This is a genomic window from Chloroflexota bacterium (assembly GCA_016219275.1).
Lineage (GTDB): Bacteria > Chloroflexota > Anaerolineae > UBA4142 > UBA4142 > JACRBM01.
On sequence record JACRBM010000068.1, the window covers coordinates 1 to 51,987 of the forward strand.

Genomic DNA, 51,987 nt, shown 5'->3' on the forward strand with positions numbered 1-51,987 from the left:
GGCTGGAAGCCGACCGCGATTGGGCAAGAAACCCGCGCAGCGGGTTAAGTTGCCCCAAATTGAAATGCTTCCCTTGAGCCGCGCGCGCTTGACGCCAGGTTTGTTACGCTGTAGAATTTGCACAACCTTTCTTCCTTGCCTGACGACGGGCATCTGCCTTGATTGTAATTCAAGCAGATGCCTTTTTGTTTAACGGGGGTGAAGAAATGAACGCGGCGCAATCACTCTATTTGTCCAAGAATTATTTCACCAGCGGCGACCCCTTGACCTACATTCTCAAGCGCCGCTTACGGCTCAATCCATTGGTGGGAATGCTAGGGTCTATTCTCGCGATCAACCTCCCCATCATCCTAATTGCTTTCACCAACGACCTCTTGATGGATCGCAACGGGACCGGCGGCTTGCTAAACGATTATGGTTGGTGGGCATTGCAACTCACTTCACTGCCCGCGACCATTTTCTATTTTCTGTGGGCGCCCGATGGCATCCGCGCCGTCCTCCGTAAACTGATCGCGAATCGCGTCATCACTCTGCCCAGCGGCGACGAATCCGCGGAGAACGGCTACGCCGATTTCATGCGCCGCTTTGACCAAAATTATTCGCGCGGCGTCTGGGCGCTCCTCAGTCTCGTCGGCGCGTTTGTCTTTGTGGCATTCATGGTGCCCGTGTACAGAACGTTCAAGTACTGGGCGGTGCTCAATACGTTTGCATTTTGGTACATTCAATTCTTTTGGTTCGTGCTCGCGTTTCTCGTCTGCCTGCTCGTTCTGCGCTCGGTCATTGTGATTCTCTGGTTCAATCGCCTGTTCCAAGAATTTCCCGTCAATATCAAACCGCTCCACAAAGATGGCGCAGGGGGACTCGCGCCGCTCGGAAATTTCAGCGTCAAGATTGGTTATCTCGTCAGCATCTATGGCATCGCGTCCGCCGTGACGGTGCTCACACAATCCTATTTGGCGACCGGGCAACTGGGCACCGTGATCTTGAATCCTCCACTTGTAATGATGCTGGGCGCGTACTTGATCCTATCGCCGCTCGTGTTCTTTGCGCCGATCAGCATCGCCCATGCGGCGATGGATCGCGCCAAGCACGCTTTGGTCTCGCGCATCGCAAATCAATTCGAATCCGATCTCGCCGCACTCCACGCTGCACTCGACACAAACGCCGAAGAGTTGAAACAACGACTGGACAAGATCGAACAATTGCAACGCGTGCACAAACTCGTCATGCGCTTTCCGGCATGGCCCTTTAACACGGATAACCTGATTCATTTCTTGTCGTCCGTCTTGTCGCCGGTTGCGATTGCCATCATTCCCGCCGTCATCAACTTGATCGTCCGACTCACCGCACAATAGACCTGGGAAGAATCATTCTATTGAGCGGGCTGACGCGACAAACGCATTTTTGTAAATGCCCGATGGATGATCGAATCCCACGGCAAGGAGATAATACATCCGCTTATGCTTCAACTATTTGTCTTCCTCATTGCTTCGGCAATCATCGCGTACATTTCGCGCGCGTCGTTGCGCCAGCCGCGCTCGCACGGTTTTTATCGTTTCTTCGCGTGGGAATTCATCCTCGGTTTGGTCTTGCTCAATATCGAATGTTGGTTCTGCGAGCCGCTCGCATGGCATCAACTCATTTCGTGGTTGTTGTTGTGCGCGTCGGTGATTCCGCTCGTCCTCGGCGTCCAGCTTTTGCGGAGCGCCGGCAAGCCGAACGCCGCGCGCGACGATACGCCGATGTTGGCTTTTGAGAAAACGACCCAGCTCGTCACGGTGGGTGTGTACAAATACATTCGACATCCACTTTACAGTTCTCTGCTGTGGCTCAACTGGGGCGCGTTCTTCAAAGCGCCCTCCGCGCTCGGCGCATTCCTCGCGCTCGCGGCGACGATGTGCTTGACCGCGACGGCGAAAGCGGAAGAGACCGAGAACATGCGCTACTTTGGCGCGGCGTACCAAACCTATATCCAGCGAACCAAGATGTTCATTCCGTTATTATTCTGAAGATGATCCGCGCCAATAAATTTTTTCAGCTGCGAAGCGCGCGAATCCTCGCAAATTTTTATTTTGCTTCGTAAAGATTCGCGTAATTCGCGGATAAAATATTCTGTCTTTTATGCAAGAGACGCGATGCTGGGAAGATACACTATTTGCGTGACAACGCGCAGTGTGATACATTAAGCATCCTGATTTTTCTGATCAAGTAGAAGATTGGTTGTGACCCATCGGAGAAACGCGCAAGCAACGGCGCGCACCAGCCCGACCGCATCGGGCTGGATTTTATTCGCCAGACGACGACGTGATGAGAATATGAATTTTCAGAATTGGTCGTGGACCCCCGAAGGGCTAACGCCTACGCAACGCGAAAATTTCAAGCGCGTGATCATTGACGGCGCGGGCATCGGCTTTGCCAGCGCCGCGGGACCGTACTTGCCGGTCTTTCTCGCGCGACTGGATGCGACGAACTTGCAAGTCGGCTTGCTCACCGCGATGCCTTCGATTACCGGCTTGTTCATCGCCATTTTGATCGGACGCTTTTTGCAAACGCGTCGCCAAGTCGTGCCCTGGTTCAGTCGCGCGCGCCTCATGGTGATCTCGGCGTACGCGATGACCGGCATCCTCCCGTTTTTTCTGCCGAACGACCAACTCGTCACCGCGACGCTCGTCATCTGGGCGCTCGTCACATTGCCGCAGATCGTCGTCAACGTTGCGTTCTCCGTCGTGATGAATGCCGTCGCCGGACCCAAGGGACGCTACGAACTGATGAGCCGGCGTTGGTCTACGATTGGCATCACCACGGCAGTGACGATTGCCGTCGCCGGGCAAATCCTGGATCGCATTCAATTCCCGTACAACTACCAACTCGTGTTTGTCGGTTTGTCGCTCGGCGGCTTGGTCAGCTATTATTTTTCGAGTCGGATCGAATTGCCCGATCAAGAACCGCCGCCGCGCATCGCCGGGCAATCGGCGCGCGAACGCCTCGCCGGATTTGTTTCGCTCATCCGCAGTCAACCCGCGTTCGGATCGTTCATGCTCAAGCGATTTGTGTTCTTCTCCGGCACTGCGCTCGCCGCGCCGATCTTTCCACTCTATTTTGTGCGCGAGGTGCAAGCCAGTGACGCGTGGATCGGCATCATCAGCACGGTCAATGCTGGGGTGATGCTGATCGGTTATTGGTGGTGGACGCGCCAATCGAAAATGCGCGGCGGACGCTATGTATTGTTGTGGACGACGCTCGGGTTGACGCTCTATCCCACGCTCACCGCGTTCACGCGCGATGTGCATCTCATCGTGGTTTTCGCCGGCATCTCCGGCATTTTTCAAGCCGGTCTCGACCTGGTGTTCTTCGACGAATTGCTCAAGACCTTTCCCGCCAAGTACAGCGCGACGTTCGTCTCCATCGCGCAAAGTTTACAACACATGTCCACGATTGCCGCGCCGCTCGTCGGAACCTTGCTCGCCGACCAGATCGGTCTGGGTGGCGCGCTGCTCGTGAGCGCGGCGTTGCGTTTATTTGGCTTTGCGTTGTTCGCGCTCGGCGGACGCGCACCGGTCAAAACGTGATATTGCATCTTGCCTGGCTTGATGCTAAACTATGCCTGGTCCGTTCTTGCCGGAGGTTTGGACATGGACACCGTTGCCATCGTGACGGATAGCGCCGCGAGTATTCCGGAACCACTCATCCACGACCTGGGTATTCACTGGGTGCCGTACTATATCCATCGCGGCAAAGAAGTACTGCGCGACCTTGTCACCGCACAAGGCGATTCGTTTTATCAATGGCTACCCACCGCGCTGGAACTTCCCAAAACCGCGAGTCCAGGTCCGGGCGATTATTTCGAAATGTACCAATCGCTCGCCGATCAAGGCGCGCGAGAGATCGTCAGCATTCACATGACTTCGAAAGGGAGCGGCGCGTATCAAGCCGCCCTGGTCGCGCGAACGATGATCGCCGAAGCCGCGCCGAAATTACGCGTCGAGGTAATTGACACGTTGAACGTTTCGATGTGTCAGGGATGGATGGTCATCCAAGCCGCGCGTGCCGCGCTGGCTGGCAAATCGTTGCCTGAGATTGTCGCCATTGTACGCGCGCTGATCCCGATCACGCAAATGATTCAAACTGCCGACACGCTCAAATATCTTTACATGGGCGGACGGATTGGCAAAGCCAAGCATCTCGTCGGCACCTTGCTCAACATCAAGCCATTGATCGGCATGGAAAACGGAGTGATCGTCGCGCTCGGCTCGGCGCGTAGCCGCGCCAAAGCGTACGAAGCGATGGTGGATTTGATCGAGCAAGCCGTCGGCAAAAACGCGCAAATCAAAATCGCGTACATGCACGCGGCGGCAGAGGAAGAGGCGCTTAAAATCAAGCACTTGGTCGAGGATCGTTTTACGTGCGTCGAGTCGCTCGTGACGCAACTCTCGCCCGCGTTGGGAGTGCACACCGGACCAGGCACCGCCGGCGTGTGTTATTATCCGGTTTACACGTAGAGACGCCCCGGCGGGGCGTCTCTACAGAATTACCGCGCGCCCCACAGATTGCGCGCGAGCAAGATCACGCCGAGTGCAACCAGCAAGAGGGGCCAGTACGGTCCGAAGAAATTCATTCCGCCGAGGAACGCACCAAAGATCGCGAACATCACGAGACTGATAAAGACGAGCCACGCGCCAGCGCGAAAATTACGCATCGGCTCTTTGCCCAGCAAACCCATCAGCAGCGCGCCGACACCAGCAAACCCAGGAATCAGCGTCCACGCGTACGCCCAGCTCGCCCACTGATTCGTCGCATTCTGCCAGTAGAGCAATCCGCCGATACCGCTAAAAATCGCGGCGGGCATCGCAAATTCCGGTTTACGATTGACGACCGCGAGCAAAAGCCACAGCACGTCAAACGCGACGATGATGAGGGGCTAACTATAGCGCGCGTTGAACCACTCGTTCAACCCTGGCACGAATTGAACCGCGAGAAACCACACACCAAGTAAAATCATAATCAATCCACCTACGACGCTCGATCTGTTTCGTTGATCCATTTTTCCTCCACGCGCGATTTGTTTTCGATTATAAGTCAGAATTCCGTTTTCACCAAGCATTATTTCACACCCACGACTAGCGCCAGGTCGTTTTATTTGTCATTTCGAGCGCAGCGAGAAATCCCTCACCTCGGACAAGGGCGAGATTTCTCGTCGCGAAAAGCGCTCCTCGAAATGACAACCTTGGAGACAAAATGGCACGCATCGTTTTTATGGGCACACCCGATTTCGCCGTTCCCGTGCTCGACGCGCTCACGCGCACCGCGCACGCGGTCGTCGGCGTGTTCACGCGTCCCGATCAACCGGCTGGGCGCGGCAAGCAATGGCACTCGTCGCCGATCAAACAACTCGCGCAGGAACGCGGACTCGCGATTTTCCAACCGCCCACACTTCGCAAGCCGGAATTCAGCGCGCCGCTGCGCGAACTTGCGCCGGATGTGATCATCGTCGCGGCGTACGGATTGATTCTTCCGCCGGACGTACTCGCAATTGCGCCGCGCGGATGCATCAACACGCACGCCTCACTCTTGCCGCGTCATCGCGGCGCTGCGCCGATTGCCGCCGCGATTCTCGCCGGCGATACGGAAACTGGGATTACATTGATGCAGATGGACGCGGGACTGGACACCGGCGCGATTCTCGCGCAACGCGCGATCCCGATTGCGGATGATGACACGACCGGCACGCTCACGCCGAAACTCGCGCGCCTCGCCGCCGAGTTGATGATCGAGACTCTGCCGCGCATCCTCGCCGGCGACATCACACCGCGCCCCCAGGACGAATCACGCGCGACGATGTTCAAGACGATCAAGAAAGAGGAAGGGCGGATTGATTGGACGCATCCGGCAATCGAGATCGCGCGGCGCGTCCGCGCGTTCAATCCTTGGCCCTCGGCGTTCACGTTTTGGAATGGCGTGCAGTTGAAAATTCTGCGCGCGCACGCCATTGAATCGCGAACGAACAGCGAACCTGGGCGCGTGATGAAACTCAAGGAAGGAATCGCAATAGCAGCCGGGAATGGCATCCTCATTCTGGACGAGATTCAACTAGCCGGCAAACGCGCGATGGAAATCGAGGAATTCGTGCGAGGACAGAGAACCTTTATTGGTTCGGTGGTTGGATAGATGAGTCGTTGAATCGTTGCACCGTTGGTTTGCCGACGAATCGCTCAATAACCCAACGAACCATCAAACTATTGCACTATCGCACTATTTTGTAGACAGTCATATTCGCCCCGCCCATCTCGCGCGTGAGCGCACAGTTCGTTTGATACGCGGGAACGAAACGCGAGTCGTGTGCAAGCATCGGATACCAGTCGGGAAAAAATATGGCGTACTGCGTATTGCGTGAGAACATGAAATCGCGCAAACGATTTTCATCGCGCAAAAACGGAATCACCTCCGGCGAGACGAGACCGGCGAGATCAATGAACGGTCGGTCGTAGACATACCCCAGCGCGCCAATGTCATGCGCGGCAATGCGCGCATCGCGCGGCGCATTGTCCGCGACCCAGCGCGCACTCCGCATCATCTCGCACTCGATCACCGCAACATCTGTTGTGTATGCCCCCGCACCCATCAGCCAAAACACACCCAGTGTCACGGCAATCGAAATTCCCCACGCGCGATTCAACACGCGCAGACGAATTTTCTCAAACAGCATCGCCGTCCCCGCAATACCGTACACCACGATGAACGGAATCACCGGCATTTCGTACCGTCCGTGCTGATAGTCCACCGGCAAACGCATCGCGTACAGCGTCGGCAGAAGTACGATCCATGCGACCGGTGCGAGCGTCTGCCACCGTCGTTCGCGTACGAATCGCGCGATCACAAACACCACGCCAGGTAACAGCAAAATCTGCGCGCCAACCCAGGGTGTAATCAGCAACTTGCTCCACAAAATAATGAACGGCGTTTGCGCGAATAATTCGGCGTACTCGACATTCTTGGCGTAAAACGTGTTGGGCAGAATCGTTCCGGTGATTGCCACGTTGAAAATCAAGTACGGCGCGAGGAATAGCGCGAGACCGATTGCGAAAAACGTGAGGCGTGTTGCAAATTGCGAATTGCAAATTGCGAATTGCGAAATGACGGCGATGAGCGCGGCAAAAACGATCCCTTCGGGACGCGTCAGGGTGAGCGCCCCCGCGAGCACACCGAGAAAAAATGGATGCGCGTTGGCAAGCGCGCGTTCGACCAACCAAAGCGCGAGAAAAACGAACAGCAGAATTTCCATCCCGCTGACCGCGCTCCACACCAGGTGCCACTCGAAGAGAGTGAACAGTGAACAGTGAACGGTGAACAGTGAATCAGGAAAAATCCGGCGAGCGAGACGCGCCATCCAAAACGCCGAGGCACCCAGCAACAGCGCGCCAAGCAGGTACGTCCACACGCGCGCGTCCATGCGTAACGCGTATCCGAGTGAGAGGAGAATCGTCCACAGAGGTGAGGTAGAACCCGCGCTCGGTTGTCCGGGGAAAAACGCAAACTCGCCGCGCGTACCGAGATTGCGCGCATAGACCTGATGAATCCACGCGTCGTCGAGCGGAAAACCGGATACGCCGCGCCACGCAGCGAACGCGAGATACATTGCCGCGCTGGTAAATGCGAGAACGACGAAGACGACATCGCGCCGGTTCATCGCGTCATCCCGCCGGACGCAACGCGCGACCGACTAGAAATCCGAGCGGCAACGCGGTGAGAATGCTCAATGCCGCGACAATAATCATCGCCGCGAGCGTGTCGCGCGCTGATTCCACCATCGCACTTTCGCTTTGCAAAACAACGACCGTCCATGAGTTTGTGCGTAGACGACGCGTCCCCGCGTGGATCGTCTTGCCGTCCGCCTCAGCGTAGACGATTGGGGTTGACCGTCCGCGACTGATTTCATCGCGCAACAGCGCCAGATTCGTCGCGCGAATCTGGGTAACCTCCGCGCCGTACTTTCTTTGCGCCAACGCGCGGGTCATCGCGTCTGCCGTCATCGGCGCAAGCACGACGAACGTTTGCGGTTTGGTCGTGTGATCTACCACACGGACCCCGTCGTCATCAACCAGCAAGACATCCGTAAACGTTCCCAGCGTCGAACCCAATTCTTCCGCCGAGATTCGCAACACGAGCGCGCCGGCAACGTCGCCCGCGTTGTTGAGGATCGGCGCGCCATAGTACGTCGAAATCTCGCCGAAATCGCGCGCGGGCACGGACGCGAACAACTGTCCGCGCATCGGCTCGCGAACGAACGCGCGCTCACCCCAATCTGCCAGCATCGAATCATCCGTCGTCATCGCGACGCGACCGTTCACATCCACGATACTCGCCGCGCGAATGTGGTCGTCCGCCGCGACGATGGCGCGCAATTCTTCGCGCGCGACCGGACCGCGCGTCAAACGACCCACCGTATCGGACGCGGCGAACGCGCGCAACGAGGGCAACGCGGCAAAGGTAAAGGTTTCGATCATCCGCGCCTGCAAGGTACGATCCACCGCGTCCGCGATGAATGCCGCGCGCGTCATCAACTCGCGATCTGCGGTCACGATAGCGCGCGCGCGATTATCGGCGTACAGTTGAAAGATCGCGGCGTTGAGGATGATGCTGCCGAACAGCAACGTAATCCCTAGCCCAAGCAGGCGCGGGTCTAGTTTCATTTGGCGCACCGATTCGTTAACGTGTCATTCGCACTAGCAACCATCAGGGTATGATCTCGAACAACTTGGTCGTGCGGCTCATCCCGTCGCGAAACTCGGCGATGGGCGACAAGCCAGGGATGGTCGTTTTGCCGCGATAGAGATCGCGCAACGACGATGGGTGATCGAATTGCAGGACAAGATACCGCGCACCGTACCGTTTCGCCGCGACAAAAATCGCATCCACATTATCCGTCGGCGTAACAATCGCGCGGCGATGCGTGACGTTGAAAAAATTTGGCGGGTCCACGACCATCACCACGTCATCCGCGCGCGCGTGTTGATCGAGCCACCGCCCGATGGAGGCGTACTCGGCATCGCGTTGATTCCACGCCGGAATGTTACCAGTACCGCCAACTAGCGCGCCCGCGTACAGATAGACACTGAACAGCGCGGCAATCGCGACAAAACCCCACCGGAAAACCAACGCGGCTTGTGTCGCATTCCACGCGCGGCGACGACGCGTAATCCACTGCACCGCCGCGTCAATGCCCGGCGGTGCGAGCACCGCAAAGAAAGGCACGAGCGCCGCGCCTGAATGAAACACGGTACCGCGCCAACTCGGAAAGGTAAACACGAACGTCATTACGAGGAACAGTACCAGCGTGTGCAACGCAAACGGAATCACTTCGACGCGGTGACGCGCGCGCCAACCTCCGATCACCATCAACGGTGCGAGGAACAGAATCGGACTGGAGAATAGGAAAATGAAAAAATTCTGCAACGCCGCGTTCACTTTCGAGCCGAGAATGTTACCCAGTCCCCACGCGACATAGCGCGCCGGCATGAGATCGTCCGCGTAGCGAAACAGTTCATCATAGTTTGTCAGCCAAACCGTTTTTGCACCGGCACTGGGGAGCGGTGCGCCAAGTACGGTCAGGTTCCGGGCGAACCAGGGGAACATGACGAGCAAGTAGGCAAGTGAACAGTAAACAGTAAACAGTAGAACAGAACGAATAGTGCGCGTGGGTTTATGTAGAACAAGCGCAAGCGGCGCGATGGCGAGGAGCAAAACCCCATCGGCGCGCGCGAGATGGCTCAGCCCGGCAAGAATCCCGGCGATCACCCAATCGCGCGCGTTCATCTGTTCGATGCCACGTGCGATGAAAAAGAGACACGCGCTTGCGGTTACTGCGTAGACGGTGAAATTATCCGGGCTAACCCAGTAGATCGTATAGAATCCGCTGAACAAGGTAAAGAGCGCGGCAGACCAAGCATAGTCGTCCCGCGAAAAGATTTTCCGGCTAAGGTAGAACGCGAACAAGGGCAAGAGCGACGACAAGAGCATGAACGGAATTTGCGCGATGCGATACGAGACACCAAAGAGCATGAACAGCGGCGCAATGAGTAACGCGGGCAAGGGCATCCAGTACGCATTGCTCGGATGGGGCAAGCCGGCAGGTTGATCGAGATAATTCCAAATGATCTCTTCGGCAAAGCCGCGCCCGCGCGCGAGTTGTTCCGCGATGTGAAGTGTGTACGACGCGTCCATATACCCGGCTTGCTCAAGCGGTAACGCAGTGGCAACGCGGAACGCGAGTGCAATCAAAAAGAGAACGATGTAAGGTCGAGTTTGTTTCATCAGCGCACCCGGAAAATAGAAACTTGGGTGTTGGCGTAGACACGTTCCAGAAAATTCACGGGGCTGGCATCGAATTGATTTACGGCGTCAACCCACACGTATTCGACACGATAGCGCGCCAAAAAATCGCGTCGCCACGCATCATCCGCCGTGCCGAAAAATTTCTCCGTCTCGTCAAATTTCTTTTGCCAGTCCACCGTCTCCGCCCAATGTCCAATAACTACACGATTGCCCGCGCGCGCGGCTATATAATTGCCCACCTCGTACGAACCCAGCACGACTTGGTCACGCGCGGTATTCGCCCGCAACCATACGACCGCGTCCAACTCAGCCCGTGGACGAAAGAGCGGATATGGTCGTTCAACCGCGGCAGTGAGTGATGCACTCGCCAACACATAGAGGTTCGACAGACTGATCACGAGCAAGAACAGCACGATGAGCAAACGTTCCAACCCGGCGACCGAATAGTTTGGTCGCGCGGCGAGCCAATGAAACGCGCGCGTGCGCGCAACACGCGGCAAGACTACCTCAACGAACCCGACCGCCGCAAGCATCGCGAGCGGAATGTGCAACCCTTGCACAAAACGCCGTTGCGGATTTAGCGGCGCGTACACCAACAATCCTGCCGCGATAATCCACACCCACGACAATCCAAATTCGGCGCGACGCGGCAAGGTGAGCAGAGCCAATGCGATCATCACGCCGTACGCGACGAGATAGTGCGGCAGGGGCGGCGAGAGCGTTATCGCATGCGCGTCCCAGGCGCGCATCACTGGATTTGTCGCGAGTGTGACTGCATAGTACACCAACAATGGCATCGGCACAAGCAGGGACACCGCGGCGAACAACGCTTGCCGCCACAGAATTTGCCGCGCACGCACGACGAGCATCAGCCAATACAGTCCGGTGACCGCGACGACGAGATAGATCAAAAACGGATAAACTATCGCCAGCGCGAGATTCGCCGCGCCGGCAACGAACGTGTTCCTCGGACTTGAGCACACAAACGCGCAGTGCATCGCGCTCAAACTTGCAAGAATCAACGTCGTGCCCAACGCGACGTGTGGAAACGTGAGCGCGGTGAAAAAGAGATGCGCCTCCGGCATTTTGAAATCCACCGGGAACGCACCGAGCCAGTACGGTTGATTGAGTAGGAACAAGACCCAAGCCAAGCCCGAACCAAAGAGCGCGAGCAGATACGCCGTCCAGCGTGTACGCGAATCATGTAAAAACCTCGCGATGAACCCGAACGTCGCGAGAAACAAGAGCACATCGCACACCACACGCGCCGCGTGCCACATCGTTTCAAGCGATAGACCAAGCACGCGCGCGAGATGCCCCAGTCCGAGATAGAATCCGCCGAGAAACGCGGGCACGTGTTCTTCAGTAGTGAACGGAATCGAGTAGAGCCAGTTTCCGTCGTACCCCTGCAACATTTTGGCAAAGTAACTCTGTGCGTCTTCAGGATTCATCAGAATGCCGGTGAATACCGCGTCTCGAGGCGCAAGCGCGTAACCAAGCGCGTACGGAAATTGTACGAGTACAGTCGCCGTCAATGAAACAAGCACCGCGAGCAACCATTTGCGACGCGGGATCATCACGCCGCTTTTCTCGCCCACTGCCCACTCGCGCAATAATCTCAAGTACATACCTCCCTGCATCCACTGGTTTGGCGCAAACGCGCGATCCGCCAGAGAGAAACCATCCAGAGGAGAAGCACACCGTAAAACGGCATAGCAACCAGCCATGGTGAATACAAAGCTTCGACATGGAGGATATAAAGTACACGCACAGCATTTATCAGAATGTAACTGAACACCATCCCGATGACGAATCTGAATGAAAACGCGAGAATTACTTCTCTAAGAAGGATCACAAAAGGCAGGAATAATAAGACAAGTGTGCTCCACCATGTAATTGTCGTTACCAATAGCAGCGTAAGAAGTACAGCCGCCCATTCAACTGCGAATTCATTCAAATGGCGAACGCGCGCGATGCAGAGCCCCGTAACAAGCCCCAGGATTGATCCGATTGACAGTGTCAATCCATTCAACCATGCCGCAGGTAATTCAAAACGACTCAGAAAACCATATAGCGACTGGTTATCCACATTCGTAAAGATAGTGATGCTACGGAAAACCTGGGTCGCGTAACGCACATCCATGATCCATTCTCGTCCCGTCAAGCCAAGAAACAGACCGTTAGCACTGAGAACGATGACACTCGTGCCCACCGCCCAACCGACAACCCAGTATTGTCTTTTCCAGAAATACCATGCCAACAATCCCAACGGGAAAACTTTCAAAAGTATGGCAAGCGACAGCGCGCTACCCGCAATTGCACTACGGCGTTGTTGACCCGCTACAAAAGCCGCAGCCAGGAGAAACAAGACCCCAATGTTCATCTGACCAACACGGAGCGAAATGATGGTCGGGGCAGCCAGAGCAAATAGGATAATGAGCCACGGATAGTAGAGTCCCAGCAACCGGCGCAGATCAAGAGCACGGGTTACCAACACCAGACTCGATACCAAAAACACAAGGTTAAGCGAATTCCATACACGTGCAGCATCTTCAATCGAAAGTCTGCTCAGCGGCATCAGTACAACCGCGAGTAGAGACGGATAAACGTACAACGTGCCATCTATTGGCAACCCCAATGCTTGCATCTCACGTTCATGCAATGCCGTCGAGTAAATATCCTCCTTGCCTACCAGCAAACGCGCCGCGATATAATACGCCTTGAAATCAGCGCCGCCCAATCCACCGCGCGAGTAATCTACAGGATCCACAAGTGCCATGCGGAGATAGAACGGAAAGAGCACAAGGAGAATAATCACCCAGAGGCTCCAGTTGAGTAGGCGCTTGGGTGGAACTATCTCGCGCAGTGATTTTGACTTGTGATTGGCAATACTCTTCATCATCCCCTCCGCCTCTACAACGCATATTGCATAGCCAAGCACAAAACAAATTAACGCGTCGGATTACGATACACAGTAAAATGTCCGGCGCGAAAAGCGACATCCCAATTAGCAAACCCGTTCAATAATGATGTGGTCGCCGTAATTTTTTCGGTCGCCCAAATTTCCCACATCGGGTCTACAACAGCAAAGCGCGCATTCGCCGGTGTCGGATCGAACACAAAACGCGCCGGCTCAATGGGCGTGGGGTAATTGTCAGTGGGAAAACCCTGATACGACAATGTTTGCTGGAAATCCGCGACGCGCGCGCGCAACGCCCAACCGATCTGCGGTGACGCAATGACAACATCCTCAGGACGCGCATGGGCGTTCACAAAATCAATCGCCGCGAGGGCATCAGGTAATGGCACTGCGAGCACCGAATCAATACGCGTGGGCGCAACAATCGGCGTCCGCAAAAACACTGCTACGCCGTCAAAAAAGAGCACATCTATAACGACCAGCCAAACAAAAATCGAAACACTTAGCAATTTGGTAGTACGAACAACTCTTGTATGTCGTCGCAACCACTCCCAATTCGAGAGTAATGTATCCACATCAGCCGCAACCATTTGCGCCACCCGCGGCACAGCGCGCCAGAGCAACACTACGATACCGAGCGCCATGAATGGTACGAGTCCCAAAATCCGATAAAAACCGAGTTCGGCAATCGCACTAAAGCGCAAGACAAAGAACAGCGCCACGAAAAAGAGGAACAAGACTAGCGCGCGCACACGGCGCGGCTCAATAAGAAACAAGCCCATGATACTCGGCAACATCCACGCGTTCGATTCCAGAAGAGTAGCATAGTTGAACGAAGCCATCACAAATTGCGCGAGGAGTGAAGTCTCGGTACGCGAAAAGGTCAAGGCAAAATCCTGCACAAATGACGCCGGCGCGGCAACGTACGAGACGAGCAAAAACCCAGTAGGTAAACTTAGTGCGAGTGGAACACTCCAGAGCAAGGCGCGGCGCTGATAAAACCATCCTACAGCGAAAAAGCAGAACACAAGCGCAACCGCGACCCAGGTTGTCAGAATCGCCAGCGCGGTCACACTTGCCGCAAGGAAAAGCCAACGTGCGCGACGCGTTTCGATCAAACGCAACAACGCCCAGAAAAAAAAGGTGAAGAATGGCATCAACAGGTTGTACGCAAATGCCCAGCGATTGTAGAGAACCGCAAAGGGGAAAACAGCAAAACATGCCGCCACCGCCAATGCTTGCCACCGCCCCAAAGAATCTTTGAATACAAAAAACAGCAACGGGATCGTCGCCAATCCGGCGAACGCGGCAACTCCGCGCGCGACCAGAATATCGGAGCCAAAAATCCAAAACAGCGCGACGCAGATGAGATGATACAACGGCGCGCGCGCAGCGACCAACAACGTCCCGCCAACCGCAAAGTATTGAAATCGCCCTTGTGCCAAATTCAATGCGATGTTCAGATCGCTGCCCTCGTCGGGATACCAACCTGGAGAGGTTCGCAGATTGACGAAACGGAGATACGTACCAATCAGCAGGATAAATCCTAGCAATGCAAAGGTAACCACTGTGGTTTTGCGAGAATCAATCATGTTGAGTGACCTCCGACAAAGACCTCACATCCTCATTGGTCAATATCCCAATTACAAAGAGCGTGAGGATAAAACCGATGTGGCTATCATTCAAGGAATGGGAAAAAAAAGCTATCACAGCGATCAGGAATGCATACCCTAACCACATCTGAGATAGAGTATCATGCGTGTGTTGCCTCCACATCAACAATCCCAACAAGGGCAATCCGATGATCCATTGCAAGACTTCAGAAGGTGAACGAACCGCACCTAGTGGAATCAATCCAACCTGCTTGATGAGGATATTAAAACCATAACCATGAATGGGATAAGGCGCGAATTGAGATGTCCCATTCTGATAATTCCACACATCATCAATAAACGTGGCTGGGTCCCACACGAAAAAGGGGACGATAATTAAGGCGACCACAAGTGCCAGTGGCAATAAACGACACGCTCTACGAATCGTGTGTAGCCCGAGCCAGGTCTTGAAAATTGTCGCTTCAGGTCGGAGCAGATAGATCGTGTAAAAAGGAATGAGAAACCATGCAGTCAACTTGCTGGCACACGCCAAACCTATCGCAACGCTGGACAGCCATTCATACTTACGGCGAAGCAAGTGCACTCCAAGCACAAGCCAAAAGAGTACAAAAACATCGTTACGTCCCTCAATCAAGTAGGGCGTGAAAAAGGGATTCAACGCCACAAAGAACAACAGCGCGTATTTCTTGGGCCGGTTAGTTACCCACTGAGCGAGCATTCCCATCACCGCAACGAACATGGGCAGAAAAATTATTCGCCCATCAAACCAACCCAAGAGCGCATTGGACAGTAGAAAAAAAGGGGCAGTGAACAAGAAGAAAAATGGCAGATATGGATTGTGGTACAACGCTGGATTGATCGCTACCCCTTCAATCTCAAAATGCCACTGTGCCATAGGTGTCTGGGTATAATCTTCAAGGTATGGATTCCTGCCCGACAAGAGAAACTGAGTTGCCTGTTCGGTTTGAATTAGTCCATCGTGAACAAATTGATGCGGAGCGGAGGCGCGCCGCAACAGAATCGCACCGACCGTAGCGCCAACAATAAACAAACCAATGACCAGCGTCAGCACAAAGAATTTCGTCATCTCCTCATAGCGTCGCGCCAAGAATTGATCGGCGAACAAATACACCAGAAGAAAAACAAAGAAAATCGAAACCACCGCTGGGGTATCATGGTAAACCATGCCATACCCAACGAACATCGCGATAAAGACCCACGCGTCTATACCAAAACCATTAGAGTGAGACCGATCGTTTTCGCGAGCCATGGCTTCTGATCCACCTATCCTGGCGTCCGATACAAAAACAAATAAATGCCCTGAAACTCAAACGCGGCAAGCCGCCCATAGCGCGCATCGAATTCATCTACGCGCGATTGTTGATACGCCTCGCTGTGATCCAACGCGACGACGAGCCAGATTCGCGCAGCCCCGGCGACAAGCGCCTCGCGTTCTCTGGGTTCCAATCCAGCCACATAACCCGATTGCGCGCGCGTCGTCGCTGCGACATACGCTGGGTCGCCGGCGAGATATTGTTGCGGAATTGCCGGCGCATAGTACGTAAACGCGAGCGTGCTCCAATCGCTCGTGTGAATGACCACATCACCGGGTTGCCAGCGCGCCGCGAGTTCGTGCGCCGCTTGACACATCGGTGGTTTTTGTGATGACGGGTCGAGATAATAATTGCCTAGCGCCACAACCAGCAACAGTGCGCCGATTGCTAACGCGATGCGCTCGAGCCAGCGCGGTCGTTGTGTCCAAACCCAAGCCCAAATCAGAAACAGTCCGAACGTAGACGCAATCAACACGCGCTCGATATAGACCGGGCGAATCAGCGAAATGGCGAGCAACATGACAGGCGGCGTGAGCGAAATGGCGAGCGCAAGTTGCAACGCCACGCGATCACGCGGCGTCACTGCTTCGCGCGCCAGCGCGCGCAAGACCCAGTAAAAGCCAAACATAAAAAGGAGCAACACCACCGGCATCCCAATCGGCACAAGCATCGGCGGCAACGCCGTGTTAAAGTTTACCACGTATGGTGTCCGGAGCAAATTCAATAAAGTGGATGGAGGATTCCAAAAACCACTCAACACGCGATTCATTTGTTGTGCCATCACGAAAAGCCAAGGCGCAAACAACACGATCACAATGCCGTGCGCGAAAACCCAGCCGCGCCAGCGCGTCCGCCGTGCGCGCCAATGCGACACCACAAACATATTGAGCGCGATTAAATTTAGTACCGCGAGACTGTGCGAGTAGAACGCGAGCGTCTGACACACACCGAACATCACCCAGTCGCCGCGCCGATCATCCAGCCACGCGCGGTAGAAAAAATAAATTGCCGCGAGCTGGCACAACGCGAGGAGCGTATACATCCGCGCTTCTTGTGCGTACGCGATGTGAAACGGATTTGTCGCCAACAACAACGTCGCGACATTCGCCACACGCGCCGAATCGAACATGCGGCGCGTGAGCAGATAGAATAGTGGAATCGCCGCGATGCCGCATAACGCCGACACACTCCGCACGGCTGTTTCATCCGTGCCGAATTGCAAAGCGACCTTCAAGAGCAAGTTGAACAACGGTGGATTCGTGTCGCCCTGCATCGTGCCGACGATCACCTGCGCCCAATCCCGTCGCGCCACAAAGACACTGAACAACTCGTCGAGCCACAAACTCTGTGCGCCCAGCCCAACGAGACGCAGCGTCGCGCCGAGCAAGGTCCATCCTGCAAGCCAGACCAGTCCCTTGTCCGCGCGACGAAACGCGTCCATCATCCCACCCACCCCCACAGCACGAATTGCGCAACAAGATACAAGTGCAACGGAAACGACAGGTACAACACGGTACGATTGACCCAGGGGTTCGTACCCCACGCGCCCCAAGTCATCCACATCGGAAACAGCGCGAGCGCGTACCGTGTCATGCTGACGAGTGGCTGAGTCGTCGTCATGCGAAACAAGGGCGCGAGAAACATCAACATGACGAACAGACCATACGCACGCGGCATGCGTCGCCACACAAACACAGTCATTATCACCAAGCCAATTGTTACGAACAGATTGAGCATATCCACCAAACTGGCTTGACCTCGCGCAAACAACGCCAACATCGCCGCGACGTTTTCCCACGGCGTCACAAAGCGCGCATGGAGTTCGCCTTCATAACTCGTGATGAGCGAAAGATTGGTGAACGCGAGGAATGTCGCGGCAGCAAGCGGGATCAACACGAGTGGCAAGAAATGTAAGACATACGATGTGATTCGGGTTGCGGGTTGCGTACTTCGCCACGCCAAATAAAGCAACGGCACAATCAGCAAGACGCCTTGCAAACGCGTCAGTGCGGCAAGCGCGGCGACGAGCGACGCCAACCACCAGCGGTTACGTTGTGCGAATGTAAATGCAGCGAGCGTGAAAAATAAAAACAGCGATTCGGTGTACGCGGCGAACAGAAAAAAGCCGGTCGGAAAAACCAGGAGATACACCACCGCGCGACACGCACTCGCATCGTCAAAGAGCTGTGCGGTGAGACGATAGAACAATACGAGTACACCGATCAGTGCAAGATTCGACACGAGCAACGTAGCAAGCATCGCGTTGCCGACGAGCACAGTCACGATGCGAATCAATAGTGGATAGATTGGCAAATAGACCGTACTCCCGTCCGATGCGTACCCACGCGCGGCAATTGCGAGAAACCAATTCGTGTCAAACCTCTGCCAAACCGCGAGCCACACGTTCGATTCCGGCGAAACATCGCGATACGGAAAAATGTCTTCCGCCGTGTACGGCGATGCATTCAACGCACGGCCGGCGGACACGCCCCGCACTGCGCGCCCCTCGCGCAGTGACCACACACTCACCGTTTGCGCATCCACTACTGTCCCTGGTTCGCCCGCGCGAAACGTCAATACCTCGCCATCCACCTCGCGCGAGTAGACGTACCGTGTGGACGATTGCACGTCGAACACCGCGAGCGTCGGCGCGCCAAACAGATCGAGATTCTGCACCACAACCGGCACGAGGAGCGACACGACAAACGCCCACGCGCTCAACGCGACACGCATCGCCATGAACACACCGAGCGCAAATTTCCACGCGGGATCGAGCGCGCACATTTTTATCACCGCCGCTATAGCCGTTGCTCGTACGCTAGAATTTTCGGAAATGTCATAGCCGCAATTTATCCTTGATCGCGCCAGTACGCGATGCCGTACGCGATCAAGGTCATCGTTGCCACCGTCGTCGTCGCGATCGGCGCTTCTTGATTGCCGATCAACGTAGACAAAAATACAACCCAGGGCACAATGATAACCGCACCTGCCAACAACCACGTCCTGCCCTGCCAACCGCGTTGCATCAGCACGCCAAGCCAATGCACCCAGGGAATTAACAACAATGTTTGATCGGTAGTCGCGGTGCGTACCATTGTCATCGTCGTGACCAGCATTGCCAGTTCAATCGTTGGAATAAACGACATCACATCGCGGCGAAATGTTTTGACGATCCGATACACCAACATACCAAACAAGAGAATCGTGCCGCCAATAAAAAATGGCGTTGTCCATGCCAACGGCAAAAACATTTCCGATAACACTTGGAACGGCGGACCGACTTGAATGTAACCGGCATACGCGTTCACCGCGCCGACAAAATCACCGAACCAGCTGGGTAAGAGAATTGTTGCCGCAACGCCAAGCACAGCCATCGCGCTGACAAAACCACGTAGTACACGCCAACGTCGCTGCGCGATCACCCAGACAAAAATCGTGGTAAGCGCCACAACGGCAATGTGCGGCTTGACTGTACTGATTGCCAGAACCCAGCCCGCCCATTCGTCATTGTGGCGCGCGAGCAGAACCAAGCCAAATGCCATGCTAGCAAACACAAGCAAAGTGAATTGACCCAAGAACAGTCCACGCAAGACCGGATAAAAAGCCAACACGAACAGAATGAGCACGAGTAACTTGGGCGGCGTAAATCGCCACGCAAAAAAACGCGCCAGTGCGACGCCGGCGTTGAGCACAACTAAAACGAGCAACGCAATCCAAAACGATTCCGCCCACGCGTAAGACAGAGTGATGAACGGCAACGCAAAAAACGCGGCGTAGAGCGGATACGCAAACGCGACCTGGTCTTCGTCGGGACGCGCGAGCCGCCCGTACATGCCGATTTGAATGTCTTGCGTAACCTCATGGGAGTACGGATTCTGCCCGCGCAAGAACAGGGCGCGCGCGCCCATCCAGCGCGAGTAGAAATCATTTGCGCCGGGCACTTGCGACGCGACGCCAACGTAAAACGCGCACGTCAACGCGAGATACAGCAAAACAAGCGCGCCAAGCAACACTCCAAGTCGACGGGGTGGAGCCATTTTTGTCTATGGTTCCACCAGGCGGTAGATCGCGTACACATCGCGGTCGGCATGGAGAACTAGCAACTTGCCATCGGCATCCGCGCGTGATTCCACACCCAAACCGCCGTGCACTTGGCGCGCGTACCGCGTCGTCAATTCTTGCAACACTTGAACATCCTCCGCCGTCATACCGGTATAGCCGCTCTCCAACACAAAATTCAAGCCCCAGCGATTCACCAGCACGTACTCGTACCCCTGTGCGCGAAGCGCGCGCGCGATGCTCGCGGCATCGCGGTACTGATGGCGCAGATGCGGAAACAGATCAAGCACTTCATCCGGTTGTGTGACCACCGTATCAGCAACATAGTACGCACGCGGCTCCCACAAAAAGTACACGCGGGGTGACGGCAACGTGCCTAGAAATTGCATCGCGTCCCAGTAACCCGTCGGCGTGAGCCGCCGGGCCAGATACGTTTCGCGCGATTCAAAACCCAGCAGATGTGGAAAGGGATTCGCCTCAATCACACCGAGAACCTGACCGAGTAATGTCAACAACAGAACGAACAACACAATCCAGCGCGTCAACCGCGCAAGCGAAAATTGCGGCACATCGAGCGCGCTTAGTCGTTCGAGTGCCAGCGCGGCAATTAAGCTAAACGCGGGAAAAGCCGGGAACAGCAAGCGCGTCTGCTTCAAGCCATCCGAATAATACAGACCCAACAACCAAAAAGCAAACAAGACGCTAACGAACACGAGCGTGTGCTGGAGCGCGCGGTGGGTTGCCACACGCGCTTCTTTGCGCCAGACGAACAACAACAGCGGCAACACCGCGAGCAAGAGGGGAGTGATCGTTGCCTCGTACATCGCCTTGCCTTCTTGACCCAGGATTGTCGCTTCCCAGGGCGCGAGCGCCAAACGCCACGGCTCGCCACTAAAACCACTCACAGAGCCAGCATAGATGCGATTGCGGAATGCATCCCAGTAGCGCCCGCCAAAAAAGAATGGATAAATCGGATTACCCATAAATATCCAGTTACGCGCGTACCAGGGCAAAGCGAATACGGTTGTCATCGCAATCAGCGAAGCGAGATGCGACCACGCCCAATTCTTTTGCCGTACCAAATAGACAATTCCCATCGCCACCGGAACGATCACCGCGGTATATTTCGTGCCCAATGCCAGTCCGGCAAATGCGCCGGCGACCAGATACCATCCGATTCCGCGTTGTTCCGTCGCGACGAGGATCGCGTACAACGCGCCCACTGTGAAAAAAGCAAGCGCCGCGTCCGCGTAGGGCCACGTCGATACCAACACAAATGACGGCGCGCTCAAGAGTAGTGCGATTGCGCTCCAGCCGGCGCGCGCAGAGAAAAAGCGCTGGCTCAAACTAGCCAGCGCGCCGCACGTCAACAGCGTGAATCCAAGATGAATCAATGCGCTTGCGCCATCGTCCTTTAGTGTCATCGCCGCGAGATACAACATAGCGGTCAACGATGGATAATTCAGCGAGAGGACATCCGGCGGGACTCCGATCCGTCCCTGGGCAAGTGCGAGTTTGCCACCGAACAAATGGTACAATTGAGCGTCCCACGCGAGCGTCGGCGGCAATGTGGTGATAAGCGCGAGCAACAAGGTCGCCGCGCTAAAGATCGCGAGCACGCGCTCGAAACGCGACGCGATCGGAAATCGTAAGGCGCGCATATCGCGCCAGGTCGCGCGCGCATCGTGACGCACCAGAAACAGGGCGAGCAAGAGCACACTCCAAAATAAAACGCGCTGCAACCATCCGAGTAAACCCAGCGCGAACACGGCGAACGAAATCAAGCCAAGCCCAAGCCCCGTGCTCAAGACAATCGCTTCGAGTGGTGAGGCAAACTCGACCGCGCGCGTGGCTCGCCGACCGATAGTTGCGGCTAGGATGTACAGCGAGCCGGCAACAACGAGGTTTGCCAGTAGGTTGAGAATCGCCAGTGCGTTTTCGACGCTGAACGGCTTGTGCACGATGTAATAACTGGTTGTCACAACAAACAACCATCCAACGGCGACAAGAACGATAAACCAGTTGCCAAATGACTCGCGTTTCATTTGTCCACGCAAACCGTAGGTTCATTTGCGCGCGCGACCGGCACACGATGGATCAATTCCGCATAAAGATCAAACGCGACAAAAATAAACACGGTGGTTCGTCCAATGACACCGAGCGTATACATACCCGGATTATTGAGACTCAACGTAATTAGGGAATCCAGCAAACCTACAAAAGTGAGCACAAGCGATAGCAACAGCCCACGCCAATTTGGGTAACAGAGGAGGAAAAAGGGAATGACCAACGTCGCCCATTGCGGACTCCACCCTTTGCTCCAGAGAAGAAACAACATCAACACAACTCCGGTAAACACGAGCACTTGCCGCGGATTGGCAGGATCAACCGGGCGCGTAAACACAATCAAGAAGAGTGCGCCGAAGAAGGCCAGCGTCAACCAACCCGGCACAATCGGCGGATTGTACACTGGCACTGCCGCCATCGCCGGATCAAAATGCCGCGGCATCAACCCGACATTGCCGTAAGTAAAGTTTCCATCCAGCAATGCCCAAATTGTTTCCCACGACGAAACGGACACAAGTGCTTGAAAGGAAGCAATTGTAAAGATCGGCGACTGGATAAAGAATGAACCAAAGATCAACACCACGATCGCGCAGAGTGATACTGTAAAGAGAAATAATTGTTGCCGCGTCGCAATGAATCGGCACGCTGTACCCACGAGAATCACCGGCGTGAATTTGGTGGCAATCGCAATGGCAAGCGCAAATGCCGCTGCACTGTTGCGCCCGGCGAGCAACCAGTAGAACGATTGCATGGTCAGCGCTACCAGAATCGGATCGGGGACATGCCACCAATAGTACGCCGGTAAGAGCAAGAGCGCGTAAATCCAACTCACACGCACAGCCGACATTCCATCGTAAACCCGACGCGCGATTCGGTAGACATTGACGAGCGTCAGAATATCGAACGGCAGCACGGCGAGTGTGAGCACACGACTGAAATATTCGAAATTCGCCTGTCCGAGTGATGTTAGTTTATAAACCGCAATGGCAAGATAAGGAAAAACGGGTGGATATTCAAACCAGAAATGAACGAATGGATAATATCCCTGTTCAGAATATCGCGCCATATCAAAGTAATACTCGTGTCCGAGAAAACCGCCGGTAAAAACACTTGCCGGACTAAACCAAACCATCATCAACAAACGGAAAGCAATAAACAGCGTGAGCACCATCAAAAAATCCGAATGAACCGCGAATTTGGCGCGCAACATCTTCCTCCTTTCGCGAACGCATACGAGTGTTTTTTAGGTCAACCAATTCTCAAGTATACGCGCGCGGACCACTCGACGCATCAATTTCACTTCGCGCCCGCGTTCGGGTTGTCACGCCACGTACGCCACACCCAGACCAGCATCGCATAGATGAGTAAACTGGGATAGAATTGCCAAATCAATTTCCACCACTGCTCGGTAGTCCCGCCGATGGCGAGGAGAAACAGCCACGACAGCCAGGGCATCCAAATCAACACAAGCCACCCCGCCAGACCCCATCGTACCGTGCGCCACTGCGCGCCAAGCCAAAATAGGGCGAGCAATAGCACGGTCAGATCGTACTCCAAGAGATGCGGAATAATCAGTAAGTTGAGACAGAGCGCGCCGATGATCGCTAGCCACGGAAAATCGCGCCGTGACCACAGATGCACTAGACCGATGCCCAACAACGCGAGCGCACCCGCCAACCACACAAAACCGGCAAGAGAAAAAATATCTTGCGTCATCCACGAACCGGGCTTGGACGCAAAACTTTGGGAGGCGCGGAGAAAATCTGGTACCCACCAACCAATTCGCAACGTCATCGCGCCGACCAACAATCCCAGTGCGATCAGAAAACCACTCACGCCATTCCAGCGTCGCTCCCGCGCCGCCCACAATAATATCACTAATGGCGCAAGTAAACTGATCGAAGGTTTGATCGTGGCAAATGCTAATAGCCCACCCGCCCAACCATCGTGCCGCGCTCGAATCAGCCACCACACGCCCAGTGTACACGCGACGACAAACAATCCGTACTGACCATTGATCACAGCAAGAAATGCCGGGCGATAAAAAATCACCGAGAGTAAAACTAGTCCCCAAGGTATTGGCGGCAATCGCGGTTTGATCCGCCAACTCCACACGATGGCAAGTGTGACTAGTCCAGCCCAATTGACTGCGCTCCATACCAATCCTGCCCACTCAACGGGCAACCAGGTCAATGGCAAGATGATGAACGAAACGTACGCGGGATAGTAAAAACCGAACGGATCATCACCGGGTTCGAGCGGTCTAGCGTAGATCAATTGCTGGGTCTCACGTAATACTTGAAGAGAATATGGACTGTCGCCGCGCCAGATCGCGCGCGTGGCAACCCAATGCGGATACACATCCACACCAAAGGGCCAGTACCGAAATTCCGACGCGGTCTTCCAATCCACCAATATACCCAACCCAAATAGAAAACTGATTCCAAAACATAATGCAATGGCGACCCAGGAAAGGTTGGTACGCATTCGGTTTTCGCTCCACCTACGGCGGTCGCTCGTATACCCGCGCCAATTGCGCGAGCGACTCGCCCGCGAGTTCGATTTTGTTTTCGGCAATCGCGCCAACACCCGCCCACGCGGCAAAGTTCAAATAGTCAATCGCCGCCGGATCAAAGCCCATCAGGCGCGCACACGTCGCATCCACCGCGAGCAAATCCGTCCCAACGACCAACGCACCGCTTTTCACCGCACCGCCAAACAGCGGACCATCGCCTTCCAACCCCACCACGCCATCCACAACCGCGGACGCACGCGTCGGCAACGAGTCCACTAACTCGGCGAGAAAAACCGGAATGCCGCGCACGTGCAGAGTGTTTTTGGGCCAACCGTACTTGATGCCGGGCACAATGCCGAAAAGATTCTTTACGCTTGCCGATATCGTCGTCCAGTGATGCGTTTTCAACTTCGGCATCGAGATGAACACATCCGCGTCCGCAATCGTCCGCGCGAGGAACAGCGTTTTCATTCTTGTGTAACCGTTCTTCAACGGGATGCTCACCAAGTCGTCGTAGTTCAAATCCACGAACGGCACTTGCTCGCGCGCGAGCATCGCCGCATATCCTGTCGCGTCGAGAATCGCTTGCGCGTCACGGCGAAACGCTGGTCCGTCGCCGACGACAATGTCGCGCGCGCCCTGTTCGCGCGCGAGTTGAATCATCGCTTGCGTAACACGCGGATGCGTAAAGGTAGGATGCGCCTCGACAAAATCCACGAGGTTGGGTTTCAGCACAACCCGTTGATCGCGCAGGTTCGGCGCGTTCGCATCGCGCCACGCGCGGCGCAGCGCGTCAAGCACATCCGCGTCGTACGACGGGCACGCGGCGAGCGCGACGCGTGCGCGCGGCGCGAACGTTTTCGTCGCGTATCCGCGCGCCATCCACGCGAGCCAGTTGAGTCCGACCGGCTCGATCGCCTTGGCGATATATGCCACGCCGCCGGCAATCGCGCCGAGCAACGCGAGACGAAGAAACGCACGACGCGATAGTCTGGAAATTGGAAGTTGGAAGTTGGAGAGTGGATCAGACATCGCGCATCACCTTCCAATTGCCCGCAATGCAATCGCGGCGATAAATGGATTGCCCTGCCAACTTCCATCGGCTTGTTGCAACTCATTCAGTCGCGCACGCGCGTTCTCAACTTCCAACATCCAATTTCCAATCTCCAATCTCCAATTATCCAATGCCCAGCTCGCCCACGCGAGTTCCGCCGGCGTGTTCAGCGTTATAAACGTGTCGCGCATGAATTGAATCGCGTTCGCAATGTGCGGTTCACGATCTGATTCACCGACCGCGCGCAGCGCCAACAACGCAATCGCCGTATCTTGAATCGTCGCGGGAACCGGTTTGCCGATCATCCACGGATTGCCGACGTTCCAACCGCCCCTGGCAATCGCGCGGTCACGCAGGTATTGCTCGCCTTCGCGCACACGCGGGTGAGCGCCCTGCCCTGCCGCATTCAGTGCGAGCATCGCGAGCGCGGTGGGCTGAACCCAGGACGCATCGCCAGATTGCCAGGGCCAACCGCGCAACGACGCGTCAATTCGTAACAATTCATTCGTCTTGTCGCGCGCGCCAGGGTCGGTGAAACGCAAGACCTCGACCTCCAGCAACCACGCGACGCCGCGCGTCACCGCGTCACGCGCGTCACCCGTCCGCGCGAGCGCCCACACTGCCCACGCGGTCATCCAGCCGCTTTCATCGTCGAGGGCGGCGATGCCCCAGCCACCATCGCGGTGTTGCAGTCCAAGCAAGAAATCGCGCGCGCGCGGATTCGCGTCGCGCGATGTGAGCAGAACCGCAGCAGTCGGTTCGACAAACGACATCGCGCCAACCCGGTAGCCCCAACCGCCGTCGCGATTTTGCGACGCGCGCAGAAAATCGAGTGCGCTTGCCATTGCTGGCAGAGTACTACGCCCACCCCAAGTTGTCAAGAGGAAAAAAGTTGGAGCGGGGGCACGCAATTGACATTTTGTCCGAGTGCGCTATACTTTGTCGCGACCTTGTCATTCCCGGTGAACAAATTGGCGACATTCCTTTTTCATATTCGATCTTTGAGAACATTTCTCAAAGGTCTTTTTTGTTCACGCGATTTCACGGAGCGAGCATGAGTTTCTACGGCAACGACGTACTATCCGCCGCGCAATTCAAGCGCGCATCTATCGAAAATTTGTTCGCGCGCGCGGACGAATTGCGCACCCAACTCAACGACAGCGCGCCGACACGCACACTCGCCGATAAACGCGTGGCGACCGCGTTCTTTGAACCGAGCACGCGCACCCTCCCAGGGTTTGCGGACGCGATACACCAGCTCGGTGCGCGGCTCGCGCCCTTCGACACCCAAGCAAAGAATTTCCCCGAGGCGCTGAACGCGCTCGCGCGCGACGTGGACGCGCTTATCCTGCGTCATCCTGAAACCGGCGCGGCGCAACACGCGGCGGACACAGTGAGCATTCCGATCATCAATGCCGGCGATGGCGCGGGCGAACATCCGACGCAAGCGTTGATTGATCTGTATGCGATTCGCGCGGAAAAGCGAACGCTCGATCATTTACGCGTCGCGCTCGTCGGCGATTTGAAGAATAGCGGCGCGGCGCACTCGCTCGCGCGCGCGCTATCGCTCTTCCAAGTAGACTTGTCGTTCGTCGCGCCCGCCGCGCTCGCGATGCCGCCGGATATTACCGATTACTTGCGCGAGAACGAATTCAGCGTCGAAGAAACAAACGACCTGCCCAAAACGCTGCAAAAAATGGATGTCGTGTACATGACCGGGATGCAACGCGAACGCTTTGCCGATCTCAGACAGTACGAGAAATTCAAAAATTTTTTCGTGCTCACGCGCGAACTCATCACGAATGCCCAGCCCAACCTGGTCGTGCTCCACCCATCACCGCACGGCGACGAAATCGCACCCGACGTGGACGCGTTGCCGAACGCGGCGTACTTTCGCCAAGCCGAGAACGCGTTATTCGTGCGAATGGCATTACTCGAAGCCGTGTTAGTTCCGTAAGACTTTGCGGTGAAAAACCTTGCCAAGGATGATCCGAAACGCGTTTCTCTTTGGCGGCTAAACCTTCGCAAGGTTGGCTGGCAGAAAATCCTATGCTGACCTTCCACATCTATGTGAATCGGAGTGTGCCGGGCACGTTGGCGCGCGTGCACCTGTCGCACTGTGTGTACTGCAATGATGGTCACGGCATTCATCCGCGCGCGTTGCGACGCGCCAGCCATTGGTACGGTCCATTCGCCACATTCGCGCAGGCGTACGACGCGGCGCGGCAATTCGCGCGCTATCGCACCAAGTGTCAACACTGCCGACCGCATCGCCTCACCGATGGCAAACCGCTACCAAGCGAGTTCTAGCATACTGGTTATGTGAGGATCAAATGAACCCAGACTTGATTGTTAGTTGGCATCACATCGGCGCGATTCAATTTGGTAAATTCAAAATGAAAACCGGCGCGCTCGCGCCGATCTACCTCGACCTGCGCGTGCTCGTTTCGCATCCAAACGTCTTGCGCGAATCGGCGCACGAAATCGCGCAAACGCTTGCACCGCTCGCGTTCGACCGCATCGCCGCGATTCCGCTCGCGGCATTACCCATCGGCACCGCGGTCGCACTCGAAATGGAACGCCCGTTGATTTATCCGCGCTCGCTCAAAAAAGATTACGGCTCGGATCGGCGCGTCGAAGGTGAATTCAAATCGGGCGAGACCGTCGTGCTGTTGGACGATTTGATCGTGACCGGCGCAAGCAATCTCGAAGCGATTGACACGCTGCAGACCGCGCGACTCAAAGTACGCGATGTCGTCGTGCTCGTTGATCGCGAACAGGGCGGCGTTGCCGCGGTGACCGCGCGCGGATGTATCGTGCACGTCATTTACACGTTCCGCGAACTCGTTCAAACGTTACGCGACGCAGAACGCATTTCGGAAAATCAGTTCACAAAAGTGATCGAGTACCTCGGCACGCGGTGACGATTGACGCCGCCGCGTACCTGCGGTAGAATCAGGTCATCTGAAAAGGAGCACGCGTATGAGCGCCATACCTCAAACGATAATCGAAACCGCGCAAGCAAAAACCAAAATCACCGGCGAAGAACTGCTCGAGATGGGCGATATTGGACGATGCGAACTCATCGAAGGAGAAATCATTAACATAGCACCGACCGGAGAAATGCATGGCATCGTTGAGTTCAATTTGGGAGGAGAAATCCGTGCGTTTGTCCGCCAACACAAACTGGGACGCGTCAGCGGCGGTGAGGTCGGCATTTTCATTCGACGGATGCCGGACACAGTACGCGGCGCTGACATTGTTTTTATCTCAAACGAGCGACTGGCAAATCGCGGTAAATCCGGTTTCCTCGACGTTGCGCCGGATTTGATCGTCGAGGTCCTGTCGCCGGATGATCGCTGGAATCAGGTCACGCGCAAACTCGAAGATTATTTTTCGATTGGCGTGCGCCTCGTGTGGGTGGTGGATCCAGAAAACGAAATCGTGCATGCGTACCGCGCGCTGACGGATATTCGCTGTTTCGGCATCGAAGACACCTTGACCGGCGACGACGTGCTGCCTGGTTTCACCATCTCACTCGCCGATGTGTTCGCAGAATAGAAAGCGACGATGAACGAAACAGTACTCTTTGCTTCTGCCACCGCGCAAGGACGCGATATTAGCGAAACGACGCGCGCGCTTGCAGAAAGCATCCTCAATCAAATCGGTCACCTGCCGGTGAATTTGCTGATCGCGTTTCTCTCGCCGCATTTCGCGCGCGGATCGGTTTTCGTCGCGGATAATTTGCGCGATGCGTTGCACCCACGCGTGATGCTGGGTTGCACCGCCGAAGGCGTCATCGGACGCGACGCCGAAATCGAGCGCGAACCGGCGATCACCGTCGTCGCCGCGCACTTGCCGGCGGTCGAATTAGTTCCCTTCGCGCTAAACCCCGAGGACTGGGACGCGACGCTCAAAACCCGCGTGCCCTTTGAGCAGACACTCGGCGCACCGCGCGATACGCGTTTATTTGTGTTGCTCGCCGATCCGTTCTCGACGCCAATGGACCGCGTGCTCGACGCGTTCAATCGCTTTTATCCCGGCGTGCCGATGGTCGGCGGCATGGCGAGCGGCTCGGCGCGCGCGAAAGGCAATTCGCTGTTGTTGAACGAGCGTGTGTTTATCGAAGGCGCGGTCGGCGTCGCCTTGCGCGGCGCGTTCGAAGTGGATGTCGTCGTGTCGCAAGGATGTCGTCCGATCGGTCGCGCGTTCACCGTGTCGAACGCGCGCGAGAATGTGATTTACGCCATCGAAGGCGAACCGCCGCTGCCGCAGATTCAAAGTCTGATCGAACAACTCGCGCCGAGTGACCGCGCGCTGCTCAACAACGGTTTGTATGTTGGGCGCGCGATTGACCCGACGAAACCCGACCTGGGTCGCGGCGATTTTCTCGTGCGCGGATTGGTGGGCGTGGATCACGAATCGGGCGCGATTGCAATTGGCGATCATGTTCGCGCCGGCGAAACGATTCAATTCCATTTGCGCGATGCGACGACCGCAACCGAAGACCTCGAAATGCAGTTGACGCCGCAAACCTTTTTCGATCAACCGAGTGGCGCGCTCGTCTTTTCGTGCAACGGACGCGGCACGCGCTTGTATCCGCATCCGAACGGCGACATCCAAACGATTCAAAGCGTATTGGGCGGCGTGAACCTTGCCGGCTTTTTCTGCGCGGGCGAGATTGGACCGATTGGCGGTAAAAATTTCTTACACGGTCAAACCGCGAGCATCGCATTGTTTCGTCCGGCAAATCCTACGTCGTAGTAAACGCTCGCCGCCGCGTTCATTCAATCGGAACGGAACGGCATCCGTTCCCTTCGACAAATCAAGCCCGTCAGGTTACGAAAAACCTGACGGGTCTTTATTCCAATGCCTGACCACACTCTTCGCGATAACCGCACGCGCGACAACGGAACGATTCGACGTGATGACGCGGCACGTCACGCGCATCGAGATCAGCGCGCATCGCGTCCATCACCGCGAGCAACTGCGCGCGCAGCGCGTCGGTAAAATCCACCTGAAACACCGCGTCGCGATACTTGAGCAAACCGTACGGCGGCGCGACGCGCTGCGTCTCTTCGATCAACAATCCGTACGCGGCGAGTTGCAACACATCCGACTCGCGCGGCGCGGACGCGCGACGATTCGGTTTGACCTCGATGGGAATGACCGCGCCGTTGTGTGTGACGATGTAATCCGGTTTGCCGGTCAACGCGTATCGTCGCGAGAAAAGCGGACGCTCGACCTTTTCCCACGCGCCGGTGTCCGCGTACACCACGCGCGCGCCGAATGGCAACCCCGTCTGCGCGCGTTGCGTCCGCGCGGCAATCCGCACGACGAACGCGGCGAGCAAGGCGATCACAACCAGCGCGGCAAGGAGACCAGCCATCGCGATCCTCAACGCGGCGACAACAGCGCAAGCGCAAACGCGACGGCAAGCACAATCGCAAGAATCACGAGGAGGCGCGACGCGCGTTCGAGTACGCCGACACGATGCACCGCGCGTCCATGTTCGACGTGGCGAGCAACCCCGGCTTGCATCTGGACGCGATTCGCGGACGCGACGCCGCAAACGCGATGCAGCCACCACGCGCGATGACAAAACATATACTCGCCGATCTCACTTGCACGGAGGACGCGCGAATCTTCTCCCACCATCTATTTCCCTCCCAACCTCTCCTCAAACTCGCGCAACCTGGCTTCGAGTTTTTCCTGCCGCGCCGCAATCGTCAAGTCGCCGCGCGTCCGTTCGAGCACACCACGCACCATGTCGGTGGTGCGGCGCAAACCGCCGGTCAGCGCGTCTGGAAAATCCATCGTCACGAGCAATGAGTAAATGTCTTCCATCGCGTCGAGCACTTTTTCGACGCGTTCGCTCGTATCGTGGCGAATGATGTCGAGCGCGTAGCGGCGCAATTCGCCAGCCGCTTCGCCGAGACCGTTGAGGTACGCCGCGTACTCGATGCCGAGCGCGTCCGGGTCAGGGATCGTTCCGCCGGTGATGAGCGACGCAACGATGTTCGCTTCGGCAAATTCCTTGAGCGCGTCCTGCACGTATCCCGCGAAATACAAATCGGGATACGCGGCAACGTTCGCTTTCATTTGCGTCGCAATGTCCTTGGCGCGTCCCAGCAATTGCGCGGCGTCGGCATGTTCGGCGCGATGCGTCGCGCGAATCGAAAGCGCGCAGTGACGAATCAGTTCGCGCGACGCGGCGAGCGCGGCGTCCCGCGCGGCATTCTTCGCTTCGAAACTGTGGCGAATCTTTTCGCCAATCGGATCAAGTGTTTGCACAAAGGTCTCCTTCTAACGATAGATGATGAATCCCAGCGCCGCCGCGCCCAGGATGATGAACACCGGATTGATATCGGTAAACGTGAACAAACCGAACGAGACAATCGCCAGCGCGAGTTTATCCCAACTCTGGGCGATCCCGGCGCTCCAACCCAATTTTTTCGCGTTCAACACCGTAAACGCCATATCGTACGCCGTCCACAACAGCAAGCCGACGACGATCGGGCGCACCGCGGTAATCATGGATTTGAGCGCGGGCAAATCCTTGACGCCGAAAAACGCGACGACCATCACCAACATCAAGATCGTCGTCGGCAAAACCGTGCCGCCCGCCGCGGCAACCGCGCCCCCAACCCCGGCGAGTTTGTAACCGACATACGCGGACACTTGCGGCGCGATGGGACCGGGCAACGCGTTGCCCAACGCAACCGCGTCCGCGAATTCCTCCGGCGTTGCCCACGCCACCGGCTCACTCGCGCCCGGCGGAATCCATTTCGCCGATGTCACTTCGCGTTGCATCAACGCAAGCGATGCCGGACCGCCGCCCCACGAAAACATCGCCACGCGCGTAAAGAGAACGAAAATGTCCCACAACAACATCGCATCCTCCGTTGGATTGATTTGAAATTTCGATTCTCAATATATCACAACATCGCGCGCGATGCTAAATTGCCGATACGCGCGTGAGCAACTCGATCTCACGCCAAGAGATTCACTCACGACCGGATTCTGGGGGGCGTCAAGTTTTTGGGTGGTGAAAAAACCTTGCGAAGGTTGAACGGCAATCCTATTTGATTTGTCGTCTAATCCTTCGCAAGGTTGAGTGTTCTAAAATTTTGACGGACACCCGATTCTGGGAACGCTATTGCAACGAACAAGCTTTATGCGTATTATGTGCATCACCCAATTTTGAAAAAATCGTGGGAAGAACACATGAGACAAAAACCTCGATGGCTGCATTGGTCCAGTCTGGTCCTTGCCGCCGCTTGCCTCCTCATCACACTCATCAGCACATTCCCACACGCGGTCAAAAGCCAGGCACCGATCATTCTTTCACAGGTTGACGCGCCAACTGGTCCGGTGCCCAATGATTCGCTCCGCGCTATTTTCTCGAACCTGGCGCCGAGCTCGATTCCGCGTGCCCGCGCGCCGCGCATTCCACCGCTTGGCACGACTATCGAAGGCATCCATTTCGATGAAAATGGTTCAAACAATGGCGGTTGGTATTACATTCCGCCCGACCCAATCGGAGCAGTTGGATTGAATCATGTGGTCTCAGTCGTCAACACGTCAATCGAGTGGCACACCAAAGCCGGCGTTCAACAAAACAGTCAACGCCTCGGCAAGATTCCAACGGGCAATGCGGTAGGCAGTTTCTTTGCGAATCTTGCGCCGGTGAACGGATTGTTCGACCCCAAAGTCATTTACGATCAATCCAACAATCGCTTTATCGCGCTCGCGTTGGAAAAAACAGATACGGCATCTGGCGACGCATCGAACTCGTCACGCATCCTGGTCGCCGTGTCGGATGATAGCGATCCGAACGGTACGTGGTACTGGACCGCGATCAATTCGATGCTCAATCTTGGTGGACTGGATCGCTGGGCAGACTATCCTGGGTTGGCGGTGGATAGTCAAGCAATTTATGTGACCGCGAATATGTTCGGCTTTGGAACCGGCGGAGCATACGGCGGTGCGCGCTTGTGGATCATCAACAAGACACCCTTTTACGCTGGCGGCGCGGCGTCCGTGAGTGTGTACGATCCGTCGGGCGCCGTAGGTCAAAGCGCGACAACGGCACAACCTACGCACATGTTTGGCACTCCTCCCGCCGGAGTCGGCACCTTTCTTGTACGTTATTCCGGCTTTAGCGATGGCACGAATGAATACTTGAGCATCATTCGCGTGGACAATCCTTTAAGCACGCCAACGTTTTCGCACCAATTTGTCAACGTGGGCAACATTGACAATACGACGATTAGTACCATGCCGGATGCGCCACAACCTGGAAGCGCGATGCTGATTGACACGGGTGACCGGCGCGCGCTGAACGTCGTTTGGCGCAACAATGCCTTGTGGGTGTCAACCACAATCATTCCACCTTCCGGTTCCGACGCCGGTCAAGCGACGGCACATTGGTTTCGCGTGGACACGACGAATCTCGCGTCGCTTGCGATTGCCGATCAAGGCAACGTGGGCGGCAACGAAATAGATGCAGCGGCGTACACATTTTACCCTTCGATTACGGTAGATCAATCTGGGAACATGGCAATCGGGTTCGCGCTATCTGGCTCGAACACATACGCGGGGGCGTACTACACGGGACGCCTCGCGACCGACTCGGCTGGAACTGTCCAACCGGTTCTGGCATTGGCAACCGGACAGGGGGTTTACGAACGCACCTTTGGGGGAACCAGAAATCGTTGGGGCGATTACAGCGGCGTCTCGCTCGATCCATCCGACCAAAATACATTTTGGATTTTCAACGAGTATGCCCTGACACCAGGCACGCCCATCAATGGCGAGACTGGTCGCTGGGGAACGCGCTGGGGTAGCTTTATTTTTTCATCCACGCCAACACCCACCCCAACCAATACCCCAACTAACACGCCAACCAGGACGCCGACAGCAACGAACACTGCGACAAATACGCCCACCAACACTCCCACCAACACACCAACTAACACGCCTACCAACACACGCACAAACACACCAACTAACACGCCTACCAACACCCCCACCAACACTCGCACTAACACACCAACTCACACTCCCACCAACACACCAACTAACACACCAACCAACACACGCACTAACACACCAACCAACACCCCCACCAACACACCAACTGCAACGTCAATCGTGACCAATACACCAACCGCAACATCCACTGCGACGGGCACGCCCACCAGTACACCCACCAGTACACCTACCAGGACTGGGACCCCAAGTGGAACTTTAGAATTCTACTATCTGCCGGATATTTCTAAATAACCAATCCACGACCCGGTAACGCAATCGTTACGCGTGTCCCTTCCCGCGATTCAATCGCCAGTGTGCCTCCAACCACCGCGAGCATCGCGCTGTGCAGCGCCAAGCCCTGTCCGCTGCCCTCGTCGGATATTTTGGTCTTGTGTAACCCAATCCCATCGTCTTGCACGACGATTTCAAACGCGTCGCGCGCGCGAACGGCGATTTGCAAATGCAACGCGCGCGCGGCGTCATCCTCGCGCCCGTACCGCGCCGCGTTGCGAATCGCTTCGCGCGCGGCGAAGAACAGGGTCTCCACCGTGAGCGTCGGCAAAGCGCGCGCGGCTTGCTCCGCATTTTTCTCGATGTCCCACTCGACTGAATCGAACGCGCGCGACCATTCCTCCGCGATGCTTTGCTTCAGCGCGCCGATGATGCCCAGTCGCGCGACTTCTGGCGCGGCGCTCGTCGGCATCTCGCGCAAGAGGTTTGACGTCTCGCGATGCGCGGTTGCCAACAAATCGGTGGCATCGCGATTTACATCACCCAGCGTCAGAATCGCCGCGTGGAGTTTCGGCAGAATGTCGTCGTGCAACACGCGCCGCGCGCGGCGGTCCAACAATTGCGTCTCGGTCATCCGCTGGCGTTGCAACGCCATCAACCGCCGCGCAAGTTCCGCGCTCGCGGCGGTGTCAATCAATCGTTCGCCGCTCGCGCGCGCGATTTCGATTTCCTCTTGTGCGTACAACCCGCCGTCGAGTTTTTCACCTAAACGCAAAACGCCGATCAACCCGCGCTCGCTCCACAGTGGAATCGCCCAGAGCGCGCCGCCATTGCGCGCCGGATCAATCGGCGCACACATCGCTTGCGCGGAATCGAATTGCGCGAGATCGGTCGGCGCGGGAAAGTTCGCCTGCTCCGGATACGCAAGCGCGGGCACGAGCGGCGCGAGCGGTCCGAGCGGCGCGAGGTGCGCGACGCGCGCGCCCAGCACATCGCGGCAGAGCGCGCGAAATGGAATCGCCGCGTCGAGTTCCGCGGGTGAAACCGGCGCGACCAGGTTGTCGTACAGACGTTGGCTTGTGACGAACGGTCGCAAATCGCGGATGTACCGTTCGCGTTCGAGGTACGCGCGCCACGTGAACAACGCGTAAAAAATCGTCATCAGCGCGAGCGTCAGCAAAACGATGTAAATCGTCTGCATGTGCGTGATCAAGGCAAACGCGATGACCATGCCATAACCCATCGCGAGAATCACCGCGCTGCGCCACTCGCGAAATAGACCGCGCCGCGGCAGGATTTTGCCGGTGAACAATTCATAGAACGTGATCGCCTGTCCGACAAAAATGATCGCGAGCGCGACGAGCAACGCGATGATGAGATCGAACCATGCGACGACGACGGTCATCGTGTCGAGACGCGCGAATCCGGCACGCAACGCGATAACCGTCCACGCGATCAACGCCCCGACCAAGCCGCTCACCAACATTAGCGCGCCGCTCGTCGCGACGAGCCACGGGAGCGCACGCGTGCGCGCGAGTTCGCTCATCGCGCGCGAGGCGGGCGACGCGTGACGCAACGCGTCGAGCGACAAAATCACGCAGAGAAAAATATCTAGCGCAAAGACGAGGAACAAAATCGGAACACCGCTGATTTCAAAGGTACGCGCGAGTTGGAGTCTGAGCACACGCGCAAACGTCGGCAGAGGGTTCGCGCCAATCAGCAACGCAACTTGTACGAGATTCAAAACTGAAATCCCAAGGAGCGCCGCGCGTTGATGCCAGCGCGGTGTGCGCGTCTCCCAGAATCCGGCGTACCAGAGCGTCACGAGGTACCAACCGAACGGCAAACCGCTCACCGCGAACAGACCCAGGTTCCACCACACATCGAGATTCGCGGACGGCGCGGAGAAACCCAGGACGAGGATGACGGTGTGACTGACGAAGAACGCGGTCGCGAGTACAAGCGACGCGCTCGCAAACACGATACCGAGCGAGCGTCGCTCGGCATTCAGCGCGACCGTGAGCGCGAGCCACAACAACAGAATCGTATTGTGAATCGAAACAGCAAGCGCCGACCAGTCGAGGAGATAAATGCCGGTCATCGCAATTCGTAATTCGTAATTCGTAATTCACGCGTCATAACTCAATCCATTCGCCGCGTTCGTTCATCACGCGCGCGACGCCTGCGTCGTCCCAGGTAATCAATCGTTCCGCGCGCGCGATGATCGCGGCGCGCGTGCGCGCGACCTTTTCGTCGGTCGTCGAATCGGCAAGCCCCCACTGCGCGTAGATTTGTCCGTTGATGCGGCTGATCGTGCGCTTGTCGCGGAAACCCATCCGCGCGGCGATTTGCTCGTTCGTCAATCCTTGCGCGAGCAATTGCGCGACGGCATGCTCGGCGGGTTCGAGCAAATTCATCGGCGAGTGTTCGTCCTTGTGTTGCACCTCGTGGACACGCGCTTCGATTTCCGGATCAATGAAACTGCGTCCCGCAACCGCATCGCGCAATAAGCCGACGATCATTTGCGGCAGAAGGTAATTCGATTTGCGAACGTACGCGTAATGACTGAGGATGCCCGACCGCCGAAAATCGCGATAGTACGCGTCGTCGTCTTGGATCGAATAAAAGACGATGGGCAAGCGCGGCAGTTCGCGGCGAAGCGCCATCGCGGTTTGAATACCATTCAACTCGCTCGCCAGTTGCACGTCCATCAACACCGCGTCCGGCGACGCATCGAGCGCGTATGCGAGCGCATCTTCGCCGGTCGCGCAATCGCGCGTCACGCGAATCTCGCGCGTCGCCTCTATCCCGGCTTTCAACGCGGCGCGGAGTTTTTCATTGTCCTCGACGAGAAGGAGGTTGAGCATATTCTCTCCAAACCCGAAGAGTCTCAGAGACCCTTCGGGTTTTGGCTTGAGTGTACCGCATTACCGCGCCAAGTCAAGCACTTGGGTGCAGTTAATTTCGGTTTTGAGAGGTAGCGGATAAAATCGGCAGATGTTAGAATATCGTCAGGTCGCCGAACAATTCTGCGCTGAGGAGAACACCATGAATCAAATCCAAGCATTGCAAATGCGCGTCCGCGCATTGCTCGTCTTTTTCATCGCCGCATTGTTGGCAGCGGGACTCACTGCGTTCCCTTTGGAATGGGAACTCGGCATTCTCGATCAAATCGTGCGCACAATCCCGGTTCAGATTCCGCCGCTGATTGTATGGGTTTCGCTCGTCAATCGTGGAATTCAAGAAACGTATCGCAACTATCCGTTCCTTGCCTATGGCACCGATTGGTTGGCGTTCGCGCACATCGTTATCGCGATTGCGTTTGTGGGTCCACTCAAAAACCCCGTACGAAATATCTGGGTCATCGAGTGGGGAATGATCGCGTGCGTGTTGGTTATCCCGCTCGCGGTCATTATGAATCCGATTCGCGGCATTCCGTTTTTCTGGACATTGGTGGATTGCTCGTTTGGTGTGTTTGGGATCATTCCCTTGTGGTTCGTTCGCCGCGACATTTTGCGCCTCGCTGAATTACTAAAAGGAAACTTTTAGAATGAGATTGTTGCTTGTCACCGCCGAAGACCCGCTGACGCTTGACGCGCGCTCACATGAATTGATCCGCTTTCCACAATTGACGATGCCGTTGCTCGCCGCATTGACACCGCCCCAATGGAATATCACCCACACGGATGAAATCGTTCAGCCCGTGGACACGCATCACCAGTATGACTTGGTCGGCATAACGGCGGCAACGCCGGGCGCGCCTCACGCGTATGCACTCGCCGAAGCATTTCGCGCGCATGGAACGCCTGTCGTGATGGGCGGTCCGCACGCGACACTGTTGCCGTACGAAGTAGCTAGCCACGCGAACATCGTCGTCGTTGGCGAAGCAGAGCCAGTGTGGGCACGCGTCGTCCAAGATTTTGAACGCGCAACGCGCTATGCCATCGGCACACACCTCATTCACTCGGAAACCGGCGCAAACGTACAAGTCCTGCCCAACGGCGCAAAGATTTACCGCTGTCCAACGCCAGCCCGTCTTGCCGGGTTGCCGCATTCTCGGCGCGACTTGATTCAGAACGGCGGTTGGAACAAATGGTGGGCAACCAAAATACCCATGATTGCCACGCGTGGTTGTCCACGCGAATGCGATTATTGCAGCATCCCCCTGATCTATCCGCAGGCGAACCGGATTCGCTTGCGTCCGGTACAAGAGGTAGTCGCGGAAATCGCCGCCAAACCGGACAAGGGCGTGGTCTTTTGGGATGACAACATCGGCGCCAATGCGCGTTACGCCAAAGAATTGTTCCGCGCGCTCGCTCCGTTGAACCGTTGGTGGACTAGCCAGACCACGATGGAATCTATCCGCGACGACGAATTCTTACAACTCGCCGCCAAGAGCGGCTGCCAAGCCCTCTTCGTCGGGTTGGAGAGCGTGAACCAATCCAGCTTGGATGGAACTGGCAAGAGGCACAATCACGTCGGCGGCTATCGCCATCTTCTGCAACACTTTCATCGTTACGGCATCGCATTGCAAGCCGGCGTCATGTTTGGATTTGACGGCGACGACCGCGACACGTTTGCGCGCACGGTAGACCTACTGGGCGAGATCGGGCTAGACAACGCGACGATCAGCTTGATGGCGCCATTCCCAGGAACGCCGGCGCTCCACAAACTTGAAACCGAAGGTCGTATCATTGATCGCGATTGGCGACATTACAATGGCAAAACACACGTCGTCTTTCGTCCGAAACAAATGACGCCCGACGAATTGATGGCTGGGTACGAATGGGCAAAGACCCAGTTCTATGCGCCCAGTCACATCATAAAACGATTGGCAATCAGCCAGACTGGGTTGTGGTGGAACATTCCACGCAACCTGGGTTACTATTTCGGGCTGACCAGCGAGGTTCATGCACGTGCTGCCATGCACCAACCCGAAAAGACGGAGACCTGGAAACTAGTCGAAGGAGCCGCCAATGGACATTGACATCATCGTCGTTTACATGCAACGATACAAACACGGACACGAATACAATTTTGTTCCGCCGATTACCGGCATTCATCTCGCCGCGCTCACACCCGCGCGTCATCGCGTTCGCGTGATTCATCAGCAGGTCGAGCGGATTGATCTCGATACGGATGCCGATTTGATCGCGCTGTCGTTCTTTTCCGGGTTCGCGCCCGAAGCGTACCGGCTCGCGCGCGAATTCAAGCGGCGCGGTAAACGTGTCATCGCGGGTGGACCGCACGTCACGTTTTGGGCAGACGAGGCGCTCGCGCACGGATGCGATGCGGTTGTGATCGGCGAAGCCGAATCGGTGTGGACGCAACTGCTCGACGATGCCGAACGCGGCGCGTTGCAGCCAAAATACTTTGGCACGCCAACCTCGCTTGAGAATCTACCGACGCCGCGTTACGATCTGCTCTCGCCGCGATTTTTCGTGCACCGCGTCGTGCAGGCGACGCGCGGTTGTCCGTTCAGTTGCTCGTTTTGTTCCGTGCCCGCGATCAACCCAGGTTTTCGCATGCGCCCCGTCGCGGACGTTCTGCGCGATGTTCGGTACGACGCGTTCAAGCAGGGGTGGCAACGCAAGGTCGTGTGGTTCTGGGACGACAACCTCACCGCGAAACGCGCGTACATCAAAGAACTATTGCGCGCGATGATTCCGCTGAACAAGTGGTGGCTGACGCAGGCGAGCATGGATATTGTGCGCGACGAAGAACTGCTCAACTTGATGAAACAATCCGGGTGCATCGGCGTCTTTTTCGGCATCGAGAGTTTCGGCAGCGAATCGCTCAAGGACGCGAACAAACGCCAGAACAAAATCGAGGAATACAAAAACGCGATCGCAGCGATGCACGCGCGCGGCATCGCAGTGATGGCGGGATTCATCGCGGGATTCGACGGCGACACGCGCGAGAGCATCGTCGAGATGGCGCAACGCTTGCGCGAGATTGGCGTGGACGTGCCGTTCCTCAGCGTGCTCACGCCGTACAAAGGCACGCCGCTCTACGAGTCGCTCGAAGCGCAGAATCGTTTGTTGCGCGAACGCGGCTGGCAGTACTATAACGGCTACAACGTCGCGTTTCAACCGCGCCAGATGAGCGCGAGCGAACTGCTCGCCGCCCATCGCGAGTTGTGGTACACCGCGTTCTCGCCGGCGCATATTGCGACGCGCCTCGCCCGACACGCGCCGCGTTTGCGATTCGGCGCGCAGTGCTTGTCGCTCGCGATGAATGGATTCTACGGACTCAAGGCGCTGCGCGGCAACGCGCCGATGGACGCGCGGCACATCGCCGCACCTACACGCATCGGTCCGTTCGTCGAGCAGACGACGCGCGCGTCCTCCGAGTTCATCGAATTGGTTGGCACCGCTGTGCGCGTCGCACAAGCGATGTAAACTGCCGACGGCCGACCACCGACCGCCGCGGTCTGCGGTCGGTCGTCGGCGGTCATTTGAAAATATCCGGGATGAGGGTGAAATGTTGAATACCAAAACGCGTTGGTTCGTCGTCGTCCTGTACGCCATCGCGATGGCGTGGGTCGAATCCGCGGTCGTCGTTTATTTGCGAACGTTGATTGATCGCATCGAACCGTATCAACCGAATCCGTTGCCCATGTTCGGCGGGTTGGGTCAAATCGAACTGGGTCGCGAGATCGCAACGCTCGTGATGTTGCTGACCGTCGGCGCGCTCGCCGGCAAAACCTGGCGCAGTCGGCTCGCGTACTCTGTGATCGCGTTCGGCGTGTGGGACATTTTTTACTATATCTTTCTCGCGCCCATGTCTGGTTGGCCCCGCTCTGTGTTCGATTGGGACATTCTCTTTTTGTTGCCGCTGCCGTGGTGGGGTCCGGTACTCGCGCCCGCGCTTGTCGCCGCGTTGATGATCGTCGGCGGCACACTCGTCGCGCGCGATGATGGCGGTCCGTCGCGTGTCGCGTGGCTCGCGAGTATGGTCGGCGCGCTGCTCGCGCTCTACGCGTTCATGCGCGACGCGATTCACGCGCTCGGCGCGGGTGAACGCGCGATTCGCAACGTACTGCCCACGACATTCGATTGGAGTTTGTTCGCGCTCGCGCTCGCGTTGATGGCGATGCCGGTGATCAGTATGTTGCTGAATTTGCCACGCGTCCGCGCAACCGCATTGGCGGATACGAAGTAAATCCTATTGACTTGCCGCGCGCGCAACCGGTATACTACCGCGCGAGGCAAGCCATGACCCATTTCCGAAACCCCACCGCGCGCGCACTGCTCGCGCTCACCATGTGTGCGTTAGCCCTTGTACGCGTCTCGCCTTCAACTTTACACGCCACGACCACGCTGTCCGACGCGTTCGTCCTGCTCGATGCCGACAACATCGCGATGATGGATCAAGCCGTCGCGTTCATCCGCGCGCAGGGCGGTCGAGTGACGGTGACGTTTGCGCCACATGCGTTGCTCGCGCGCGTGCCGAACGACGCGAACTGGGTCGGGCAGGCGCACATCCGCGCGATCGTCACAGACACCGCCGACGCCGACCTGATCGCGCGCGATTATGACGCGCAAGCCGAGCTTGCGGCGCGCGCGTGGAACGGACTGCGCGCGAAAGCGCGCGCGCCGCGCCAAGAACTCCCCCCTGGGAGTGACCTCATTAACGATACGCGCATCGCGTCCGATGCGCCGCCGCGCGGAGTTCATTCGGTTAGCGCACCGCCGTCAAGTTACTACACAAGCATGTTCGCGTTCGGCAGCGTCCAAGTAGATGTGTTTCTCGTCGAGAGCAACGGGACGATTGACGCGAACACTGAAAATTGGACGACAACTGCGCGCGATTCCGTCGTCAGCGAAATTACCGCCGCGTTGAATTGGTGGGTGCTTGCCGCGACGCAAGGCGGTCGTCCTTCGGCGAACCTGAGTTTCAATATCGTCTTTCACACGCCCTTCAACGAACCCAGCATCGTCGCGACCGGATACGAACCGATCAATCGCACTACCGACGACGAGGGCTTGTGGATCGGGCAAGTGATGACGAACCTGGGTTACTCTGGCAACTATTGGAGCGCCGTCCGTTCGTACGATCACGCGCGGCGCACGACATTCGGGCGCGATTGGGCGTACAGCATCTTTGTCGCGAACAGCATCAACGATAGCAATGGTTTGTTCGCCGACGGTTATTTTGCGTACGCGTACCTCGGCGGTCCCTTCATGGTGATGACGTACGACAATGATGGTTGGGGCATCAGTCGCATGGAGATGGTCGCCGCGCACGAGACCTCGCACATCTTTAATGGTTTGGACGAGTACGCGTCGAGCGGGTGTACGGACACGGAGACGAGCGGCTATCTCAACATCGCGAACACGAATTGTGAGAACGGCACGCCGGCAACGGAAACTTCGATAATGCGGAGCGCGTCGAACCAGCAAATCGCGTATCCCAGTTATCTCATCTCGACGCCGGTGCGCGGACAAGTGGGGTGGCGCGATAGCGATGGCGATGGCATTTACGATGTCGGCGACACGACCGTGCAGATGAGCGCGTCGCGCACGTCCACACCGCGCGCAGGATTCCCGATGACGTACAGCGGCAGCGCGACCGACATCGCGTTTGCATCGCCGGTGTATTCCGCGATGTCCGTCAACAAAATCACGCAAGTGCGTTATCGCATGGATGGCGGCACGTGGCTCAACGGCGTACCAAGCGATGGCGCGTTCAATTACTATACCGAAAACTTTACGGTGGCAACAGCATCATTGTCTGAAGGCGCGCATACCATCGAGATTCAAACACTGAACACCGTTGGCAACTATGCGTCGTATACCGATTCGTTTACGCTCGGCACGTCGAAATTGATGTTGCCATTTGTCCAGAAATAACGCACTAAACCGATAGTGTAGCATCGCTACCGAAACACCTCTCAATTTTACCGCAGAGGCGCGGAGAACACGGACGCTCTGCGAATCTTGAAAAACTCTGCGCTCTGCTTCTCGGCGGTGAATTAACAAAACGTCGGTGGGCTTGGTACAGTCTCGGCAAATCTGGAAATTTGCCCTACTCACGCAAACTGTTTCGGCACGCGCGCGGCAAATAGCACCGCACGGCGTAAACCGCGCGTATCGCCAAAGCGCGCGTGATTGACCCAGCCCAACACTGAAGCCGTAAGGCAATCGAGAGAAATGCGTCCAACAGCATACTCGCGCATCCGCTCGCACAAGCGGCGTTGGAACGCGATGCCGTTACGCCGCTTCAGCCGGCGATGCGTTGGGTAAATCGTAAATCCAAGAAACGGCATCCCCGTCGTAACCGGGCGCGCCTGCGCGGTATTTTCGTGCAAGGTCACGCGTAATTGCGCCAGGCGTTTGATGATCGCGTTCTTCCAATTCCACAAATTTGTTTTCTCGTCCGCAAAGAGCAAAAAATCGTCCACGTAACGAACATATCCCTCGCATTTCAGTTCCCGTTTTACAAAATGATCGAAAGGATTGAGATAGCAGTTCGCCCAAAACTGGGACGTCAGATTGCCGATGGGCAACCCGCGCGCGCGATTCACCGCGAACAAATCATCGCCGAGAAACCAGGTCATCGCGTACTCGTCGGACAAGACGCCGACGCCGCTGGCGAGAATCTGGTCAATCAGCCACAATACTTGCGCGTCGTTAATTTTCCGCGCGAGCGTCGCGCGCAGAATCGCGTGGTCAATCGAGGGAAAGAACTGACGCAGATCGCACTGCAAAACGTACCGATACCGCCGCGCGAATTCCTGCGCGCGATCCAACGCGCGATGCGTTCCCTTCTTCTTGCGATTCGCGTACGAATCGAAGATGAACGACCGCTCGAAAACCGGTTCGATGAGCTGGCAGAGCGCGTGATGGACGACGCGGTCGCGGAACGGCGCGGCAGAGATCAACCGTCGTTTGGGTTCGTGGATGTAAAAACTGGTGTACGCGCCGGGCTGGTACGTTTGGTCGCGCAGTTCGCGTTGCAACGCGAGCAAGTTGTCTTCGAGCCGGTACTCGAACGCGGCGGCGGGCGGCTGACCGCGCTTGCCTTTGGCGGCGCGACGGTACGCGAACAAAAGGTTATCCCAGGAACACAATTCGGTGTACATCGTCGCTTTGTAGCGGCGAGCGGCTCGCTCGCCCCCTACGCACTCACCTTGCGCCAGCCGCCGAGCAAGCGTCCGATCTCGGCAACCATTTCGGCGGCGTGTTGATATTGTCCGGCGGTCAGCCATTCCCAACGCGCGGCGTGCCGCAGATACAACCGCACCTTGTCGAGCGATTCGTCCGCGCGATCCAACCGTTCCAACCGCGCTTTGCCGTGCCGATAGTTCGCCTCGTTCAAGCGTTCACTCAAATCGAACGCGGCGTCGAGCAAGCGTTGCGTGAACGTGAAACGATGTGCGCGCGGAAAATGATTCGTCATCGGCAACAGCCACGTGATAAAATCGAACGTGCGCGTAAAGATCGGCATTTCGGCGCGTGAGTTCATTGGGGTTCTCCAAAAATTTGTAGGGGCGGGGTCATCAGCCCACAGACTGGGCGGGGTCATTCAGCCACAGACTGGGCGGGGCAAACCCGCCCCTACGTTGCCCACGCCAAGGCGTTTGCCCAGGGCGCGGACACGTTGATATTCGTCCGGCGTGGATAGAGACCTTCCAGGTCTGGGAGACCTGGAAGGTCGTACTGTGCGCGCGGACAGGACTTGACCGCGCTGGCTCTCACACCGCGGCGGCGAATCGCGCGTGAGGCAAATCAGAGATTTGCCCTACGCCTGACGCACCGCATTTCTGGCAAACCAAACCTTCGCGGTCTTGACAACCGCGAAGGTTTTGATCGGAGAGCCATGACGACCCGCCACAACGCGAAAACCGATGTTGTCATTCCTGTTGTTGGGATGGTTCCTGTTGCGACACGCCGCGCGGACGTTGTTCTGATTGTTGTTCCACGAGCCGCCGCGCAACACGCGGGTTTCGTTTCCGGTCAGCCCTGCACCCAGATGGATGCGGAGCGAATGTAGCACAAGACACGCCGCGTGGCAAATTAGAGCAAACTGTTTTCACGCGCACAATATTTTCGGGAACATTGTCCGTTACTTTCGATCTTGTCCGTTGTAATTCCCTCCGCGCGCTGGGGGAAACTTAGTTTCCCCCAGACCCCCTTCCTTCAGAGTCCCAGAGTTTCAGAGGGATCAGAGTTCAGAGTCAGGACGACCCGCCACAACGCGAAAACCGAAGCCGTCACTCCAGTCGTCGGGATGGGCCCAGAGGCGACACGCCGCGCGGACGAAGTGCTGATTGAGGTCCCACGAGCCGCCGCGCAACACGCGGGGAACATCACCTTCAAGCGATTCGCGACCCTTCGCTTGTTTCAAGTAATCCTTGTAATTTCCGAACCACTTGGTCTGACACCATTCCCAAACATTGCCCGCCATATCCGTGCATCCGTACGGCGACACACCTTGCGGAAAGATTCCAACCGCACTCGTCGCACCAATTTTTGTCTCGGCATAATTCGCGTGTTGCGGAGTTAGTTCACCATTCCACGGATAGATACGTGCGTCTGTTCCCCGCGCGGCTTTTTCCCATTCGGCTTCGGTAGGCAAACGAATCGCGAGTTGCGAGTTGCGAATCGCGGATTGCAAAATCGAATCCCGGATACCATTATTCTGAATTCTGAATTCCGAATTCCGAATTCTTTCCGTCAGCCACCGGCAAAAAGCAACGGCTTCGTACCACGACACACCTACAACCGGATGATTGTCCAAGTTGAACGGGGATGGATAATCAACTTGACGCTCACGCGGTTCGTTATCCCAGCGTCCCTTGAACTTGCCATCGTTCCACCAGCCCGCGGCGATTGCCTCTTGCCAAAATCGCGCGTCGCAATACCCACCCACGTTTACAAACGCGTTGAACTGGGCGTTTGTCACCGGATATTTACCGATGAGGTACGCGCGCGTGATACTCTTTTCTTCGTGTTGCGGAGTTTCGTCATCGCTTGCCATCTTGTCGCGCTTTTTATCGCTCCCCATCGTGAAGGGTCCCGCCGGGATTTCGCACCACACAATATCAGGAACCGCCATCCCCAGCCCTTCTCCCGCGCGCAGGGGAAGGGTGGAAACACCGGGACGCGGGTCGCCCAACTTGGCGAGCGCAACGCCGGCTTCGGCGCGTTCGAGCGGCGCGAGCAAGCCATGCTCGAGCAACGCACCCAAGCGCGGGATGAGCCGTTGGAGGAACACGTCGCCGCCTTCGCGCGTGTCAGTGTCCGCGCGAATTGCGTCCTTGCCCATTTCTGCCGCGATGTTGCCCGCCCACACGATGCCGCGCCAATCATTGTCATCGCGCGGCTCTGGCGTCGGACACAGTTCGTACAGCGCGTCGAGCACCTTGTACTTGTCGCCGCCCGGACTGTACAACAAATGCTCTGCGCCCAGTTGCGCCGCGAGCGCCCATTTATCACCCTCGCCCAAGCGATTGCGGAGTTGCCGTCCAAAACCACGTTCGCCCAGTGCGAGGTAACATCCCGCGAGAAATTCTTGAAACGTCCGATGGGCGAACGTGTACACCGGCTCGGCTTGATCTACTCCGCCGCGCCCCACCAACAATCCGGCGCGTTCGTCCACGTGCCCCAAAAAACGTTCCGCATTCGCGTAACTGCCGTTCATTTTTTTGGCGAGAATCTTGACGACATCGTTTTTCGGCAAATCCACCGCTTCATTTTTCTTGCCGCGCGTGTGCGCTTCAAACGCGACGCCCCATAACGCTTCGAGCAACGCGGCTTCGGAAAGACCCAGTTCGGTCAGCACCGGCGATTCGCCTTGCTTGTGCTTGTGCCAACGCCGCAAAAGAATTTCGACGCACCGTTGATACAACACGGCGCGTTCGCGCGGCAATTCCACCTGCGCGGTGTGCACGACCGCCATCGTCGTGAGCAACAGCGGCGTCTGCGCGAGTTCGGTCAAACGCGCGACGGCGATTTCCAAATCGTCGGCGCGTCGGTCGGCGCGGTCGCGCGGCATCTGCCCCAAATCGGCGAGCGCGCCGTACCACGCGCGCACAAACGTTTTGATTTTGTCGTCGTCGAACGGCGCAATTGTCACGTCTGTAAACGCGGCAAGCCGCGCGTCGTTTTGATACGAACGGATGCGGCACGTCACCAGAAAGCGATTGTCGCGATAGTGCGCCGCAAACGCTTCGACCGCTTGACGCGCAAGCCAGCGACGTTCTGGCGCAACCTCATCCAAACCGTCAAAGATAACGAGTCCTTCGCCGGCGTCGAGCGCATCCAGCACCAGTGACGCGGCGGCGGCGGCTTCAAATATCTTGTCCACCATTTGGCTGATGTGCGCGCGCACCGCGTTACAAAACGCACGTTCGCGTTGCTCGGTCGCGAGCGGTTGTAATTCTTTTTCGTCCGGCAGACTCGCCGCCAATTCGCGCAAGAGCACGCGCACTGGCAACCGCGCGCCGTGCGTCCATTGCGCCGGCAATTTCGCGCGATCCGACCGCGCGGCAATCAACGCCGCCGCTAAATGGTTGACGAACGACGACTTGCCCGAACCTGGGTCGCCGGTGATGACCAAGCGCGCATTTTTATCCGCCGCTTCAAGCACGGAAACCGCGCGCGCGTCATCGCGCCCGGGAAATGCCGCTCGGTCTTGGCGTTGTTTCTTTTCCTCGTCGGTCAACGGCACGCGCGTCGTCGTGTCGAGCGCGATGTACACGCGGTCGAGTGTAACATCCGCGCGGCGATGCACATCGGCATCATCGGCAATGGCAGCGAGTGGGAGTGCGTTGCAGGCGCGTTGCAGATTTTTGAGATAGCGCGTCAAGGCGGCTTGGCGATCTGCGTCGCTCGGCGCGCGTGGCGCGGGCGGCACTGGCGCGGTCGAAGCGGGAACCGGCGCGGCGCGTTGCGACTTGATTAGCGCATCAATCCACATTCCCAGATGTTGGCGCACCAATCGTTCAAAATCCTCCGGCGTGTTAAAGGTGAACACCAAGCCGGGATGCACGCCACTGGGCAAAAACCCGTCAAAGAATTTGTTGACGCGCCCTACTTGTTCAATATTGAATTGCGAGCTAGTAATATCTACCGGGCGCGCGCAACGGTAAAACATCACTTTGGGAAAACCATCCCCGCGCGTTGCGCGTTGTCGGTACGCCGCTTGAAACTCCTCCTCCGTGCCGGAGAGGTACGGCTCGTTCGTGCGCGGATCATTCGTGTCGGTGGGTTGCCCAAAACGTTGCCACAGAATGCCGACAAAAATATCCCACTCGTCCGGCGAAAGTTGATCGAAAACCACTTGTTGTGGTCGCCCCACATCCGGCGCAACGTATGTCTCCCAGCGCCAAAGTTTGAGACGGACACCGGCAATTTGCGCCGCGCCGCCTTTGGCGTTCATCTCGTTCACCGCGCGCGCCACGCGTTCGCGTTCCTCTTTTACATCGCCGGGCGAAGCCAGGAACACACGCAATTCAGTTTCGGTAATCGTCTTTGGCATACCCACCTCGCGGGAATTTTCGATTTTGGATTTCCGATTTTCAATTTTTGCTTGGCGGAACAAAATCTCCAATCTCCAAGCTCCAACTTCCAACCTCCAAATTACACCACCATCGAATTCGCGCTCACCGCCGCGTTCGCTTCCGCGTCAATCCGAACGTTCACACACGCGGGCTTGCCGGACGCAAGCGCGCGTTCGAGCGCGGGGCGAATCTCGCGCGGTTCCTCGACGTACTCGCCGTGCCCGCCGAGCGCACGCACGACCTCGTCGTACCGCGACAGCGCGAGAGCGGACGCGACCGCACGATCCGCGCCGTAGAAATTCAACTGCGGTCCGCGAATCTGTCCCCACGCCGCGTCGTTGCCCACCACCGACACCATCGGCAAGTTGAATCGCACCGCAGTGTCAAACTCGAATCCGTTCAACCCGAACGCGCCGTCGCCGTTGATGATGACGACGGACGATTTTGGATGCACGAGTTTCGCGGCAATCGCAAACGGCACGCCGACGCCGAGACAACCAAAGCGTCCTGGGTCGAGCCAGTGTCCGGGTTTCGCCACGTTGATGACTTTGGATGCTTGCGACACGATGTTGCCACCGTCGCCAATCACAATCGAATCATCGTCGAGCACATCGCGAATTTCTTTCGCGAGACGCATCGGATGAATCGGCATCACATCCGAGTTCATCAGCGCCTCAAGTTTCGCTCCCAGAGTTCTCTCAAGTTCCCTCAGTGCCTTTAACCAGGGTAAAGAGGGAACAAAGGGAACTGAGGGAAATGCGTCTGCCAAATCTTGCAGTACTAATCGCACATCGCCGACAATGCCCACATCCACCCCGCGATTGCGACCCAGTTCGCGCGGCTCGGCGCTGACGTTGACAATTTTCGCCGCGTCATTGAACGTGGGTGACTTGCCGTACCCCAGTCGAAAATCGAGCGGCGCGCCGACGACGAGAATCACGTCCGCGTTTGCGAGCGCGTGTTTGCGCGACGCGGTGAACAGGTACGGATGATTCGGCGGCAACGCGCCGCGTCCCATCGCATTGAGATAGACCGGCACGTTCGCGCGTTCCGCGAACCGCGCGAGCGCGTCGCTTGCATCGCTCCACCAGATTTCGGAACCGGCGATCAGCGCGGGACGTTCCGCGCGTTCGAGCAACGCGGCGGCGCGCGCAATCGCGTTCGCATCGCCGCGCGGCGCGGTCGTCGCGCGATAATTCGTCGGGATTTCGATTTCGGCATCTTCCGCCACGCCGAGCAAAACGTCAATCGGAATTTCGAGAAACGCCGGACCAAATCGCCCGGCGAACATCTGCCGAAACGCGATGGACAAGAATTCCGGAATGCGCCGCGTGTGCAAAACGGCGCGCGACCATTTCGTAATCGGCGCGAGGAGTGAAACGGAATCCAGTTCTTGCAGTGAACCCATTTCGAATTGATCGCTCGGCGCTTGCCCGCCGATGACGAGCACCGGCGAATCGGCTTGATACGCGTTCGCGATGCCGGTCACCGCGTCGGTCACACCCACGCCTGCCGTCACAATCGCGATCCCAGGTTTGCGTGTGAGCCGCGCGTACGCGTCCGCCGCGTGCGCCGCGGCTTGCTCGTGGCGAAAATCCACGATGCGGATGTCCTCGTCGAGCAAGCCGTTGTAAATCGGCATGATGTGTCCGCCGCACAACGTGAACACCGTATCCACGTTTTCTTGCTTCAACATGCGCGCGACCAGATGACCACCATCGAGCATCGCGACCTCCTTTGGAATGTTGCCGCAAGTTGGAAACTTGCGCCACGTGTAGGACAAGTTTCTAACTTGTCCATCTCGCAAGTTGGAAACTTGCGCCACGTGTGGAACAAATTCCTAACTTGTCCATCTCGCAAATCGGAAACTTGCGCCACGTGTGGGACAAGTTTCTAACGTGTCCATCTCGCAAGTTGGAAACTTGCGCCACTTGTAGGACAAGTTTCTAACTTGTCCATCTCGCAAGTTGGAAACTTGCGCCACGTGTGGGACAAGTTTCTAACTTGTCCATCTCGCAAGTTGGAAACTTGCGCCACGTGTGGGACAAGTTTCTAACGTGTCCATCTCGCAAGTTGGAAACTTACGCCACGTGTGGGACAAGTTTCTAACTGGTCCATCTCGCAAGTTGGAAACTGGCGCCACGGGTCGGTCAAGTTTCTAACTTGTCCCTCTCGCAAGTTGGAAACTTGGGCCACGTGTCGGACAAGTTTCTAACTTGTCCATCTCGCAAGTTGGAAACTTGCGCTACACTTTGATTTCAAAAGAAAAATGCCGCCACATATCGTAGCGGCATTGTCGTTCTCGCCGTTTATTTGTTCA

Annotated in this window: 43 protein-coding genes; 16 read left to right on the forward strand and 27 right to left on the reverse strand. The window is 56.8% G+C overall.

Translation table 11 applies throughout. The features are described from left to right. Nucleotides 1–206 precede the first annotated feature (206 nt). The 4 genes from HY868_19415 (at nucleotide 207) to HY868_19430 (ending at nucleotide 4,499) form a co-directional block, all read left to right on the forward strand. Complete coding sequence (locus HY868_19415) at nucleotides 207–1,355, forward strand: ABC transporter ATP-binding protein (GenBank protein MBI5304311.1); 1,149 nt, start codon at nucleotides 207–209, stop codon at nucleotides 1,353–1,355. Nucleotides 1,356–1,421: 66 nt separating this feature from the next. After that, complete coding sequence (locus HY868_19420; GenBank protein ID MBI5304312.1) at nucleotides 1,422–2,009, forward strand: isoprenylcysteine carboxylmethyltransferase family protein; 588 nt, start codon at nucleotides 1,422–1,424, stop codon at nucleotides 2,007–2,009. 213 nt (nucleotides 2,010–2,222) lie between these two features. Next, nucleotides 2,223–3,569 carry an MFS transporter gene (locus HY868_19425; GenBank protein MBI5304313.1) on the forward strand — a complete coding sequence of 449 codons (1,347 nt, stop codon included), beginning with the start codon at nucleotides 2,223–2,225 and terminating at the stop codon, nucleotides 3,567–3,569. A 63-nt stretch (nucleotides 3,570–3,632) separates the two neighbouring features. Further along, entirely contained in the window at nucleotides 3,633–4,499 is an 867-nt protein-coding gene (locus HY868_19430; GenBank protein MBI5304314.1) for a DegV family protein, read from the forward strand. A gap of 29 nt (nucleotides 4,500–4,528) precedes the next feature. On the opposite strand, the gene HY868_19435 is transcribed toward HY868_19430, so the two are convergent. After that, a complete protein-coding gene (locus HY868_19435; GenBank protein ID MBI5304315.1) occupies nucleotides 4,529–4,894 on the reverse strand; it encodes a hypothetical protein in 366 nt (121 codons plus the stop codon). A gap of 341 nt (nucleotides 4,895–5,235) precedes the next feature. Between HY868_19435 and HY868_19440 the strand changes: the two genes are divergently transcribed. Further along, nucleotides 5,236–6,165, forward strand: coding sequence for a methionyl-tRNA formyltransferase (locus HY868_19440; protein MBI5304316.1), 930 nt, complete (start codon nucleotides 5,236–5,238; stop codon nucleotides 6,163–6,165). Nucleotides 6,166–6,241: 76 nt separating this feature from the next. Here the strand turns inward: HY868_19440 and HY868_19445 are convergent, their stop codons facing one another. From HY868_19445 to HY868_19515, 15 genes are all read right to left on the reverse strand, one after another. Beyond that, a complete protein-coding gene (locus tag HY868_19445) occupies nucleotides 6,242–7,684 on the reverse strand; it encodes a hypothetical protein (GenBank protein ID MBI5304317.1) in 1,443 nt (480 codons plus the stop codon). Nucleotides 7,685–7,688: 4 nt separating this feature from the next. Next, nucleotides 7,689–8,687 (reverse strand): cache domain-containing protein, encoded by a 999-nt coding sequence (locus tag HY868_19450; protein ID MBI5304318.1) that lies wholly within the window; start codon nucleotides 8,685–8,687, stop codon nucleotides 7,689–7,691. Nucleotides 8,688–8,730: 43 nt separating this feature from the next. After that, nucleotides 8,731–10,308, reverse strand: a complete 1,578-nt coding sequence (locus HY868_19455; GenBank protein MBI5304319.1) for a glycosyltransferase family 39 protein — start codon at nucleotides 10,306–10,308, stop codon at nucleotides 8,731–8,733. After that, the gene (locus HY868_19460; GenBank protein ID MBI5304320.1) at nucleotides 10,308–11,957 is read right to left on the reverse strand and encodes a hypothetical protein; all 1,650 of its coding nucleotides are present in this window, start codon (nucleotides 11,955–11,957) and stop codon (nucleotides 10,308–10,310) included. The genes HY868_19455 and HY868_19460 overlap by 1 nt, the downstream gene beginning before the upstream one ends. Then, nucleotides 11,948–13,228: a DUF2029 domain-containing protein gene (locus tag HY868_19465; protein MBI5304321.1), complete on the reverse strand. Its 1,281-nt coding sequence runs from the start codon at nucleotides 13,226–13,228 to the stop codon at nucleotides 11,948–11,950. The genes HY868_19460 and HY868_19465 overlap by 10 nt, the downstream gene beginning before the upstream one ends. Nucleotides 13,229–13,278: 50 nt before the next feature. Then, complete coding sequence (locus HY868_19470) at nucleotides 13,279–14,841, reverse strand: glycosyltransferase family 39 protein (GenBank protein MBI5304322.1); 1,563 nt, start codon at nucleotides 14,839–14,841, stop codon at nucleotides 13,279–13,281. Further along, nucleotides 14,834–16,132 carry a DUF2029 domain-containing protein gene (locus tag HY868_19475; protein ID MBI5304323.1) on the reverse strand — a complete coding sequence of 433 codons (1,299 nt, stop codon included), beginning with the start codon at nucleotides 16,130–16,132 and terminating at the stop codon, nucleotides 14,834–14,836. Before HY868_19475 ends, HY868_19470 begins: the two co-directional genes overlap by 8 nt. Nucleotides 16,133–16,146: 14 nt before the next feature. After that, nucleotides 16,147–17,637 carry a glycosyltransferase family 39 protein gene (locus HY868_19480; protein MBI5304324.1) on the reverse strand — a complete coding sequence of 497 codons (1,491 nt, stop codon included), beginning with the start codon at nucleotides 17,635–17,637 and terminating at the stop codon, nucleotides 16,147–16,149. After that, a complete protein-coding gene (locus HY868_19485) occupies nucleotides 17,637–18,980 on the reverse strand; it encodes a glycosyltransferase family 39 protein (GenBank protein MBI5304325.1) in 1,344 nt (447 codons plus the stop codon). The genes HY868_19480 and HY868_19485 overlap by 1 nt, the downstream gene beginning before the upstream one ends. A 65-nt stretch (nucleotides 18,981–19,045) precedes the next feature. Further along, a complete protein-coding gene (locus tag HY868_19490) occupies nucleotides 19,046–20,233 on the reverse strand; it encodes a DUF2029 domain-containing protein (GenBank protein ID MBI5304326.1) in 1,188 nt (395 codons plus the stop codon). Nucleotides 20,234–20,239: 6 nt separating this feature from the next. Continuing rightward, nucleotides 20,240–22,300, reverse strand: a complete 2,061-nt coding sequence (locus HY868_19495; GenBank protein ID MBI5304327.1) for a glycosyltransferase family 39 protein — start codon at nucleotides 22,298–22,300, stop codon at nucleotides 20,240–20,242. Further along, nucleotides 22,297–23,532 (reverse strand): hypothetical protein, encoded by a 1,236-nt coding sequence (locus HY868_19500; GenBank protein MBI5304328.1) that lies wholly within the window; start codon nucleotides 23,530–23,532, stop codon nucleotides 22,297–22,299. Before HY868_19500 ends, HY868_19495 begins: the two co-directional genes overlap by 4 nt. Before the next feature lie 86 nt (nucleotides 23,533–23,618). Next, a complete protein-coding gene (locus tag HY868_19505) occupies nucleotides 23,619–24,809 on the reverse strand; it encodes a DUF2029 domain-containing protein (protein MBI5304329.1) in 1,191 nt (396 codons plus the stop codon). A 16-nt stretch (nucleotides 24,810–24,825) separates the two neighbouring features. Beyond that, entirely contained in the window at nucleotides 24,826–25,869 is a 1,044-nt protein-coding gene (locus HY868_19510) for a DUF362 domain-containing protein (GenBank protein MBI5304330.1), read from the reverse strand. A 6-nt stretch (nucleotides 25,870–25,875) separates the two neighbouring features. Beyond that, nucleotides 25,876–26,736, reverse strand: coding sequence for a hypothetical protein (locus HY868_19515; protein ID MBI5304331.1), 861 nt, complete (start codon nucleotides 26,734–26,736; stop codon nucleotides 25,876–25,878). Nucleotides 26,737–26,945: 209 nt separating this feature from the next. Between HY868_19515 and pyrB the strand changes: the two genes are divergently transcribed. The 5 genes from pyrB to HY868_19540 all read left to right on the forward strand — a co-directional run bounded on the left by pyrB (nucleotide 26,946) and on the right by HY868_19540 (nucleotide 30,655). Beyond that, nucleotides 26,946–27,848 (forward strand): aspartate carbamoyltransferase, encoded by a 903-nt coding sequence (pyrB, locus tag HY868_19520; protein ID MBI5304332.1) that lies wholly within the window; start codon nucleotides 26,946–26,948, stop codon nucleotides 27,846–27,848. 92 nt (nucleotides 27,849–27,940) lie between these two features. After that, on the forward strand, nucleotides 27,941–28,201 hold the full coding sequence (locus tag HY868_19525) for a hypothetical protein (protein MBI5304333.1): 261 nt from the start codon (nucleotides 27,941–27,943) through the stop codon (nucleotides 28,199–28,201). Nucleotides 28,202–28,224: 23 nt separating this feature from the next. Then, nucleotides 28,225–28,815, forward strand: coding sequence for an orotate phosphoribosyltransferase (pyrE, locus tag HY868_19530; protein ID MBI5304334.1), 591 nt, complete (start codon nucleotides 28,225–28,227; stop codon nucleotides 28,813–28,815). 58 nt (nucleotides 28,816–28,873) lie between these two features. Beyond that, complete coding sequence (locus tag HY868_19535) at nucleotides 28,874–29,452, forward strand: Uma2 family endonuclease (protein ID MBI5304335.1); 579 nt, start codon at nucleotides 28,874–28,876, stop codon at nucleotides 29,450–29,452. A gap of 9 nt (nucleotides 29,453–29,461) precedes the next feature. Beyond that, the gene (locus HY868_19540) at nucleotides 29,462–30,655 is read left to right on the forward strand and encodes an FIST C-terminal domain-containing protein (protein ID MBI5304336.1); all 1,194 of its coding nucleotides are present in this window, start codon (nucleotides 29,462–29,464) and stop codon (nucleotides 30,653–30,655) included. Nucleotides 30,656–30,752: 97 nt separating this feature from the next. On the opposite strand, the gene cas4 is transcribed toward HY868_19540, so the two are convergent. From cas4 to HY868_19560, 4 genes are read right to left on the reverse strand one after another with little or no spacing between them, the layout of a single operon-like run. Further along, nucleotides 30,753–31,280, reverse strand: coding sequence for a CRISPR-associated protein Cas4 (cas4, locus tag HY868_19545; GenBank protein ID MBI5304337.1), 528 nt, complete (start codon nucleotides 31,278–31,280; stop codon nucleotides 30,753–30,755). 8 nt (nucleotides 31,281–31,288) lie between these two features. Further along, a complete protein-coding gene (locus HY868_19550; protein ID MBI5304338.1) occupies nucleotides 31,289–31,549 on the reverse strand; it encodes a hypothetical protein in 261 nt (86 codons plus the stop codon). Beyond that, nucleotides 31,550–32,185, reverse strand: a complete 636-nt coding sequence (locus HY868_19555; GenBank protein ID MBI5304339.1) for a haloacid dehalogenase — start codon at nucleotides 32,183–32,185, stop codon at nucleotides 31,550–31,552. 12 nt (nucleotides 32,186–32,197) lie between these two features. Continuing rightward, nucleotides 32,198–32,785 (reverse strand): chromate transporter, encoded by a 588-nt coding sequence (locus tag HY868_19560; GenBank protein MBI5304340.1) that lies wholly within the window; start codon nucleotides 32,783–32,785, stop codon nucleotides 32,198–32,200. 333 nt (nucleotides 32,786–33,118) lie between these two features. Between HY868_19560 and HY868_19565 the strand changes: the two genes are divergently transcribed. Beyond that, on the forward strand, nucleotides 33,119–35,179 hold the full coding sequence (locus HY868_19565; GenBank protein MBI5304341.1) for a hypothetical protein: 2,061 nt from the start codon (nucleotides 33,119–33,121) through the stop codon (nucleotides 35,177–35,179). On the opposite strand, the gene HY868_19570 is transcribed toward HY868_19565, so the two are convergent. Both HY868_19570 and HY868_19575 read right to left on the reverse strand, forming a co-directional pair. After that, nucleotides 35,172–37,259: a hypothetical protein gene (locus HY868_19570; GenBank protein MBI5304342.1), complete on the reverse strand. Its 2,088-nt coding sequence runs from the start codon at nucleotides 37,257–37,259 to the stop codon at nucleotides 35,172–35,174. The two genes, HY868_19565 and HY868_19570, sit on opposite strands and share 8 nt — an antisense overlap. A gap of 34 nt (nucleotides 37,260–37,293) precedes the next feature. Then, the gene (locus tag HY868_19575) at nucleotides 37,294–38,025 is read right to left on the reverse strand and encodes a response regulator transcription factor (protein ID MBI5304343.1); all 732 of its coding nucleotides are present in this window, start codon (nucleotides 38,023–38,025) and stop codon (nucleotides 37,294–37,296) included. Between the two features lie 181 nt (nucleotides 38,026–38,206). Here HY868_19575 and HY868_19580 point away from each other — a divergent pair, with 181 nt between their 5' ends. From HY868_19580 to HY868_19600, 5 genes are all read left to right on the forward strand, one after another. After that, nucleotides 38,207–38,707, forward strand: coding sequence for a hypothetical protein (locus HY868_19580; GenBank protein ID MBI5304344.1), 501 nt, complete (start codon nucleotides 38,207–38,209; stop codon nucleotides 38,705–38,707). A gap of 1 nt (nucleotide 38,708) precedes the next feature. Beyond that, a complete protein-coding gene (locus HY868_19585) occupies nucleotides 38,709–40,145 on the forward strand; it encodes a B12-binding domain-containing radical SAM protein (GenBank protein MBI5304345.1) in 1,437 nt (478 codons plus the stop codon). Next, nucleotides 40,135–41,559, forward strand: a complete 1,425-nt coding sequence (locus HY868_19590; GenBank protein MBI5304346.1) for a B12-binding domain-containing radical SAM protein — start codon at nucleotides 40,135–40,137, stop codon at nucleotides 41,557–41,559. The genes HY868_19585 and HY868_19590 overlap by 11 nt, the downstream gene beginning before the upstream one ends. An 82-nt stretch (nucleotides 41,560–41,641) precedes the next feature. Continuing rightward, a complete protein-coding gene (locus tag HY868_19595) occupies nucleotides 41,642–42,322 on the forward strand; it encodes a hypothetical protein (protein ID MBI5304347.1) in 681 nt (226 codons plus the stop codon). Nucleotides 42,323–42,375: 53 nt separating this feature from the next. Further along, nucleotides 42,376–44,013, forward strand: a complete 1,638-nt coding sequence (locus HY868_19600) for a hypothetical protein (GenBank protein ID MBI5304348.1) — start codon at nucleotides 42,376–42,378, stop codon at nucleotides 44,011–44,013. 179 nt (nucleotides 44,014–44,192) lie between these two features. Here HY868_19600 and HY868_19605 read toward each other — a convergent pair whose 3' ends face one another. The 5 genes from HY868_19605 to HY868_19625 all read right to left on the reverse strand — a co-directional run bounded on the left by HY868_19605 (nucleotide 44,193) and on the right by HY868_19625 (nucleotide 51,393). After that, complete coding sequence (locus HY868_19605; protein ID MBI5304349.1) at nucleotides 44,193–45,371, reverse strand: RNA-dependent DNA polymerase; 1,179 nt, start codon at nucleotides 45,369–45,371, stop codon at nucleotides 44,193–44,195. Further along, on the reverse strand, nucleotides 45,281–45,628 hold the full coding sequence (gene avd, locus HY868_19610) for a diversity-generating retroelement protein Avd (protein MBI5304350.1): 348 nt from the start codon (nucleotides 45,626–45,628) through the stop codon (nucleotides 45,281–45,283). The genes HY868_19605 and avd overlap by 91 nt, the downstream gene beginning before the upstream one ends. A 276-nt stretch (nucleotides 45,629–45,904) precedes the next feature. Beyond that, a complete protein-coding gene (locus tag HY868_19615) occupies nucleotides 45,905–46,180 on the reverse strand; it encodes an SUMF1/EgtB/PvdO family nonheme iron enzyme (protein MBI5304351.1) in 276 nt (91 codons plus the stop codon). Between the two features lie 147 nt (nucleotides 46,181–46,327). Continuing rightward, nucleotides 46,328–49,645 carry an SUMF1/EgtB/PvdO family nonheme iron enzyme gene (locus tag HY868_19620; GenBank protein ID MBI5304352.1) on the reverse strand — a complete coding sequence of 1,106 codons (3,318 nt, stop codon included), beginning with the start codon at nucleotides 49,643–49,645 and terminating at the stop codon, nucleotides 46,328–46,330. 101 nt (nucleotides 49,646–49,746) lie between these two features. Beyond that, a complete protein-coding gene (locus tag HY868_19625) occupies nucleotides 49,747–51,393 on the reverse strand; it encodes a hypothetical protein (protein ID MBI5304353.1) in 1,647 nt (548 codons plus the stop codon). Nucleotides 51,394–51,987 lie beyond the last annotated feature (594 nt).

Excerpts from the sequence above, each read along its gene's own strand:
- HY868_19560 (MBI5304340.1), bottom strand. The coding sequence starts at position 32,785 with ATGTTGTTGTGGGACATTTTCGTTCTCTTTACGCGCGTGGCGATGTTT.
- HY868_19600 (MBI5304348.1), top strand. The coding sequence starts at position 42,376 with ATGACCCATTTCCGAAACCCCACCGCGCGCGCACTGCTCGCGCTCACC.
- pyrE (MBI5304334.1), top strand. The coding sequence starts at position 28,225 with ATGAACCCAGACTTGATTGTTAGTTGGCATCACATCGGCGCGATTCAA.
- HY868_19430 (MBI5304314.1), top strand. The coding sequence starts at position 3,633 with ATGGACACCGTTGCCATCGTGACGGATAGCGCCGCGAGTATTCCGGAA.
- HY868_19525 (MBI5304333.1), top strand. The coding sequence starts at position 27,941 with ATGCTGACCTTCCACATCTATGTGAATCGGAGTGTGCCGGGCACGTTG.
- cas4 (MBI5304337.1), bottom strand. The coding sequence starts at position 31,280 with ATGGCTGGTCTCCTTGCCGCGCTGGTTGTGATCGCCTTGCTCGCCGCG.
- HY868_19535 (MBI5304335.1), top strand. The coding sequence starts at position 28,874 with ATGAGCGCCATACCTCAAACGATAATCGAAACCGCGCAAGCAAAAACC.
- HY868_19550 (MBI5304338.1), bottom strand. The coding sequence starts at position 31,549 with ATGGTGGGAGAAGATTCGCGCGTCCTCCGTGCAAGTGAGATCGGCGAG.
- HY868_19495 (MBI5304327.1), bottom strand. The coding sequence starts at position 22,300 with ATGAAACGCGAGTCATTTGGCAACTGGTTTATCGTTCTTGTCGCCGTT.
- HY868_19585 (MBI5304345.1), top strand. The coding sequence starts at position 38,709 with ATGAGATTGTTGCTTGTCACCGCCGAAGACCCGCTGACGCTTGACGCG.
- HY868_19445 (MBI5304317.1), bottom strand. The coding sequence starts at position 7,684 with ATGAACCGGCGCGATGTCGTCTTCGTCGTTCTCGCATTTACCAGCGCG.
- HY868_19465 (MBI5304321.1), bottom strand. The coding sequence starts at position 13,228 with ATGAAGAGTATTGCCAATCACAAGTCAAAATCACTGCGCGAGATAGTT.
- HY868_19490 (MBI5304326.1), bottom strand. The coding sequence starts at position 20,233 with ATGGCTCCACCCCGTCGACTTGGAGTGTTGCTTGGCGCGCTTGTTTTG.
- HY868_19455 (MBI5304319.1), bottom strand. The coding sequence starts at position 10,308 with ATGAAACAAACTCGACCTTACATCGTTCTCTTTTTGATTGCACTCGCG.
- HY868_19515 (MBI5304331.1), bottom strand. The coding sequence starts at position 26,736 with ATGGCAAGCGCACTCGATTTTCTGCGCGCGTCGCAAAATCGCGACGGC.
- HY868_19575 (MBI5304343.1), bottom strand. The coding sequence starts at position 38,025 with ATGCTCAACCTCCTTCTCGTCGAGGACAATGAAAAACTCCGCGCCGCG.
- HY868_19420 (MBI5304312.1), top strand. The coding sequence starts at position 1,422 with ATGATCGAATCCCACGGCAAGGAGATAATACATCCGCTTATGCTTCAA.
- HY868_19540 (MBI5304336.1), top strand. The coding sequence starts at position 29,462 with ATGAACGAAACAGTACTCTTTGCTTCTGCCACCGCGCAAGGACGCGAT.
- HY868_19500 (MBI5304328.1), bottom strand. The coding sequence starts at position 23,532 with ATGTTGCGCGCCAAATTCGCGGTTCATTCGGATTTTTTGATGGTGCTC.
- HY868_19595 (MBI5304347.1), top strand. The coding sequence starts at position 41,642 with ATGTTGAATACCAAAACGCGTTGGTTCGTCGTCGTCCTGTACGCCATC.
- HY868_19620 (MBI5304352.1), bottom strand. The coding sequence starts at position 49,645 with ATGCCAAAGACGATTACCGAAACTGAATTGCGTGTGTTCCTGGCTTCG.
- HY868_19605 (MBI5304349.1), bottom strand. The coding sequence starts at position 45,371 with ATGGCTGACCGCCGGACAATATCAACACGCCGCCGAAATGGTTGCCGA.
- HY868_19440 (MBI5304316.1), top strand. The coding sequence starts at position 5,236 with ATGGCACGCATCGTTTTTATGGGCACACCCGATTTCGCCGTTCCCGTG.
- HY868_19485 (MBI5304325.1), bottom strand. The coding sequence starts at position 18,980 with ATGTGCGCGCTCGATCCCGCGTGGAAATTTGCGCTCGGTGTGTTCATG.
- HY868_19570 (MBI5304342.1), bottom strand. The coding sequence starts at position 37,259 with ATGACCGGCATTTATCTCCTCGACTGGTCGGCGCTTGCTGTTTCGATT.
- HY868_19470 (MBI5304322.1), bottom strand. The coding sequence starts at position 14,841 with ATGATTGATTCTCGCAAAACCACAGTGGTTACCTTTGCATTGCTAGGA.
- HY868_19580 (MBI5304344.1), top strand. The coding sequence starts at position 38,207 with ATGAATCAAATCCAAGCATTGCAAATGCGCGTCCGCGCATTGCTCGTC.
- HY868_19565 (MBI5304341.1), top strand. The coding sequence starts at position 33,119 with ATGAGACAAAAACCTCGATGGCTGCATTGGTCCAGTCTGGTCCTTGCC.
- HY868_19460 (MBI5304320.1), bottom strand. The coding sequence starts at position 11,957 with ATGTACTTGAGATTATTGCGCGAGTGGGCAGTGGGCGAGAAAAGCGGC.
- HY868_19505 (MBI5304329.1), bottom strand. The coding sequence starts at position 24,809 with ATGCGTACCAACCTTTCCTGGGTCGCCATTGCATTATGTTTTGGAATC.
- HY868_19415 (MBI5304311.1), top strand. The coding sequence starts at position 207 with ATGAACGCGGCGCAATCACTCTATTTGTCCAAGAATTATTTCACCAGC.
- HY868_19480 (MBI5304324.1), bottom strand. The coding sequence starts at position 17,637 with ATGGACGCGTTTCGTCGCGCGGACAAGGGACTGGTCTGGCTTGCAGGA.
- pyrB (MBI5304332.1), top strand. The coding sequence starts at position 26,946 with ATGAGTTTCTACGGCAACGACGTACTATCCGCCGCGCAATTCAAGCGC.
- HY868_19590 (MBI5304346.1), top strand. The coding sequence starts at position 40,135 with ATGGACATTGACATCATCGTCGTTTACATGCAACGATACAAACACGGA.
- HY868_19475 (MBI5304323.1), bottom strand. The coding sequence starts at position 16,132 with ATGGCTCGCGAAAACGATCGGTCTCACTCTAATGGTTTTGGTATAGAC.
- HY868_19450 (MBI5304318.1), bottom strand. The coding sequence starts at position 8,687 with ATGAAACTAGACCCGCGCCTGCTTGGGCTAGGGATTACGTTGCTGTTC.
- avd (MBI5304350.1), bottom strand. The coding sequence starts at position 45,628 with ATGAACTCACGCGCCGAAATGCCGATCTTTACGCGCACGTTCGATTTT.
- HY868_19625 (MBI5304353.1), bottom strand. The coding sequence starts at position 51,393 with ATGCTCGATGGTGGTCATCTGGTCGCGCGCATGTTGAAGCAAGAAAAC.
- HY868_19510 (MBI5304330.1), bottom strand. The coding sequence starts at position 25,869 with ATGTCTGATCCACTCTCCAACTTCCAACTTCCAATTTCCAGACTATCG.